This window comes from Blautia caecimuris, from assembly GCF_024622975.1.
GTDB classification, from domain to species: Bacteria; Bacillota; Clostridia; order Lachnospirales; family Lachnospiraceae; genus Blautia_A; species Blautia_A caecimuris.
The window spans coordinates 57,672-115,342 of sequence record NZ_JANJZT010000005.1; the positions used below are offsets into that span (position 1 = coordinate 57,672).

Annotated in this window: 52 protein-coding genes and 3 pseudogenes (2 of these 55 cut by a window edge); 4 read left to right on the top strand and 51 right to left on the bottom strand. The window is 44.5% G+C overall.

Going from position 1 to position 57,671, the window contains the following annotated elements; genetic code table 11:
• From NSA57_RS04890 to NSA57_RS05030, 31 genes and pseudogenes are all read right to left on the bottom strand, one after another.
• Positions 1–769: the 5' portion of a PucR family transcriptional regulator gene (locus NSA57_RS04890; RefSeq protein WP_257464181.1), read on the bottom strand. 446 nt of this gene lie to the left of the window's left edge; the window shows 769 of its 1,215 coding nt (coding positions 1–769); the start codon lies at positions 767–769; its stop codon lies beyond the left edge, outside the window.
• Between the two features lie 117 nt (positions 770–886).
• Positions 887–1,813, bottom strand: a complete 927-nt coding sequence (locus tag NSA57_RS04895; protein ID WP_257464182.1) for a glycosyltransferase family A protein — start codon at positions 1,811–1,813, stop codon at positions 887–889.
• A 165-nt stretch (positions 1,814–1,978) separates the two neighbouring features.
• On the bottom strand, positions 1,979–2,143 hold the full coding sequence (locus NSA57_RS04900) for a hypothetical protein (RefSeq protein ID WP_257464183.1): 165 nt from the start codon (positions 2,141–2,143) through the stop codon (positions 1,979–1,981).
• A gap of 74 nt (positions 2,144–2,217) precedes the next feature.
• Entirely contained in the window at positions 2,218–3,420 is a 1,203-nt protein-coding gene (locus tag NSA57_RS04905; RefSeq protein ID WP_257464184.1) for a hypothetical protein, read from the bottom strand.
• A 147-nt stretch (positions 3,421–3,567) separates the two neighbouring features.
• Positions 3,568–4,668 (bottom strand): hypothetical protein, encoded by a 1,101-nt coding sequence (locus NSA57_RS04910; protein ID WP_257464185.1) that lies wholly within the window; start codon positions 4,666–4,668, stop codon positions 3,568–3,570.
• Positions 4,669–4,941: 273 nt separating this feature from the next.
• A complete protein-coding gene (locus tag NSA57_RS04915) occupies positions 4,942–5,331 on the bottom strand; it encodes a hypothetical protein (RefSeq protein WP_257464186.1) in 390 nt (129 codons plus the stop codon).
• Between the two features lie 37 nt (positions 5,332–5,368).
• Positions 5,369–6,001 (bottom strand): DUF3786 domain-containing protein, encoded by a 633-nt coding sequence (locus NSA57_RS04920; RefSeq protein WP_257464187.1) that lies wholly within the window; start codon positions 5,999–6,001, stop codon positions 5,369–5,371.
• Positions 6,002–6,304: 303 nt separating this feature from the next.
• A complete protein-coding gene (locus tag NSA57_RS04925; protein ID WP_257464245.1) occupies positions 6,305–7,648 on the bottom strand; it encodes an MATE family efflux transporter in 1,344 nt (447 codons plus the stop codon).
• 96 nt (positions 7,649–7,744) lie between these two features.
• Positions 7,745–9,169, bottom strand: coding sequence for a tRNA (N6-isopentenyl adenosine(37)-C2)-methylthiotransferase MiaB (gene miaB, locus NSA57_RS04930; RefSeq protein ID WP_257464188.1), 1,425 nt, complete (start codon positions 9,167–9,169; stop codon positions 7,745–7,747).
• 353 nt (positions 9,170–9,522) lie between these two features.
• Positions 9,523–10,425 (bottom strand): M14 family zinc carboxypeptidase, encoded by a 903-nt coding sequence (locus NSA57_RS04935; protein ID WP_257464189.1) that lies wholly within the window; start codon positions 10,423–10,425, stop codon positions 9,523–9,525.
• A 105-nt stretch (positions 10,426–10,530) separates the two neighbouring features.
• Positions 10,531–12,711: a hypothetical protein gene (locus NSA57_RS04940; protein ID WP_257464190.1), complete on the bottom strand. Its 2,181-nt coding sequence runs from the start codon at positions 12,709–12,711 to the stop codon at positions 10,531–10,533.
• Positions 12,712–12,725: 14 nt separating this feature from the next.
• Complete coding sequence (locus NSA57_RS04945) at positions 12,726–13,976, bottom strand: glutamate-5-semialdehyde dehydrogenase (RefSeq protein ID WP_257464191.1); 1,251 nt, start codon at positions 13,974–13,976, stop codon at positions 12,726–12,728.
• A gap of 19 nt (positions 13,977–13,995) precedes the next feature.
• Complete coding sequence (locus NSA57_RS04950) at positions 13,996–14,547, bottom strand: 5-formyltetrahydrofolate cyclo-ligase (protein ID WP_173752148.1); 552 nt, start codon at positions 14,545–14,547, stop codon at positions 13,996–13,998.
• Entirely contained in the window at positions 14,525–14,746 is a 222-nt protein-coding gene (locus tag NSA57_RS04955) for a DUF896 domain-containing protein (protein WP_147598947.1), read from the bottom strand. The genes NSA57_RS04950 and NSA57_RS04955 overlap by 23 nt, the downstream gene beginning before the upstream one ends.
• 98 nt (positions 14,747–14,844) lie before the next feature.
• Positions 14,845–15,699 (bottom strand): glutamate 5-kinase, encoded by an 855-nt coding sequence (proB, locus tag NSA57_RS04960; protein WP_022067690.1) that lies wholly within the window; start codon positions 15,697–15,699, stop codon positions 14,845–14,847.
• Between the two features lie 25 nt (positions 15,700–15,724).
• The gene (ybeY, locus tag NSA57_RS04965; RefSeq protein WP_147598946.1) at positions 15,725–16,219 is read right to left on the bottom strand and encodes an rRNA maturation RNase YbeY; all 495 of its coding nucleotides are present in this window, start codon (positions 16,217–16,219) and stop codon (positions 15,725–15,727) included.
• Positions 16,216–17,229, bottom strand: coding sequence for a PhoH family protein (locus NSA57_RS04970; RefSeq protein ID WP_173752150.1), 1,014 nt, complete (start codon positions 17,227–17,229; stop codon positions 16,216–16,218). The genes ybeY and NSA57_RS04970 overlap by 4 nt, the downstream gene beginning before the upstream one ends.
• A complete protein-coding gene (locus tag NSA57_RS04975) occupies positions 17,222–18,448 on the bottom strand; it encodes a sporulation protein YqfD (protein WP_257464192.1) in 1,227 nt (408 codons plus the stop codon). Before NSA57_RS04975 ends, NSA57_RS04970 begins: the two co-directional genes overlap by 8 nt.
• 9 nt (positions 18,449–18,457) lie before the next feature.
• The gene (locus tag NSA57_RS04980) at positions 18,458–18,742 is read right to left on the bottom strand and encodes a YabP/YqfC family sporulation protein (protein ID WP_022067686.1); all 285 of its coding nucleotides are present in this window, start codon (positions 18,740–18,742) and stop codon (positions 18,458–18,460) included.
• 84 nt (positions 18,743–18,826) lie between these two features.
• Entirely contained in the window at positions 18,827–19,381 is a 555-nt protein-coding gene (locus NSA57_RS04985) for a DUF2284 domain-containing protein (protein WP_147598943.1), read from the bottom strand.
• Between the two features lie 118 nt (positions 19,382–19,499).
• Positions 19,500–19,826, bottom strand: a complete 327-nt coding sequence (locus NSA57_RS04990) for a cupin domain-containing protein (protein ID WP_022067684.1) — start codon at positions 19,824–19,826, stop codon at positions 19,500–19,502.
• Positions 19,827–19,854: 28 nt separating this feature from the next.
• On the bottom strand, positions 19,855–20,334 hold the full coding sequence (gene rlmH, locus NSA57_RS04995; RefSeq protein WP_022067683.1) for a 23S rRNA (pseudouridine(1915)-N(3))-methyltransferase RlmH: 480 nt from the start codon (positions 20,332–20,334) through the stop codon (positions 19,855–19,857).
• Complete coding sequence (locus tag NSA57_RS05000) at positions 20,334–20,633, bottom strand: Dabb family protein (protein WP_022067682.1); 300 nt, start codon at positions 20,631–20,633, stop codon at positions 20,334–20,336. The genes rlmH and NSA57_RS05000 overlap by 1 nt, the downstream gene beginning before the upstream one ends.
• A gap of 20 nt (positions 20,634–20,653) precedes the next feature.
• Positions 20,654–23,407 carry a DNA translocase FtsK gene (locus tag NSA57_RS05005; RefSeq protein WP_257464194.1) on the bottom strand — a complete coding sequence of 918 codons (2,754 nt, stop codon included), beginning with the start codon at positions 23,405–23,407 and terminating at the stop codon, positions 20,654–20,656.
• An 86-nt stretch (positions 23,408–23,493) separates the two neighbouring features.
• Positions 23,494–24,372 (bottom strand): undecaprenyl-diphosphate phosphatase, encoded by an 879-nt coding sequence (locus tag NSA57_RS05010; RefSeq protein WP_147598940.1) that lies wholly within the window; start codon positions 24,370–24,372, stop codon positions 23,494–23,496.
• Positions 24,373–24,735: 363 nt separating this feature from the next.
• Positions 24,736–27,471 carry a molybdopterin-dependent oxidoreductase gene (locus NSA57_RS05015; protein WP_390428637.1) on the bottom strand — a complete coding sequence of 912 codons (2,736 nt, stop codon included), beginning with the start codon at positions 27,469–27,471 and terminating at the stop codon, positions 24,736–24,738.
• Positions 27,445–27,657: pseudogene (locus tag NSA57_RS19915) on the bottom strand (FAD-dependent oxidoreductase); the annotation flags it as partial. The pseudogene NSA57_RS19915 and the gene NSA57_RS05015, both read right to left, overlap by 27 nt.
• Positions 27,658–27,717: 60 nt before the next feature.
• Positions 27,718–28,245, bottom strand: a pseudogene (locus NSA57_RS19920) (2Fe-2S iron-sulfur cluster-binding protein); the annotation flags it as partial.
• Between the two features lie 6 nt (positions 28,246–28,251).
• Complete coding sequence (locus NSA57_RS05020; protein WP_138270284.1) at positions 28,252–30,006, bottom strand: NADH-ubiquinone oxidoreductase-F iron-sulfur binding region domain-containing protein; 1,755 nt, start codon at positions 30,004–30,006, stop codon at positions 28,252–28,254.
• A gap of 11 nt (positions 30,007–30,017) precedes the next feature.
• The gene (gene nuoE / locus NSA57_RS05025; protein WP_022067677.1) at positions 30,018–30,530 is read right to left on the bottom strand and encodes an NADH-quinone oxidoreductase subunit NuoE; all 513 of its coding nucleotides are present in this window, start codon (positions 30,528–30,530) and stop codon (positions 30,018–30,020) included.
• A 141-nt stretch (positions 30,531–30,671) separates the two neighbouring features.
• A complete protein-coding gene (locus tag NSA57_RS05030) occupies positions 30,672–31,316 on the bottom strand; it encodes a ClpP family protease (RefSeq protein ID WP_306814044.1) in 645 nt (214 codons plus the stop codon).
• 1,026 nt (positions 31,317–32,342) lie between these two features.
• Here NSA57_RS05030 and NSA57_RS05035 point away from each other — a divergent pair.
• Positions 32,343–32,828, top strand: a complete 486-nt coding sequence (locus NSA57_RS05035) for a hypothetical protein (protein WP_173752156.1) — start codon at positions 32,343–32,345, stop codon at positions 32,826–32,828.
• A gap of 235 nt (positions 32,829–33,063) precedes the next feature.
• Here the strand turns inward: NSA57_RS05035 and NSA57_RS05040 are convergent, their stop codons facing one another.
• From NSA57_RS05040 to NSA57_RS05065, 6 genes are all read right to left on the bottom strand, one after another.
• Positions 33,064–33,792, bottom strand: coding sequence for a YebC/PmpR family DNA-binding transcriptional regulator (locus NSA57_RS05040; protein WP_022067674.1), 729 nt, complete (start codon positions 33,790–33,792; stop codon positions 33,064–33,066).
• Positions 33,762–35,123 (bottom strand): hemolysin family protein, encoded by a 1,362-nt coding sequence (locus tag NSA57_RS05045; RefSeq protein WP_257464195.1) that lies wholly within the window; start codon positions 35,121–35,123, stop codon positions 33,762–33,764. The genes NSA57_RS05040 and NSA57_RS05045 overlap by 31 nt, the downstream gene beginning before the upstream one ends.
• Positions 35,124–35,297: 174 nt before the next feature.
• A complete protein-coding gene (locus NSA57_RS05050; RefSeq protein WP_257464196.1) occupies positions 35,298–35,645 on the bottom strand; it encodes a type II toxin-antitoxin system PemK/MazF family toxin in 348 nt (115 codons plus the stop codon).
• A gap of 97 nt (positions 35,646–35,742) precedes the next feature.
• Positions 35,743–36,909: an alanine racemase gene (alr, locus tag NSA57_RS05055; protein ID WP_257464197.1), complete on the bottom strand. Its 1,167-nt coding sequence runs from the start codon at positions 36,907–36,909 to the stop codon at positions 35,743–35,745.
• Positions 36,896–38,422, bottom strand: a complete 1,527-nt coding sequence (locus NSA57_RS05060; protein ID WP_257464198.1) for an NAD(P)H-hydrate dehydratase — start codon at positions 38,420–38,422, stop codon at positions 36,896–36,898. The genes alr and NSA57_RS05060 overlap by 14 nt, the downstream gene beginning before the upstream one ends.
• A gap of 92 nt (positions 38,423–38,514) precedes the next feature.
• Positions 38,515–39,159, bottom strand: a complete 645-nt coding sequence (locus NSA57_RS05065) for a redox-sensing transcriptional repressor Rex (RefSeq protein ID WP_022067669.1) — start codon at positions 39,157–39,159, stop codon at positions 38,515–38,517.
• Between the two features lie 225 nt (positions 39,160–39,384).
• Here NSA57_RS05065 and abc-f point away from each other — a divergent pair.
• Positions 39,385–40,830: pseudogene (abc-f, locus tag NSA57_RS05070) on the top strand (ribosomal protection-like ABC-F family protein); the annotation flags it as partial.
• A 57-nt stretch (positions 40,831–40,887) separates the two neighbouring features.
• A complete protein-coding gene (locus tag NSA57_RS19925) occupies positions 40,888–41,250 on the top strand; it encodes an ABC transporter C-terminal domain-containing protein (protein ID WP_408611619.1) in 363 nt (120 codons plus the stop codon).
• Positions 41,251–41,327: 77 nt separating this feature from the next.
• On the opposite strand, the gene NSA57_RS05075 is transcribed toward NSA57_RS19925, so the two are convergent.
• Positions 41,328–42,539: an NADP-dependent isocitrate dehydrogenase gene (locus NSA57_RS05075; protein WP_147598933.1), complete on the bottom strand. Its 1,212-nt coding sequence runs from the start codon at positions 42,537–42,539 to the stop codon at positions 41,328–41,330.
• Between the two features lie 120 nt (positions 42,540–42,659).
• Positions 42,660–43,490: a S8 family peptidase gene (locus tag NSA57_RS05080; RefSeq protein WP_022067666.1), complete on the bottom strand. Its 831-nt coding sequence runs from the start codon at positions 43,488–43,490 to the stop codon at positions 42,660–42,662.
• Positions 43,491–43,688: 198 nt separating this feature from the next.
• On the opposite strand from NSA57_RS05080, the gene NSA57_RS05085 reads away from it, so the two are divergent.
• On the top strand, positions 43,689–43,844 hold the full coding sequence (locus tag NSA57_RS05085; protein ID WP_173752159.1) for a hypothetical protein: 156 nt from the start codon (positions 43,689–43,691) through the stop codon (positions 43,842–43,844).
• Between the two features lie 75 nt (positions 43,845–43,919).
• Here NSA57_RS05085 and ilvA read toward each other — a convergent pair whose 3' ends face one another.
• The 12 genes from ilvA to NSA57_RS05145 form a co-directional block, all read right to left on the bottom strand.
• On the bottom strand, positions 43,920–45,131 hold the full coding sequence (gene ilvA, locus NSA57_RS05090) for a threonine ammonia-lyase (protein ID WP_022067664.1): 1,212 nt from the start codon (positions 45,129–45,131) through the stop codon (positions 43,920–43,922).
• Between the two features lie 24 nt (positions 45,132–45,155).
• Positions 45,156–46,097 carry a signal recognition particle-docking protein FtsY gene (gene ftsY / locus NSA57_RS05095; RefSeq protein ID WP_207719320.1) on the bottom strand — a complete coding sequence of 314 codons (942 nt, stop codon included), beginning with the start codon at positions 46,095–46,097 and terminating at the stop codon, positions 45,156–45,158.
• Between the two features lie 14 nt (positions 46,098–46,111).
• On the bottom strand, positions 46,112–49,672 hold the full coding sequence (gene smc, locus NSA57_RS05100) for a chromosome segregation protein SMC (protein ID WP_257464200.1): 3,561 nt from the start codon (positions 49,670–49,672) through the stop codon (positions 46,112–46,114).
• A 9-nt stretch (positions 49,673–49,681) separates the two neighbouring features.
• Complete coding sequence (gene rnc / locus NSA57_RS05105; protein ID WP_138270292.1) at positions 49,682–50,353, bottom strand: ribonuclease III; 672 nt, start codon at positions 50,351–50,353, stop codon at positions 49,682–49,684.
• 18 nt (positions 50,354–50,371) lie between these two features.
• Positions 50,372–51,409, bottom strand: a complete 1,038-nt coding sequence (gene plsX, locus NSA57_RS05110; protein WP_257464201.1) for a phosphate acyltransferase PlsX — start codon at positions 51,407–51,409, stop codon at positions 50,372–50,374.
• A gap of 74 nt (positions 51,410–51,483) precedes the next feature.
• The gene (locus tag NSA57_RS05115; protein ID WP_257464202.1) at positions 51,484–51,969 is read right to left on the bottom strand and encodes an NUDIX hydrolase; all 486 of its coding nucleotides are present in this window, start codon (positions 51,967–51,969) and stop codon (positions 51,484–51,486) included.
• 23 nt (positions 51,970–51,992) lie between these two features.
• A complete protein-coding gene (locus NSA57_RS05120; protein ID WP_173752161.1) occupies positions 51,993–53,828 on the bottom strand; it encodes an ABC-F family ATP-binding cassette domain-containing protein in 1,836 nt (611 codons plus the stop codon).
• Positions 53,829–54,065: 237 nt separating this feature from the next.
• Positions 54,066–55,412, bottom strand: a complete 1,347-nt coding sequence (locus NSA57_RS05125; protein ID WP_257464203.1) for an MATE family efflux transporter — start codon at positions 55,410–55,412, stop codon at positions 54,066–54,068.
• 75 nt (positions 55,413–55,487) lie between these two features.
• Positions 55,488–55,820, bottom strand: coding sequence for a hypothetical protein (locus tag NSA57_RS05130; RefSeq protein WP_257464205.1), 333 nt, complete (start codon positions 55,818–55,820; stop codon positions 55,488–55,490).
• 178 nt (positions 55,821–55,998) lie between these two features.
• Positions 55,999–56,685, bottom strand: a complete 687-nt coding sequence (locus NSA57_RS05135; protein WP_022067655.1) for a vWA domain-containing protein — start codon at positions 56,683–56,685, stop codon at positions 55,999–56,001.
• A 66-nt stretch (positions 56,686–56,751) separates the two neighbouring features.
• Positions 56,752–56,958 (bottom strand): zinc ribbon domain-containing protein, encoded by a 207-nt coding sequence (locus NSA57_RS05140; protein ID WP_257464206.1) that lies wholly within the window; start codon positions 56,956–56,958, stop codon positions 56,752–56,754.
• A gap of 51 nt (positions 56,959–57,009) precedes the next feature.
• Positions 57,010–57,671, bottom strand: partial view of a serine/threonine protein kinase gene (locus NSA57_RS05145; RefSeq protein ID WP_147598924.1) — the 3' portion only. The gene runs 316 nt beyond the window's last position; the window shows 662 of its 978 coding nt (coding positions 317–978); the start codon falls outside the window, past its right edge; the stop codon is at positions 57,010–57,012.

Below are 57,671 nucleotides of genomic sequence, written 5' to 3' on the forward strand. Positions count from 1 at the left end.
TGACTGTTTCTGTTTTTTCAGTCAGTTCCAGAGAAATCTTTTTCAGCATTTCTTCAGAACAGCTGCCTCCTATAATACAAAAACAGGATTTTTTACGGCATACACAGGTCCCCTGTATGTAATATTTTTCCAGAACGCGAAGAGATTCTTTGATCTGTATCTCCCGTTTCATTTCCAGAAGGGGCGAATAATCCCCGTTCTCTTCAAGCTGAAGAGTAATCACTCTTGCCGGAACCGGGGGCCAATGAAGGGCAAAGGTACGATGTTCCACTTCCTCTTCCTGAGTGATCTTGCCTGTCAGAAGCTCCAGAAAAAGCTTCTGATCCTGTTCCAGCTTATTCTGCTGTCCCATCCGGTATCGGGCATCCATATGAATCTGATTTTTTGCCTCCACAACAGCCACCATTACCGGAAAGACAATATCCTGAAACCCCGCATTGTTATTCAGGAAAAAAAGAGGCAGCGCCAGCTGATCAGCCAGTTGAAGCGCTTCCGTCGGAAAATCATCAAAAAATCTTGTTTTGATCGCCAGTGCAGAACAGTTTGCCTCATGCATGTTTTGGATCAGCTCCAGAAGCGCCTCCTTATCGTTGCGGATGGCATAGCCTGTTGTAATTAAAAGAACATGCTCCCGCAGCCATTCCTTCATCTTTGGCTGTTCCATCATGTCATAGGATTCCACTTTGCGCATGAGCCCGTTTTTCCCTGCTACAAGCGAGGCGCCTCCGCTGCTCCATATTTTTTCAATATCTTTTACATATAACTCCATCTAAAAGCCTTCCTCTTTCATAACTCTGTTTTTTTTATGAATAACTAAAAGTATCAAAGGTTCCTTGTGAAATCTGTTCGAGACATGTCATTATAACTAAACGATGTCCTTCAGCATCTATCTGGCAACGGATGCAATTCTGACTGCGGAAGCCATGCCTCCGTCACCATATGATGGATTCTTAATAAAACTGGCTGACAACTGGCTCAGCTCCTGATGATGGTTTATTGAATGAATAATTTCATTTTCCCACCCAAGTAACCTGGAGTTAGAAATAGTTTCAATATCCAGTAATACGTCTGTTATGTTATTTCTATAACTGCAATTATGTTTTTCTATGATATACCGCATAAGTTCCCGTCGCTTGTCCATACTTTTTATATTTGCAGAAGCAGGGGCAGTCCGATAGTTGATCAGTGGTTTTTCAACAATTCCAATACAAGCCTCCGGCGTCGTTTCCAGCATGCTTAAAAAGAAATCCCAGTCCTCAAACCCTGAGCGCATAGATTCATCATAACCGCCGCACTGCTCATAAAATTTTTTACGAAGAATATGGGTTGCCGGACAGCAATTATGAGATAAAAAAGGAACTATCGTTCCGCCGGAAGGACAGACAACTGCATCTAAAACTCCAAAAGTACGCATCCAGGATGACGCAATAACCATGTCAGGACTCTTGCTAAGCAGTTCGCTGACATTTTCAATATATCCGGCTTCAAGCTTATCATCACCGTCAAGGATCAAAACCATTGAGGACTGTGTTTTATTTATTCCGGTATTTCTGGCTGCGGATACCCCCTGATTTTCCTGAAAATATACAGTTATTGGAACCGGTAAATTAACATCATTTTTAATACTGTTTAATATATCAAGAGAATATTGATCTGTGGATCCGTCATCTACAACGATAATCCTTTCAGGCAGTAATGTCTGATTACAGATTGATTGAACTGCTTCCAAAATCATATTACCCTGATTATAGCTGGTTATCACAGCTTCCAGATCTGTTTTTATGTAAGTTTTGCCGTTATTTCTATACAACATTTCACTCCTGTTTCTTTATTTCATATACTTCTCCGTTATTAGAAAGCGCACTCCATATATACTCTTTTTCTATGTTCTCACTCGTAAGCTTAATATATTTCATTATGTAAAGCCTCCGCCACCTTCTGATTTTTATATTTTTCAGCTCAGAAAACTGGAATTTTGTTATTTAGATTTATCCTTGAAAAAACCAATTAAAATTAAAACAATCCCGAAAATTGCTACTGGAATATAAATTACATTAGGTATATGATAAACAAATCTATCAATTCCAGTCATAACAATATAAATTATAATCCCCACACAGATTAAAATGCTTTTATCTTTCACTCTTGTTCTCCTTTACAATTGAAATTTATTGTATCTTCGTAATACTTTCTTCATGGAAAAATGCAGAAAATCTTTTACTCCCGTTTCCGTCCGCTCCGTTTCTTCTTCCGGTGATCTGGCGGAGGGGAGAAGGTCTGAATGTAGTCCTGCCGGATCAGTGCTGCATCCTGTGAAAGGAAAGCAGCTACACGCTCCTGATCGGAAGTTTGCTCCGGGAAGAAGGATGCAAATTTCTGTGCCAGCTGTTCCTCTTTTCCATATAGTTTAAGAGCTCCTTCATATCCTGTCAATTCTCTTAGCACAGCAGTGAATTCTTCATATCTTTTTTCTCTTATCTCCAAATCAACTGTCGCCTTTGCAGTTGTACCATTCAGATAAAGAATTTTCAGCAGAGTATCGTTCTTGGACCGATCCACTGTTACCCACAGAGCCAGCTTTTTTGAGATTAATTTCCCGCCTATCAGCATCCAGTTCTGGCTTCGGTAGATTTCCAGATACTTTTTCATAGCATCATCTTCAAATTCTATTGACTCAAAATGTTCTCCATCCAGCAACTGCTCCAACTGCTTTTTGCTGAGAATCTGATTCAGCACCGGAATGCTTCGGTAAGGTGTACATACATAGCGTCTCATTTTCTGAAACAGAGCCACAACCAGAACTGCTATGCCAAGTAAAAACAGGAAAAGCTCTCCATCCATTTCAATTTTCCCGGTTGCAGTTACCCAAAAGCCCCGCAGAACCAGCACAACACCAACTCCCCACAGTCCAAGAATTAGTAACTTTTTCAGCGGATAAAAATGAATCCATTCGATGATCTGCGCCTGTTGTCTGCCGCTCATAGGTTTATCACACAAAAGTCGGCGGGTGATCCACTGATTTAAAAATTGTGGAATCCATGCAATTCCAAACAGAAAAGCTGCAATACCGGCATAAATGGCAATCCCGATCCATCCAATATCCAGATAAGACTCCAGAAGCAGAGGGAAACTTAGCAGCAGCATAAGGAGAAAAAATGGAGCAGATGACTTCCGGTGTTCCTTTTGGATCTTTAGATCGTTTATGGCAGAATAGATGCACAGGAAAGCGATCATGACTGCTGACATCGCTCCTGACACCCAGTTTTTAAGATCTCCGAACCGCAGGACGTGTTCCTTCCTGTGCATACCATAAAATTTTCCAGTAATACCCGCATAGAGGCAAAATCCCAGGTAGGCTAGAGCAAAAAGCGCCCCTGTCAGTTTCAAAATTGTTTTTCCTGAAAGTTTTCTTTTCTCCATCTTTGTCCTTTTCCTATAAAATCACTATTGCCTGTGCCAATTTATTCTTCTGTTTCCCAGGTAAAGCTGGCTGCCTGTTCGTGGTTTCTGATGCCCTGATTCCTCTTGCTTTATAATACTGGTTTATGCATCCGGTACTCAAAAGCATTAGTCCGTTTTCAGATTTTGGTCCAGAATCACCAGTTCGCCATTACGTTCAATGATGCCAGGCTGAACCACAACGATTTTCAGGCCTTCCTGTAATTCCATGTACTGTGAAGCATAACCCCAGACCTTGACCTGATTGCCTTCCTCAAGCCAAATGGCAGGGCTTACAGTACCATCCTCATTCAAAATCTGGTTGGCAATACAGTAAAGCTGGCCGGTTGTATCCTCTGCGATGTAGAGAGATACATCCGAAGCGAGCGGCGTACCGGCAATAGATTTATATTCACCGACTTCTTCGCCCCAAATAGTGCCTTCACTGTAAAATCCAACGGCCATATTTTCTTCGTATCCCTCGATGATTGCATTGAAATCCTGAGCATACGGCTCCATCTCGGCTGTTGTCGTATCCTTGTAAGTTGCAATCTTTTCATTTGATACCTGTTCTTTTATTTCCTGCGGCTGATAATCCTTGTATTCAAAAATATTATCCGAAGCAAGTGTGATCGCTGTGTAGTCGTCACCCAGCATGACTTTATAAACAGCAATCTCATCATCACCAACAGTACGATTGATGTCGATATTTCCTGCGGAATTCAGTTCATATCCCTCTACACCTTCCAATGCCTTTTGTAAGGCTGTGTCAGACATAGCACAGTTGATCCCATTAAGTGTTACAAAGAAATCAGGATCTGGTCGATTCTTATCGGCAGAATATTCCAGTTCTACCACCGTCCCGCCCCCAGCAGGCTTACATGGCTCTGTCCCGTCATTTACGATTGCTACATCCATTTCCTGACCGTCTTTGGAAAGTTCCCCATAAATGCGATCGCCGGGCTGCAGAGAAACCTCATCTACATCATATTCTTCTGTTTCCAGACTCCATCCGGCCTGTATCAGCCGGGAAGTTTCCAGGGGAAGCGTATAGTGAGTACCATCCAGTATGAACTCAGGTGTTCCGTCATTTTTCAGCTGAGACAAAATGGCCTCATCTGTACACCCCTTATCACTGCCCGCAGCTGCCTGAGGTTTTGAAACGTATCCGGTCAGCATGCTGCCTGCCAGTACACATCCTGTCAGTAAAGTAATCCATTGTTTTTTCATAAGCATAAGTCCTTTCTGCGATAATATCCATTTGTTTTATGTATAACCCAAGTCGTATTCTGTATAACTGGCGATTATGCTCCTATCAGCAATCCGGCCACAAAAAGTATGATCAGAAAGACAATAAGACACATCCCACAGAAAACTGCAATCGTAGTTTTTACTTTGTGCCGCTCCTTTAATGTCAGGACCATCATGGCAAATACATCAAAGAAAAAAAAGAACTGACAGATTCCACCCAAAACCGCAAGCCATTTCGGATGTACGCCGTCTTTACACGACTTTATCAGATAAGCGATCGCATAGGGAGATGCCCCCAACAGAATCCCGTATCCTAAAATCAAAAACACAATGGTTAACCAGTCCAAACAATGCCATCAGCGGCAATGGGAAGAATGCTATCAGCGTTACATATACTGTGATGCTCCCTCCGATCAGGTAGAACGGGATCAGTCCATACTTGATGATCAAAGTGCAGTTCAGCAATGTCTTTCTTGACCACTTTCTTCCTACGATCAGCACAACGATCAAATTGACGATCCCCATGATAAAGGGCAGAAGGATCGATACTATCTGCAATGTGATCGCATTGCCAAAACAGACTGCCAAAAGAAAGAATGTATAAGACACAATTACATAGAGTACCGGGAGGATATAAGTCATTTAACAGCCTCCTTTCTTCGCCGGATCAGGCTGATAATTATTCATTCTTCCCCATCACCATAGTCTCCTGTATTCTGTCCGTCACATGCTCCAGCAGATAAAAGATCGTCTCGTAATGGATGTACTGCAGGATATTTTCGTCAAACATAAATTTCAGGTTTGCGGGAAATTCCTCGTCTCCCTCCCAGAACTGAAGGATCACAGGCAAAAAAGAAAACGGGTACAGCTTTACCGCCACATCGCCTTTCAAATCTGTTTTTTCACCAAAAGATTCACAGGCCTTTTCAAGAGCCGCTACCTTTCCGTTAAAGCTGTCAGCGGTTTTCTGGAACAGATTTACTCCCGGAGGATTCGCCTTCACAATACCCTTCAGCATATTGATGGAACAAAATTTTCCGGACAGACTGCAGCTATCTTTTGAATAGCAAAGCACATCATAGATTGTCATGGACTCATTGAAATTTCCTTCAGTGACTGAGTGAAACCCGTCCTCAGACCATTCCACCACACCGTTTTTGCGGTTGATTCTGTAGGGTCTTCCCATAAAATCCAGGTACAGATACTGTCTGTCATTTTTCAGTGAAAATTTCTGAATCATTTTTTCCTGGTCATATTTTATAAATTCATCCCGCATCCTGTTCCGTGTGATCTCATAATTGGATACTTTCATTTTTCCCTCTTTCTTAATCTGCAGCTTCCAAATCAGCTGATTCGGTTATAGCTGTCATATTTTTATATTTCCGGTAAGTTTTATAAAAAGTCTGTCAAAAATCTCACAGCCTGATATTTCATAGACTTCATTGATTATTTTTGATTTTATCATACATTTACAGAAAAAGACAGAGTATTCTTACGGCCTGAAGCCAAATAAATACTCTGTCTTAAAAAACTTAAAAAATGATAGAATCTATATTTTTATTCCTGAAATCTTCTCTGTTCTCTTTCGCAGCTGATTATCAGCAGGTCTTTGCGTTCAGGCTGTATACTGTCCTGCAAGCACAGTCCTGCGCACTTTTTTCCTGACAAAGAAAAAGCATACTGCCTGAAGCACAATGGTAACCGTCCAGGATGCAGGATAGGAAATAAAAAGAAAATCAAGGGATCTGTGAGCCGGAAATACCAGGTAGATCCAGATAATCCTCATTCCAACCGTTCCGATCACGGAAAGAATCATGGGTACAGCAGAATAGCCCATTCCGCGCAGCGCTCCCGGAAAAAGATCCATAATCCCACAGAGAAAATAAGGAACTGTGGTAAAGGCAAGGATCTCCAGTCCGCAGGCTATCACATCTGCCTCGCTGGTGTAAATCCTGAGAAGGCCGGAACCAAAGAACCAGGCTCCAAAACCCAGGCTAAAGGAAACTCCTACGGTAAGAATCATGCAGTTTACAAGAACTTTGTCCATTCGTTTCAGTTTACCCACTCCATAATTCTGACTGGTAAAGCTCATACATGCCTGAGTAACAGAATTGGCTGCAGCATAAAGGAAGCCAAAAATATTGTTGGCAGCCGTATATCCTGCCATGGCAACGGAGCCAAAGGAATTTACAGAGGACTGCAGCATTGCATTGGAAAAATTAATAACTGTGCTTTGAAGTCCTGCCGGAATACCTACCTGAAAGATCTGCTTCAGGTACTTCCACTTAATAGTAAGTCTGGAAAAACGGAGCTGATAGCTGCTCTCTGATTTATACAGGCATCGCAAAACCAGAATACAGGAAATCATCTGAGCGATAATGGTTGCAATGGCAACTCCCGCTACATCCAGACGGAACCGGATCACCAGAATCAGGTTCAGAACCGCATTGGTGATTCCTGAAATGATCAGAAACAAAAGCGGTCTTTTAGTATCTCCCACAGATCTTAAAATAGCTGCCCCGTAATTGTACAGCATAAAAAAAGGCATTCCGATAAAATAAATCCGCATATAAAGGGCTGACTGGTCAATTACATCTGCCGGAGTACCCATAAGCTCCAGGGCGAATCTGGAAAAGACCAGTCCCACAAATGCCATCACAACGCCGCTGATCAGAGCAAACATAATAGAAGTATGTACGGTCTCGGACATTTCCTTTGCTTTTCCGGAAGCATAAAAACGGGCGCTTAGCACATTTGCTCCCAGAGAAACACCTATAAACAGATTGGTAAAAATATTAATCAGCGCTGTAGTTGATCCTACGGCTGCCAGAGAACGGCTGCCGCTGAATCTTCCCACCACCACAATATCCACTGCATTAAACATCAGCTGCAAAATGCCGGACAACATCAGCGGAATCGAAAATGAAATAAGCTTGGGCATAATCGAGCCATTGCACATATCAATTTCGTATTTGCTGTTTTTCAATTTTCTCTCCTCTTTTCCCTGTTTAAAATAAAATATTTTTTATATTCCCGTAGTTTCGGGAAGTATTTTTCAGTCAGCCAGACTTCCCAGATAATAAAAGCCTTTACACTCCTCAAGCTTTACATTTACATAAGTGCCCAGAAGACTTTCATCTGCCGGAAAATGTACCAGAAGATTGTACTGGGTCCTTCCGGTAAAAATTCCCTTCTCCTTGCTTTCCTCTTCTACCAGAACCTCCTGAACGGTTCCTGCAAACCGGGAGGAACGGATTCTTCCCTGCTCCTGTACAAGGGCAAGAAGACGGTTAAAACGCTCCTTTGTCACATCTGCCGGAACCTGATCCTCTTTGGCGGCTGCCGGAGTTCCGGTGCGTTTGGAATAAATAAAGGTAAAGGCAGTATCGTATCCGGCTTTTTTTACCACATCCAGAGTCTCCTGGAAATCTTCCTCTGTCTCTCCCGGGAAGCCTACAATAATATCCGTTGTAAGAGAAATATCCGGGATGGCAGTACGGATTTTTTCTACCAGGTTCAGATATTTCTCTTTGTCATAGCGACGGTTCATCTCCTTCAGAACACGGCTGCTGCCGGACTGAAGAGGAAGGTGGAGATGATGGCAGATTTTTTTGCTTTTTGCCATTACCTCAATCAGCTCATCAGAAAGGTCCTTCGGATGAGAAGTCATAAAACGGATGCGCTTCAGTCCTTCCACTTCTTCCAGCATGGTAAGAAGCTGGGCAAAGGTCACTGGATTTTCCAGAGTTTTTCCATAGGAATTTACATTCTGTCCCAGAAGCATTACTTCGGAAACTCCGTCTGCCACAAGACGTTCCACTTCCTTTACAATGGCTTCCGGTTTCCGGCTTCTCTCTCTTCCTCTAACATAAGGCACAATACAGTAGCTGCAGAAGTTATTGCAGCCAAACATGATATTTACACCGGATTTGAACGTATAGTTGCGCTCTGTGGGAAGATCCTCCACGATCTGATCCGTTCCCTCCCAGATATCCACGATCTGCATGTCAGATAACAGCATATCGTAAAAAAGCTCTGCAAACTTAAAAATATTGTGGGTTCCAAACACCAGATTTACAAAAGAATAGGTTTTTTTGATTTTTTCTACTACCTGAGGCTCCTGCATCATGCATCCAAAAAGAACTATCTTCATATCCGGATTCTGATCCTTCAGACTGTGAAGATGGCCCAGACGTCCGTACACCTTCAGATTGGCATTTTCGCGGACGGTACAGGTATTGTAAATTACAACATCTGCCTCCTCACTGTCCTGACGGACATATCCGATTTCGTCCATGATTCCGGCTACAGCCTCAGACTGTTTTTCATTCATCTGACAGCCAAAGGTAGTAAGACAATAGGTCAGAGGACGCCCGATGGTCTGCATTTTCTGCTGTGTCAAAGCTCTGGCCAGCTCAATAAAGGAACGCTGGCGTTCTGTTTCATTCTGTATCTCTTTTGTTTCTGTATCTTTTATCATAAATATATCTGCTCCTTGTTTCTTTTTTTATTTTTCTATGATACAAGAATTTTATAATTCTGTCAAAATTTTTCCGGATGCAGTGAATAAACAACAGCAACGAGCCAAAATTCATTTCAGATTTCCTGCGGCAATGGAATTTTGGCTTGTATGTCTCGGGGTTTTAGCATATTTTGTCAAACTTCCATGATATACAGGAAAAATAGCAATCATCGAAGATAATCTGGCATGTATTCTGACCGGGCTGCCGGGAACAGAGTAAACAACAAGGCCATCGTTGCCTCAAAAAACACCCGGCAGTTCTCAGGAATCAGCTCCTGAAGTCTGCCGGGATCAACATTTTAAGCGGTTATTTAAAGTTCGCCTACAGAAAAAATATACTCCAGAGGAATCGTGTAAATCTGCTGATACCGGTTTTCCAGAAGAGAGCTTTCCTCTTCACCCATACCGGACGGCAGCTCTATCCGAAAAGACGGCTGCCGGGTAAGCTCCGCATAATATCTTTCCGGTGTCCCTTCTCCCTGAACTGCATGCTCTTTTTTCTGCTGTTCCAGAGAAAACTTTTCCATGCAAAATCCTGCCTGCTTCTGAAAATGTCTTGCCAGCCGATAGCTTTTCTGGTTTACCCCAAAAGCCTGAGGCTGCCTGAAATATACGATTCTTTTATCTGCCTGTCCAAAAGAAAAAAATCCTTTTCCCTGATATTCCTGCAAAATACGCACCAGAGCCTTTGTTTCATTTTCACTGGCAGGCTCATGATAAATCCGCATTTTCCTGTAATAGCTGGTTGGAAAATTTTTCTGCAGATTCATGCCTCTTGCGTTACAGAAATATTCTGTGCAGGCTGTCTCCTGCATACGGAGCATCTGTCGGTAAACGGGATTTCGTATTACCGTGTAACCTTTTTCATAGATCTCATATCCGTCAGGATTCAGAAGGGGAATGAAACATATCTTCCACCCGGAAAGAAGCTGCTTCACGTCATAAAGCTCTTCCAGCACCCATCCGCATTCCCATGCCCGACAGTATTCCTTTGCCATGCGAAGAAGACAGGACGGCATATGCCGCTCCGTTCCGTTCAGCCCGCTGACACAAAAAATCACCTGGTCTCCCTGTCCCACCTCGATCATGGGAATCATCCGTTCATCATGACTGTTTCCAATTACCCGGAACTGCGCAATCGCCCTGTATCTCCGGGCAGTTTCCCATAGTTCATAATATAAATTCTCATAAGCAAAAATTGTTGTTTCCATCATCTGCCTGTCCCCCTGCCCTTCATACTGAATATATATGAAAAGAGACAGGCTTTTAGACCTGTCTCCTTTATGGGCAAATTCTGTCAGATATGCTCAGAAGTTCTATCAGATATCTTCTTTTTTACGTTTTCTTACAAGCACATAGCCTCCCGCCAGCAGAGAGAAAGCTGCCAGAACGGACATGGTTCCAATCGGAGATTCATCTGCTGTGGATACGGCTGACTTGGACGTAGAATCGGAATCCTTTTCTGAAGCCGCCTCTGTCGCCTTAATATCTGCAACAGAGCCTCCGCTTGTTCCGTCATAGTTCAGACCGTCGTCCGGATGTTCCTTATTATAATTGTCAATATAATCTTTCCATTCGGCATCAGAAATTTCTGCTGAACTAAAGGAAGTTTTCATGTATTCAATTACATCTGTATCTGTCCATTCCGTACCATTATAAGTCTGTTTCTGGAAAAAGATGTACAGAGGATAGGTAGCCGCCTCCCGGATTCCTTTTTCCTGAGAACCGATTCTCCATGACTTGTTTTTTGTTCCGTTTACAGACATGGACCAGTACAGCGGAATCCATCTCTCATCGCCGGAAACCGGATCAGTGTCGTTCTGTCCTGCGCCTACTACCTGGAAATCATAGAATTTCCTTGGATAGAACTGCAGCGGATTTTCCAGACCTGTCACCTTACTTTCTGTCACTTCATACTTACGCGGCGCGCGGGTGGTTACAGTTGGTGAAACAGTCGGAGAAGCCGGCCGGCTGCTGCTGTTAAGTTTCAGCACTCTTAACTGGGCGGAGCCGTTATCCGGTTTTGCCGCAACTACAAGCCAGGAATCCTTTTCCGGAACCTTTTCTGCCTTTACGGTAAAGGTTGTATTTGCTTTTGCCGGAGTTTTTGCCTTACTGGAATCATACAGTTTTTTGATAGTATTTGTATCACTTCCTGCATCTACAAAATAATAATACCATTTGCAGTCCTTTGTTGTAGACATTTTTGCAGTTACTGTATTATGATCCATCCATTTCAGAGATTTGCTCTGATAAGTTAAAAATGACGGAGAAGCTGTAGGTGTGGGACTTGGTGTCACGGTAGCAGATGCGTTTACCTTCAGCACTGCGCTTAATCCATCCTCGCCCAGCACAACGGAATAATCCTCTGTATCATAAGCCAGCTGCTCTGCCGCTGCCTTAAACTCTTCGGAAGTAACATCTGTGCCATCTGCCTTTTTCCCTGCTCTTGCCACAGTTTTTTTATCTGCCGGAGCTGCGGCTGTCAGAGAGATGGAGGAACCTGTCAGCACATCTGTCACAACCACTGATGCATCCTGATCCAGATAAAGGTTTGCCCCGGTATTCTCCTTTATGGCAACTGTGCCCTGTACGGCAATATCCGTATTGCTGTAGACAGCTCCCATGGCTCCGGTATTTCCGGTAATCGTGCCGCCTTTCAGTACAAGACTTCCCCCGCTATTGGAAACAGCGCCGCCTTTTGCAGTGGTGTTATTTCCTGTCAGAGTGACACCTGCTGAAATGCCGAAAGCGCCGGAATCGCTGACATCTGCCAGGCTTCCCTCGGAAGGTTCTTCCTCACCTTTTCCGTTGCTTCCGTCTACAGTAAGATCAGAACCGTCTTTTACAGAAAACTGAAGCTCGCTGCCCTGTCCGGCAACGGTGAACATTGTTCCGTTAAATACTGTTCCGTCTTCCTTCTGCTCTCTGCGAATGGTGATTCCCTGAGAAGCAGCCACAATGCTGACCTTTTTGCCGGAAACAGAAATGGTTCCTGACAATGCAAGGCTGTCTGTGATCTCGATCACAGTGGATTCCTGAGCGCCGCTTTCTATGGTGGGAGCAGCATCGACCGCCTCCTGAAGTGTCTTATAATAGGTTACCGTTTCCTGATTATTTTCATCTATGGTAGTAATGGAAATTCCTGTTGGCTCATTTTCCAGAGTTTCCGGGGCTTCTGAAGGAACTGCCTCCGGTGTTGTCTCTGTTTCCGGAACCTGTGTAGGCTCTGCCGGTGTCTCCGGAACTGTGGGTGTTTCTGTGGGTTCTGCAGGAGTCTCGGTAGGCGCTTCCGGTGTTGTTTCAGGCGTCTGTGTAGGCTCTGCTTCCGGTGTTGGCTCTCCTCCTTCTTCCTGAGGAATCTCGCCGGAATTCTCTCCCTCAGTTACTTCAGATGAAGCTGCAGGGATATCATTTTCTGCTGCCAGAGCAGCGGAAGGAACGGTTCCGGCAGTCATGGCTCCAGCCAAAAGAATTGCAAATAACTGTTTTTTTCTCATTATGTCCTCCTATCTTACGGACGTATCTGCCCATTTCCGTAAATAATGTACTTGGTCGTTGTCAGAGCAAGAAGTCCCATAGGCCCTCTGGCGTGAAGCTTCTGGGTACTGATGCCGATTTCTGCTCCATATCCGAATTCACATCCGTCTGTAAATCTGGTGGAAGCATTGACGTAAACTGCAGCAGCGTCTACCTCATCCAGGAATTTCTGTGCATGCATATAATTGTTTGTAATAATAGCTTCTGAATGACCTGTGTTGTAACGATTAATATGCGCAATGGCTTCCTCTACAGAATACACTATTTTAATGGACAGTATGTAATCCAGATATTCCGTTCCCCAGTCCTCTTCATCAGCCGGAACTGCTCCGGGCATCAGAGAAAGAGCTTCCTGGTCTGCGCGCATTTCCACATGCTTTTCGCGGAGTCTTTCTGCCAGTACAGGAAGAAGGACTTCTTTCATACTGTCATGAACAAGAAGGGATTCGCAGGCATTGCATACGCCTACCCTCTGAGTCTTGGCATTCATGATAATGTCTGCCGCCATTTCCGGATCAGCCGTTTCATCTACATAAATATGGCAGTTTCCGGTACCTGTCTCAATAACCGGAATGGTACTCTGATTTACCACTGCCCTGATCAGCCCTTTTCCGCCCCGTGGGATCAGCACATCCACATATTCATTCATTTTCATAAATTCCCCGGCGGTTTCTCTGGAGGTATCCTCGATCAGCTGAATGGCATCTTCTGTAATTCCCTGCTCTTTCAAGGTTTCACGGATACATGCCACAATTGCCTGATTGGAATGAATGGCATCGCTTCCTCCTTTCAGGATCACCACATTTCCTGTTTTAAAGCAGAGCCCGAAGGCATCTGCAGTTACGTTGGGACGCGCCTCATAAATAATTCCGATAACTCCAAGGGGTACTCTTTTCTGTCCTATCAGAAGTCCGTTGGGACGTTTTTTCATTCCCGTAACTTCCCCGACAGGATCTTCCAGATCTACAAGCTGGCGAAGTCCGTCCGCCATTCCTTCAATTCTTTCTCTGGTAAGAAGGAGTCTGTCCACCAGTCCTTCCGGCATATGATTTGCCTTTCCGTTTTTTACATCTTCCTCATTGGCCTTTAAAAGAGCCTCTGAATTTTTTACCAGGTGATCTGCCACAGCGGCAAGCACCTGATTTTTTTTATCTGTGGAAATGGTGCGGAGAGCAGCTTCTGCATCTTTTGCACGCTTTCCAAGCTGAACAAGCATTTCTTTCATAATCTGACCTCCCTGAATTTTAGCCTCTTATGCACTGTTTTTCCGTTACAACGATCTCCGGTGAAATATCTGTAGGCTCTGTAGGGACCTGTGGGAGAAGCTGAAATTCAAAGGCTGCTGCCACACGTTTTACCCGAGGATGTTTTTCCAGATAGCGGTCATAAAATCCTCCGCCATAGCCTACTCTGTGATTCTGTCTGTCAAAGGCAACGCCTGGCATGATCATCAGGGCGTCCTCCCACTGTACGATTTCTCCGGACACCGGCTCCGGGATCCCATAGTATCCCGGCTCCAGCTGCGCAAAATCTGTCAGTTTATAAAAAATCATATCAAGCCCCTGTACCTTTGGCACAGCGATTTCTTTTCCGTCTGCCCAGGCTTTTTCAATGAGAAAGCCTGTCATTACTTCATGATTGTAATCTGCATAAACAAGGATTCTGTCCGCTGTCTGATATTCCGGAAGAGCAGTGATATTTTTTGTGATCTCTTTGCTCCATTCCTGTATTTCTTTATCAGAACACGCTTTTCTCTCTGCAAAAATCTGTTTTCTAATGGCTTTCTTTTCTTCCATATTTTTCACCTAAATTCGTAATACTTCCATCTTCTTCTTTAATGCTGATATTGTCAAGCTGACTCCTTAAATTCATGCGGATGGTCGCAATATATTCTTTGCGGAGAGCGTCTCTTTCCTTCTTTTCTTCTTCTGTAAGACCCACACTTTTGGCTTTATGGGCAAGTGTATTGATGCGGTCGATTTTTATGTTATCCATATTTTTCCCTCGTATGATATTGTAGTAGTGTTTATAGACCATCTCCAGGGTCTCTATGTTATATATCAAAGCTTCGGCAGAATAGCTGCCTGCATCTGTTACAGCAGTTTTTCTATATAATCAATGAGATAAAATTCCTCTTTCTGGTTTCCAACAAATAAGGTTCCGTAATTACGGCCTTCCATAACCTTGTGTATCACATGGAAATCTCCGCCGTTGGCGATCACCATATCCGCTCCTGCAGCCGTGGCGATCTCTGCAGCCGTAAGCTTTGTTGCCATTCCGCCTGTTCCCACCTTACTTCCCGGGCCTTTTCCCATGCTTTTCAGCTTTTCATCCAGCTTTTCTACGGTGTCGATAAACTTTGCATCCGGATTGGTATTCGGATCGTCTGTAAACAGCCCGTCAATATCTGAAAGCAGGATCAGAAGGTCTGCGCCGATCAGAGCTGCGATAACTGCGGAAAGCGTATCGTTATCGCCAAAGGAATCCAGCGCTTCCAGCTCAAAGCTTGAAATAGAGTCGTTTTCATTGACCACAGGAATGGTATTCAGTGTCAGAAGCTCCTCAAAGGTATTTCGGGCATGCATGCGGTTCAGATTGTTGACCATGGTATTTTTTGTCATAAGGATCTGAGCTGCCATCTGATTATATTCGGCAAAAAGCTTCTGATAGATCATCATAAGCCTTGCCTGTCCCACTGCGGAGCATGCCTGTTTTACCTTCAGCTCTCTGGGGCGCTCATTGAGGCCAAGGGCAGCAGAGCCCACGGCAACGGCGCCTGAAGTTACAAGTACCACGTCTTTTCCCTGATTGTGAAGATCACTAATCTCACGGACAAGCACCTCCAGCTTGCGAAGATCAAGTCTGCCTGTTTCTTTGTGGATCAGGGAAGAAGAGCCTACCTTGATCACAACACGTTTTTTATCTTTTAATAATTCCCGGTAATTCATTGTTGTCTGTCTCTCCAAATCTGTTTTATCTGTTGATTCCAAGGGCTGCCAGAGCCTCTGACTGTTTCTTTTCCATAACAGCCGCCTCTTCCGGTTCCATGTGATCATATCCCAGAAGATGAAGCATACTGTGCGCAAAAAGGAAGCTGAACTCTCTTTCTGTACTGTGTCCGTATTCCTCAGCCTGAGCATATACCCTGTCCACAGAGATCATAACATCTCCCAGCAGAAGCTCGTCTGTATCCAGGTCAAAGTATTCATCCTGATCCTCAATAATGGAATAGTCTGCAGGAGACGGAAACGGGATCATAGGAAATGAAAGTACGTCTGTGGGCGCATTGATATTTCTGAACTGGGCATTTACCTCCTTGATCTCCTCGTTATCCGTGATCACAAGATTCACGCTGGCCTCATAGGGGCACTGCTCGGTTTCCAGAATCTTATGTGCCACGCGGTTGGCAAGCTGCGTATAATCAATGTCCAGTTTTTTTTCTGTTTCATAATCTATCTGAATCGTCATGATTTTTTCTCCTGACTGCGGCGGGCTGTACGGGGCTTCGCCGGCTTCTGTTTTTTCTCATATTCGTCGTATGCCTGTACAATCTGCTGAACAAGAGGGTGGCGCACAACATCCTTGCTGGTAAGCTGGCAGAAGCCGATATCCTCTATTTTTTTCAGCACCTTCATGGCAACATCCAGACCGGAAACCGCATCTCTGGGAAGATCCTTCTGAGAAGCATCTCCGGTGATAATAACCTTTGAGCCAAAACCGATACGGGTCAGAAACATTTTCATCTGTGCAGGCGTGGTATTCTGCGCCTCGTCAAGAATAATAAAGGCATTGTCAAGGGTACGTCCTCTCATATAGGCCAGAGGTGCAACCTCTATCAGTCCTCTCTCCATATTTTTTGCAAAGCTGTCTGCTCCCATGATCTGGTAAAGAGCATCATAAAGAGGACGAAGATATGGATCTACCTTGCTCTGAAGATCTCCGGGCAGAAATCCCAGTTTTTCCCCTGCCTCAATAGCAGGACGGGTCAGAATGATGCGGCTTACCTCTTCGTTTCTGAAAGCAGTGACTGCCATTGCCATTGCAAGATAGGTTTTTCCTGTACCCGCAGGTCCTACTCCGAAAACAATCATTTTTTTACGGATCTGCTCCACATATTCCTTCTGTCCCAAAGTTTTGGGTTTAATGGGACGTCCCTGTATGGTATTGCAGATAAAATCTTTATCGATTTCTGTAAGAACCTCATTTCGCTGCTCCATGGCAAGAGCCAGGGCATAGCTGACGTTCTGTTTTGTGATGGTATTTCCTCTCTGCGCCAGAACTGCCAGTTCGCCGATCAGTTTTTTCGCCTGGGAAGCGCTTCCCTCAGTTCCAAGTATTTTCAGAATGCCGTCTCTTGATATCAGAGTGACATTCAATGTTCTTTCGATCAGTTTCAGATGTTCGTCGAACTGCCCGAATACATTCCCTTCCAGATCAGCCGGAATTTCCAGATGCAGCTCGATAATACTGTTAGCCATTCTCTGTTGTCCTTTCTTTTGGTTGCTCCAGTATTTCCACCGGAGTTTTCTTTCCGATTTTTTCAATGATCTCCAGATTTCCTCTGCTGATACAGGTTCTGTGATCCACATCTATTTTAACATTATTTGCAGATATTTGAACCCCCTTTTCCATTAATTTTTCTTCATAATCCTGAAGAATACAAAAAGCCTCTGTCTTTGCCTCCTTTTCTGTACGTATTATCTTTTTCTTCTGGTATCGGTTCATAGTAATACGGCCTGTGGAAACAGGAAGCCTAAAATTCTCAGTGAGCTTCATCGGAAGCTCTTCTGTCAGAGTATGCCAGCCCTTTTTATGCTCTGCTCCCCATTCCAAGTATAGCTTCCCAATCTTTAAAAAGCCTCCAGTTTCCTGAATATTTTCCCGTATTTCTGCTTCATACTCCAATGGAAGCTCAGCATAATAGGACAGCTTCCTTTTTATGTAAATATCTGCATCTGCATGGACATATTCATAGCGCGTCACTTCCTGACTGTCATTTTTTAATTCAAGACAGCCGGAAACCAGAACGTCTCCTGTTTTACAGTTTTCCCCTGGTCTGATCCGGGGAACTCCGGCCCTAGTAATGATCTTTACCACGGTTCCGGATTCTGTGGCTGTCAGATTGCAGGGTTCTACTTTTTCTTTTTTCTTTTTATTCTGAAAATCCCCTTCTTTTACTGTAATAACCAGTCGTGTTCCTTCTGTTCTTGCGGAAACCCAGGCTGTCTGAGGATATTCTTCCCGGATGGAAGCTGCAATGGCGCTGCAGTTTAAAGATTTTTTTTTCATACCATGGGAAACACCCTGATCCTCCAGAAACTTCAGGATTTCCGGTGTGCTGTTCGCCCTGTTTCCTTCAATATGGATATTCCAGATACGTCCGGAAAGCATAAGAAGAAGCATTCCGCACAAAAAAAATCCCAGAAAAAAAGCTTTTCTTTTTACGCCTTTTTCCACCCAGAAAGGAAGCCCCTGTTTTTCCAGAATATGAATTCTCGCCTTTGTTTTTCTCCGTATTGGTCCCAGCAGAAAAAAATGGTTGACGGAAAAAATACAGGTAAAGCTCTTATCCTTATTTTGTCTCAGATTCCGGACGACAATTCCTCTTGCCATGCAGAGATTAAAAAAACGTTCTGTCTGTCCGCCACAGATAAGAACTTCCACATATCCGTTCAGAAAACAAAGGATTTTTTCCATAGCTTCCTCCTACCGTTCCGGAATGATCCGGGAGATTTTTCCTGTAACTGTCATCTCTTCCATGGTATACCAGGGAATTTCCAGATTTTTTCCCATGATTGTCAGTTTTCCCGAAAAAGTGCTTACAATGATTTCCTCCTCTGTCAGCTTCAGAATACTGCGGTAATTTTCAATAACAGCCTGGCTGCATCCTGTCAGTGTAACAACAGTCTCTCTGCAGGCAAGATCTCTGGGAACCTCAAGAGCAGTCAGACAGCCTTCCCTGAGCTGTTTTCTTTTTTGCTGAAAAAACAAAGCATCGACCTCCTCTGATTCCCGCCCACATAAAAACAGAAAAACCTTCGGCTTTTATCGTAATTTATGCCGAAGGCTTTATCTTTATTCCTGACGGAACAATACCATGGAAAACCATAATATTGTATTGCCGCCCAGATTGTATTCCATTTGCTGTTCTTCTACAATTTCCGCAGCCACTACTCCATGGCTTTCCAGACAGGGATGCATTTTTTCCGGATGCCTGCAGGGTTTTCCCTGGGGGAATGTACACTCCTGACAGATATCACAGGATTCTGTGGACAGGGTAAAAACGGAAAACCCCTGTTCCCGGAGAAATGAGGCGATTTCTTCTGTGATTTTTTCGTGCTGGTGTCTGGTGGAAAGCATTTCCTCCATATTCATAAGATCCGACACTTCCGCCACACTGGAAAAAAACACTGCCTGGGGATATCTGCTGATCCTGTCCCGGCACTGCTCCAGTGAACCTACAGCCGGAGGGCAGGCCCAGGTAGTGCCAAAACGTTCACATTCCTGACTGCAGATCGTGCGGACCCTTTCCCTTACCTGAATTCCCTTTGTGTCAAGAATACGGTACTCATACACCGGAAACTGAGAAATATATTCCTCAAATTTTCCCATATCCAACTGTTTTATCATAAGCTTATCCTTCCTTCTGTACTGCCTGTATCATAATCCGATCAAACAAACCGCCCATTGTCAAAAACCGGTAGAATTGCGGTAACCCTGGTATAGCAGAAAGTTAGTATTCGTTATACTAATTCAAAATGATCAGCGCCATAAATACAAGGTTTTCTTCACCGGCATTTGTCAGCGCATGGCCTTTGCCGTCCGGAGTAAAGGTCATGTCTCCTGCTTCTACCATACGAAGTTCTCCGTTATCGCTGTAAATTCCTTTTCCGGAAAGAATGTAATAGGTTTCGCTTTCTCCGTGATGTTCATGATATCCCAGGGAACAGCCCGGTTCCAGAGTCACCTCTGCATAAAGACCACATTTTCCATTTAATTGTTTTTCATTAAGGATCGGCTTAAGAAAAACATGCCCGTTTCCTCCGCACATGTTTTCAATACGCTGAATTTCCATAAAAGAATCCTCCCTGGCAAAAACTTTTTTATTTATGATAAGGTTCATTGTTCAGAATACGGAATCCTCTGTATATCTGTTCCAGAAGTATCATCTGCATCAGCTGATGAGGAAATGTCATTCTGGAAAAGCTCAGCCGGAAATCTGCTCTTTTTAGTACCTGTTCACTTAGTCCAAGAGAGCCTCCGATCACAAAAGCAACCGAGCTTTTTCCTTCAATTCCCAATTGACCGATTTTTTCAGAAAGTTCTACAGAGTCCAGCATTTTTCCGTCAAGGGCAAGAGCGATCACGTAATCCTGGTCCCGGATATTTTTCATGATGCGCTCGCCTTCTGTTTTTTTGATCTGTTCGTTTAAAGCCTCAGAAGCCTTGTCCGGAGTCTTTTCATCAGCCACCTGACAGAAGGTAAGCTTACAGTATCTGCTCAGACGTTTTGCATATTCCTGTATCCCTGCGGTAAGATATTTTTCTTTGATCTTGCCCACAGATAAAATCCGGATCTCCATTATACTTCATAGTCAAGACAGATACGGTTGCAGGTAACTGTCCTGATAAAAGAAACCATTTTCTGATGTTCCGGGTGAACCTGATAACCGTCAAGAGCCTCCTGGGATTCCAGTTCACAGAAAAGTCCGATTTCATGTGTGCTGGCAGGAAGAGCATCTGTGACTACCTTAACAGATATCAGCCCCGGGACGATTCCCGTCAGACGTTCCAGCCCTTCTTTGATCCGTACTGCCGCTTCTTTTTTCTGTTTGTCATCTAAAGTTTCCTGAAATGACCACATTACAATGTGCTTTACCATGTTTTTCTCCTTTCTTTCCTTTACAGGCTTTCTTCAATAAAATTCTGGAATTCCTCCATGGACATCAGAACCTTCCGGGGCTTTGTGCCTTCCTCCGGTCCTACAACTCCGGCATCACAAAGCTGATCCATGATTCTGGCAGCTCTGTTAAATCCGATTTTAAACATACGCTGAAGCATTCCAATGGAAGCTTTTTCCTTATCAATAATAAACTTGCCGGCTTCCTCAAAATATACATCCCTTTCCTCTGCTCCGGATCCTCCTCCGGACAGACTGGCAGTATTTACCTGCTGTTCAATCTGCGGATTGTACTGCGCCGCGGGATTTTTATCTGCAAGAAAGTCCACGATGCTGCTGACTTCTTCGTCTGAAACAAAAGCGCCCTGCAGTCTGGCAGGCTTCTGATATCCCTGAGGATAAAAAAGCATATCTCCTTTTCCAAGAAGCTTTTCTGCGCCGTTCATATCCAGAATTGTTCTGGAATCCACGCCTGAGGAAACAGAAAAAGCAATTCTGGAGGGCATATTTGCCTTAATAAGACCTGTGATAACATTTACAGACGGCCGCTGTGTGGCTATGATCAGATGGATTCCCGCAGCCCGGGCAAGCTGGGCCAGACGGCAGATCGCATCCTCCACTTCTCCCGGAGCCACCATCATCAGATCCGCAAGCTCATCCACGATAATAATGATCTGAGGCATACGCTCCGGCGGGGTTTCTCCCTCGGGGATCCTCATTCCATCTACTTTTTTATTGTACTCCTGAAGATTTCGCACATTAAATTCCGCAAAAGTGTTGTAGCGGTTCATCATCTCTGTTACTGCCCAGTTCAGTGCGCCTGCCGCCTTTTTGGGATCAGTGACTACCGGGATCAGAAGATGAGGGATTCCGTTGTACACGCTTAATTCAACCACCTTGGGATCGATCATGATCAGCTTGACCTCTTCCGGTTTTGCTTTGTAAAGTATACTCACGATCAGAGTATTGATACATACAGACTTACCGGAGCCTGTCGCTCCTGCGATCAGAAGGTGCGGCATTTTGGCAATATCTGTAACAACAGGCTTTCCGGCAATATCCTTGCCTACGGCAAAGGAAAGCTTTGATTTTGCACCCTGAAACTCCTGGGACTGCAAAATCTCCCGGAGCATAACTGCCTGATTTTCTTTATTGGGAACCTCGATTCCCACAGCTGCCTTTCCGGGAATCGGCGCCTCAATACGGATATCCGGAGTTGCCAGGTTCAGCTTGATATCATCAGCAAGACCTACGATTCTGCTGACCTTCACTCCCATTTCCGGCTGAAGCTCATATCTGGTTACTGTGGGACCGCAGCTTGCGTTTGTCACAGTAACATTTACACCAAAATTATGCAGAGTATCCTGAAGCTTCTGGGCAGTCTGGCGAAGATGGGCATCGGAATCGCCTTTGCCCTTTCCGTTTCCTCTTTTCAGAAGCTTCAGAGGAGGATAATGATATTCTTTTTTTACTTCTGCATCCTTACTGGTAATCTCCTTCTGGATATTTCGGATTCCATTTTCTATTTCTGTTTTGGACGATTTTGGATTCTTATGAGGCTGAGAGACTTCCGATGCTGCGGACTGAACAGATGCTTCTGTATTTTGCTGTTCCTCTTTCCTGAAATCCTCAAAAGAATCTGAAATTTCTTTACTCTCGTCCTCATAAGCCTGGATTTCATCAAAATCCAAAGAATCTGAAGGCGAGTGTTCCATCTCTATATTAATATCAGTGTGGTCATCAGCAGCCTCACTGGAAGAATCTGCCCGATGTATACTGAATTCCAGCTGTCCCTGACCGGCTGCTGAAGTCCGGACTTCAAAATCCTCCTCAGCGGCCTGAGCAGCAGTCTCTGATGTTTCTTTTGTTTTTTTCTTTTTTGGAGGAGTCAGTTTTGTTCCTTCCAGAAAGCCGTGAGAAGAAGCCTCTTTCTGTTCCTGTCTGGCATTAAGGGCCGCAGCCGCCTCACTGTTTTCCTGTTCCAGAGCCTGGGCAGCCTGTTTTTCTGCCTCTAACGTTTCCTCCAGCCTGCGTATTCTTTCTGCCTGACGGTTTTCCCTCTTCTGTCTGCGTTCCTGATCCCGGATCTCTTTTTTCAGATCCCGCTCCGGCTGCCCTTCCATATAGCGTTCATGTCCGCCCTTTACAAGGCTTACAATGCTGTCCCAGATTTTAAAAATAAAATCAAAAAAGGATCTCTGAGTAATCAGGATCATTGTAATAAGAAGCACAAGTACAATGATAATATATCCGCCTACAATTCCAAAAGCAGACGTAGAGGACATGCAGATCGCGCCTCCGATCACACCGCCTCCCGTATGAAGCTCTGAACTGCGTTTATAATAATCCATAAATCCCGTACCCGGAAGATATCCCTCTGTTAAAAGCTGTACAAAGCCACACAGAAAAAGAAAAAACACAAGGGCTGCCAGTGTTTTTTTGTACGCGAGAGGATTTTTTCTGTTGGACATCAAAAAGGCAGCACCCACAAAAAGCAGTACGGGAAATACATAAGCCAGAAGTCCCATAATCCCAAAGCAGACCGCGCTGATCTGGTCGCCTACAGCGCCGCCCAGTCCAAAATTACTGATAACCAGGATCATAGAAGCAGCCAGAATGATCAGCAGAATGATTTCTGTCTGGAATCCACTTGTAACATTGTGCTTTTTAGCAGTGGTTTTTCTTCTTGATGCGGTACTCTTTGCTGTTTTTCCTGTGGTTCCTCTTTTGCCTTTCTGGTTCTTTGATGCTGCCATATCCAGGCTTCCCTCCTACTACTTCTATTGCTTTTATTACTACCGGTATCAGAACCCGTTATAAGTTCTGATACCCTTTTGTTTTTTTATAACACATAATTACCGATAAGAGCAGCAAAGCCCACAATAAAACAGTAATATGCAAAATAACGGAATCTGCCCCTGTTCACAAGTCTGAGCAGTACACGGATGGTAAAATACCCCACAACTGCAGAGATGAGCATTCCCAGTACAAAGGTAAATCCCAGGCCAACGGTCATTGCAGGCGCGCTAAACTGTCCCAGCTCCACAGCCAGGGCTCCGATAATAGCCGGCACTGACAGAATATAAGAATATTTCACTGCAAAACTCTGTGTAAATCCACTCATCAGACCTGCGCTGATCGTCAGTCCGCTTCTGGAAAGTCCGGGAAATACAGACAGTCCCTGACAAATACCAATCCACATGGCATTTCCGAATCCGGCGTCTCTTGCAGCTTTTTTTCCGCCCATTCTGCCAAGATCCACCACAAGAAGAACGATTCCTGTGATCAGGATTCCCGCTCCCGGCAGCAGCTGTGAAGAAGCCGCAAGCACAACAAGCCTTCTGGCTGTGTAACCCAGAAGTGCAGTCGGTATCATAGAAACAAGAAGCAGGAGCGCAAATTTCTTATAAGTACTGCTTACGATTTTTGCATATCGAAGTCTGTCTCCTGTTCTTTTATTATGGATATAAAGAGACAGATTTCCGATTGTATCCATCAGCATGTCCAGAGACTCCAGCAGAAGTCTTGAAATATCCTTCCAGAAAGTAAGTATCACTGCTGCCAGCGTACCAAAATGAAGCATTGCTTCCAGAAGAACACCCGTTTCGTGCTCCATCCCCAGAATGTTCTGAAGAATGCACAGATGTCCAAAACTGCTTACAGGAAGAAACTCCAGTATTCCCTGCACAACTGCAAGCAGGATCACATATAAAACTGTCATATTTTTAACCTTTTCTTTCGTCTGTTTTCTTCAAATGGCATGAAAGCTGCCGTTTTATTCCATGTAAAAGCCAAAAATTCAAAGTGTTTTCCCGGCTTTTGCTGTATCAGTATATCACAGTTCTGAAAAAGTTACAAGATATCCCCGGCAAAAAATCGAACATGTGAGCGAATACAGTTGCTGCTGCCGGACGCATCCCCGCGGAACTTTTTTATTTCCCTGAAAAATCCGTACAGACTGTACTATATTCCCGGTAAACAAAAAAAGGAAAACTGCCACAGCATACAGCCGTGACAGTTCCCCGAATCATCTCAGCCTGAACATTGCGTTTCCGCTTTTATACAGGCTATTATTATTTTAAAATCAGTTTGTGTGAGGCAGTCTCTCATCGATCATGTTCATCAGATGATCTGTGGAGCGAAGCGGTGCTACAAATGCAGCATCTTCCACAGCTGCAAGTTTTGCATTTTCACATGCAAGAACTCCGCCATAAATCTCGCCCATTTCTGCATAACGGTAAACCGGAAGCTTATCGTTCATCTCATCAGAAATATCCTCTACATCATCAAACGGCATTTCAACCTCATATACATGAGCCAGCTCTGCAGCAACCTCCCAGTTGGAGAATACCACATCTTCCTCAATGGCCTGTTCAACAACCTGAAGTCTGCGCTCAGTATTGGTGAAAGTACCATAGGTAGACGCAAATCCTGTTCCCGGGATCACAACGTCTGCAAGTTTGGCAGCCTCTGTCATGTGAGTATCGCATACCATCAGGAATACAAGCTCTTTCAGAAGCTCCGGAGCCGGATCCTCACCGAATACCAGAAGGGCTTTTACACCTTCCATAGCCTCTGCCCCTGCAGTGATTCCAAGATCAACAAGACCCTGGCTGTTGTTCTTTGCTTTCAGCATAAGGATACCGTCGCGGGCTTTTCCGATATGACCGGAAACAACTGCGATGTCACCAAGAAGCGCAGCAGCCTCAGTAGTTACTACGTTCTGCTGGAATACGATCATTGCTTTCTTTGCATTTGCATAAAGCTCAGCGATCTCTTTTGCTTCTTCAGATACAGCAACACCTTCTACAGATGCCTTGAATGTATCAAAGCCTTCTGCACCTGTGCCCTTGCCCATATCAAGAAGAGCCTTTGCAACACCCTTGAAGAAACCAAGGCTGTTGTCTGTCTCAACAGTTTTATAAGCAAAGCTCATATGATCCTGTGCATATCCTTCCGGATTTACAAGGATAACCTTTGCTCCGTTCTTTGCTGCCTGTTTCAGTTTCAGACGGATCACCTGATTTTCTTTTGCAATAAAGCCTGCGCACAGGATCACATCTGCAGAAAGAACCTCGTTGATGGTGTTCGGAGAAGCGTTTACGCCCAGAACCTTTTCAAGACCGTTCTCTCTGTTGTTGAAGCAAAGAGTCTTAGCTCCGATAGAATCTGCGAACTTCTTGATCACATATGCTTCTTCGTTTGTATATCTGTCAGAAACTGCTACAGCAACTGCGTTTCTTCCGTATTTTGCGGCAAGAGATTCTGCTTTCTTTGCAGTCAGCATAAATGCTTCATGATAATCAACCTCTGTAAGCTCTCCGTCCTTTCTTGCCATTGGCTCAAGAAGTTTGCCGTCCATAACAGAACAGTCAAAGCCGAACTTTCCTCTTCCGCAGAGAAGTCCTTTATTGACAGCGCCTTCTCTGTCCGGAACAGCTTTTACCAGCATGTCTCCATAGGTTTCAAGATGCATGGAGCAACCTACTGAACAGTAAGCGCAGGTAGTATCGGTAGCCTCAGTGTCAAGCGGAACAGATTTTTCAAGAGTAAGATTTTCCTGAAGAGCGCCTGTAGGGCAGACACTTACACACTGGCCGCAGGAAATACATCCTGTCTCAGAAAGCGGCTGTTCAAGAGCCGGCATAACAACTGTGTCAAATCCACGTTTCACAAGGCCAAGAGCGCCTACTCCCATAACCTCATCGCAGGCACGAACACAGAGACCGCAGAGGATACATTTATTCGGATCCCTTAAAATGAACGGATGCTCATCGTGGAATTCCACTTCATTGATGTCTCCTGCCAGACGGTCCGGATCCACATCGTACATATTTGCATAGGAGATCAGCTTACACTCAAAGTAATCTTTACATCCGCACTCCAGACAACGATGAGCTTCCTCAACAGCCTGCTCCTCGTCGTATCCGAAGACTACCTCTGTAAAGTTGTCTTTTCTTTCTTCTGCATTCAGCTGCTCCATAGTCGGACGGCACATTCTCTCACGGTCTTCAAAAGTAGCCGGTGTTACGTCCTTTTTGGTTACATAATAGTTTGGCTCGTATTTGATCTCTTCTCCGCGAAGATAAGCATCTACGATCAGATAGCTCTTCTTGGCATCGCCAATGGATTCAACTGCGATGGAAATCTTGTCATTACCGCAGTCACCGCCTGCGAATACGCCCGGAAGTGCTGTCATGTATGTATCTTTATCATAAACAAGGCCGCCCTTTCTGGTAAGCTCAACCCCGTTCATTCCTTCTGCATTTACTCTCTGGCCGATTGCAAGGATTACAGTGTCCACATCAATCGTCTCTGTTTTTCCTTCTACCGGAACCGGAGCGCGACGTCCGGATGCATCCGGCTCACCAAGTTCCATAACCTGAAGAACCATCTGACGGCAGTGTCCGTTTTCATCAGAAATGATCTCAAGAGGATTGGTCAGGTTCAGGAAGATTACTCCCTCTTCCTCTGCTTCCTCGATCTCGATCATATCTGCAGGCATCTCATCTTTTGTTCTTCTGTAAATATTATAAACCTTGTCAGCGCCAAGACGTACTGCTGTACGGCAGGCATCCATAGCGGTATTACCGCCGCCTACAATGGCAACGTTTTTGCCAAGGTCAATATCTTCATTGCGGACAACTTTTCTGAGGAAATCAATACCGCCGATTACACCCTCGGCATCCTCGCCCTTGCAGCGGACACCGGTAGATACCCATGCACCGATACCAACGCATACAGCATCAAAATCTCTGCGGATCGCTTCAAAAGAGATGTCCTCGCCGATCTTTGTATTTGTAACCATGGTTACGCCCATTTTTTCAAGAACAGCGATTTCCTCATCCAGAACTTCTTTCGGAAGACGGTATTCCGGAATACCATAGCGGAGCATACCGCCAAGCTTTGGCATTGCCTCGTAGATCGTCACATCATGACCAAGCTGACGGAGGAAATATGCCATGGAAAGTCCGTAAGGACCGCCGCCGATCACAGCAACGTTCTTTCCTGTGTCCGGCTCGCACTCCGGAACAAACGGATCTTCACCGAACTCGTCAGTATCTGCTGCAAATCTCTTAAGGTTTGCAATAGCGATAGGCTCGTCTACCATACCGCGGCGGCATGCTGTCTCACACGGATGAGGACAGACACGACCGATAGATCCCGGAAGCGGAATGTTTTCTCTGATCAGTTTGATGGCCTCTTCATACTGTCCGTTTGCGATCAGACCTACATAGCCCTGACAGTCTGTACCTGCAGGACATGCAAGCATACATGGCGGACGGCAGTCACCCTTATGGTTGGAAAGAAGAAGCTCCAGGTTTGTTTTTCTTGATTCAATAACACGCGGTGTATTGGTATGGATGATCATATCCGGTGCGATCTCGGTTGCACAGGCCTTCCAGAGTTTCGGATTGCCTTCCATCTCTACCATACAAAGTCCGCATGCGCCGTAAATTTCTGTTCTCTCATCATAGCAAAGAGTAGGAATGAAAATATCGTTCTCTTTGCAGACATCGAGAATGGTCTGGCCGGGAAGTCCATAGACTTCTTTTCCGTCGATATTTAATCTATATTTATTCACAGTCTGCACCTCCTATTAAACTCTCTTTACTGCGCCAAATTTACAGGATTCCTCACACTTGCCGCACTTGATACATACAGCAGGATCAATCTTATGCTGCTGTTTTTTCTCGCCGCTGATGGCGCCAACCGGGCAGTGTCTTGCACAGGCTGTACAGCCCTTGCAGTCCTCTGTAATCTCGTAGTGAATAAGAGCCTTACAGGATTTTGCAGTACATTTATGATTGTAAATATGATCCTCATATTCATTGCGGAAATATTTCAGAGTGGTGAGTACCGGGTTCGGAGCAGTCTGTCCAAGTCCGCACATAGCGCCGTCCTTGATCTTTCCTGCAAGCTCTTCCAGAAGCTCGATATCTCCGTCTTTTCCTTCGCCCTTTGTGATTCTCTCAAGAATCTCAAGCATTCTCTTGGTACCGATACGGCAGTAGTTACATTTACCACAGGATTCTTTCTTGGTAAAGTCAAGGAAGAAACGTGCCATATCTACCATACAGGTATCCTCGTCCATTACGATCATACCGCCGGAACCAACGATAGCGCCTGTCTTATTGATATCTTCATAAGTAACAGGAGTATCAATAAGATCTGCAGGAATACATCCGCCGGAAGGACCGCCCATCTGAACAGCCTTGAATTCTTTGTCGTTTTTGATTCCGCCGCCGATGTTGTAAATAACTTCTTTCAGGGTCATTCCCATAGGAACCTCAACAAGACCGCCCTTCTTGATTTTTCCTGCAAGAGCAAATACCTTGGAGCCCTTGGATTTTTCAGCACCTCTGTCAGCAAAGGCCTGTCCGCCATTGGCAATGATCCATGCAACGTTTGCATAGGTTTCTACGTTATTGATGTTGGTCGGAAGCTTCCAGTATCCCTTTGCAGCCGGGAACGGAGGTTTCAGTCTTGGCATACCTCTCTCACCTTCAAGAGAAGCAATAAGAGCAGTCTCCTCACCGCATACAAATGCGCCTGCGCCTGCTTTGATACGGATATCAAAATCAAAGCCTGTTCCAAACAGATTTTTGCCCAGATAACCCTTTTCTCTTGCCTGTGCCATGGCGATCTCAAGACGTGCGATTGCCAGTGGATACTCAGCACGACAGTAAATGATACCCTCTGTAGCGCCTGCAGCAAAACCGCCGATGATCATACCTTCCAGCAGGGAGTGAGGATCGCCTTCCAGAACGGAACGGTCCATGAATGCACCCGGGTCACCCTCGTCTGCATTACATACCATATATTTCTGCGCGCCTTTATTGGATTTGATCGCATTCCATTTAAACCATGTAGGGAAACCGGCGCCGCCGCGTCCGCGAAGTCCGGAAACCTTGATTTCCTCAATAACTTCATCCGGAGTCATGGAAGTGATAACTTTGCGTGCAGCTTCATAGCCGCCTACCGCTATGTACTCATCAATTTTTTCCGGATTGATCTGACCGCAGTTGCGGAGAACGATTCTCTGCTGCTGGGAAAGGAACGCCTCATCCTCTGCCGGAATCACGTATTCCTCTACCGGCTTTCCGCCAATCAGATGCTCCTCTACGATTTTTTCTACTTTATCTGTAGTACATTTGACATATCTTGCTTCCAGAGCGCCTTCGTCATTATACACATCAACGATAGGCTCCAGATAGCAGGTACCGATACATCCTGTTTTATCAATAACAACATTTGTAAGATTTTTTTCTGCTACGATACGCTGGAACTCATCAGAGGTCTTCTTAGCTCCGGTAGCAATACCACAGCTGCCTTGTCCTACAACAACTTTCATATTTCTACCTCCTATGCGTTCTTTGCTTTATAATCGTCAAGAATCTTCTTAACAGAAGATTTTGTCAGGTTTCCGAATGTTTCCTCACCGTCTGCTGATTTTACCATCATAACCGGCGCAAGAGAACAGCAGCCAAGACAGGCTACGTTATTTAATGTAAACAGACCATCTTCGGTTGTCTCTCCGTCCTTGATTCCAAGATGTTCACAGACAGCTTCCTCGATCATGTCAGAACCATTTACATGACAGGCTGTACCTTTACAGAGCATGATCAGATACTTTCCGATCGGCTGTAAACGGAACTGTGCATAGAATGTAGCCACACCGTAAATTTTAGCAGGCATGATCCCTGTTCTTTCTGCGATATAATTGATCGCATCCATAGAAAGATACCCGTAGATATCCTGGGTCTGCTGAAGAATGGTGATCAGGCTTCCCGGCACCTTTGCATATTTTTCAAGCACCGGAGCCAACTCAGCGAAATCCGCGTTTCCGCTGTTCTGACATCCACACGTATTGCTCATATGATTTGTCCCTCCTGTAGAAATTATTTTAAACATCACTACTTATTCTCTAGCATTATATCACAAAAGGAGGGACAGTCAAAGGAAAAAGTGCATGATTTTTCATAAATTGTTAATAATGTGACTAACTTTTTCATGAAATTACATTTTTTTCTCAGCTTTCTGAAGGTCAATTAGTTCATACAGTTTGGCAAGAGCCTCTTTCATTCCTCCCACTTCATCGATCAGTCCTTCTTTTACAGCCTCCCTGCCTTCCAGCATGGTTCCCACATCTTTTACCAGCTGTGTGGTATCCAGCATTAGCTCTTCCAAGCGCTTCTGAGAAATGTGGGAATGAGAAGCAATAAATCCCGTGATCCGGTCCTGAATTTTTTCCATATTCCGATAGGTCTGTGCAACACCGATAAACATCCCACTGGAACGCACCGGATGAATCACCATGGTAGCGCTTGGCACAACAAAGGAATAGTCGGCCGATACGGCCATGGGAACACCAATGGAATGACCGCCTCCAAGAACAAGAGAAACGGTAGGAATACTTAAAGATGCGATCATCTCCGCAATGGCAAGCCCTGCTTCCACATCGCCGCCTACCGTATTTAAAAGAATCAAAAGGCCGTCCACATCTTCATCATCCTCCACCAGAGCCAGCTTTGGAAGTACATGCTCATATTTGGTGGTTTTACTCTGAGAAGGCGCTGACTCATGGCCTTCCACCTCACCGATAATCGTAAGAAGCTCCACATGATGTTTTCGTGGATTTCTATCCAGAGTCACCTGTCCCATTTCCTTTATCTGCTCATTTTTTCTGTCCTGATTTTCCAGTTTTTCCTGCTCATATCCAGTATCCTCTGGTTTTGTCTCTGCGTTTTTCTGTGATTTCCCATTCTCATCTGCTCCGGAAATCATTTTTTCCATTGGATGCTGTTCTTCTTTTATATTCTCCTGGTTCAGAAATTTTTCCTCTGCGTATCCATTCTCTTTTCCCTCATACTCTGACAGAACCTTCTGATCATAATTCATTTGCTGCCGTTTTCCTTTTTCGGACATGCAATCCTCCATTCCGCCGCCTTTTATCCGGCGGCACAAATAATATAAAAAACAATTCACACTTCCACAGTTTCATGGTACAATAAATTTAGTTTTTGATGCTGCAGTATTAACTGTGATCATCTCCGCCCGTCTATTCATTTACAGAAATGCCCCTCTGCTCAGGCGAACTATATTTCACCAGTTCGTTTATTACCTGATTCTGTTTTAGCTTTGCAATCCCATCTTAAATCTGCTTCTTTCCCGGCAACACCCCTGAAAAACCATCATTCATGAAACTATTATGTGTAAAACATGAATTTTTATTCTTTGTTATAAATGATCATATTCGAAAAAGCACACGAACTAATTTGTCTTTGTGGAATGCGCATATAGAGTTTAGTATTTCTTTTTATGTCCATATATTCCGAATTTTATTGTACAAAATTCAATATTTTCTTATTATATATTTCTTTATTGATGCCGGATCATACATAGTTCAGCGCTGCCTTCTGCAGGGAAATGGATGTTACCTGATATTTTTATCTGTAATGCAGTCAGACCAATATGTATGTTTCTGTTTTCAGCTTCAGCAGAACCTGACCAGTTGTATGGTAACGCATAGTCAGAACGTCCTTATGGCTATCGAAAGTAATTTATCATCTTTTATTTTTTCACTTGATTTATGTATCTGTACCATGATAATTCAATAGACTTTACACTCTTAAGGTGGTATAATGACCCTACTGAATGGATGTATGTAAACAGGAAGGATGATGCAATATGTTAGACCAGAAAGACTTGGAGCTTCTTCAAAATTTAATGCAGGAAGTTGTAAAAGAATCAGAACAGAATATTCTTAACAGCGTGGATAAAAAGATTGCTGCTTCTGAGCAGAATGTCATTTCTACCGTGGATAAAAAGATCGCTGCTTCTGAACGGAATGTTATTTCTAGCGTAGACAAGAAGATCGCTGCTTCCGAACGGAATGTTATTTCTAGCGTAGACAAGAAGATCGCTGCTTCCGAACGGAAGATTCTTTCTGTCATGGATGAGAAACTATCCCGATCAGAAAATATGATTCTTAATGAGCTGGACAGAGTACAGGCACATCTTGAAGGAGATTTGGAAAAAGTACAGAAAAATCTGGAAGAACTGAAACAGTTTTACAAAATTGATAAGTTGGAAACAGATAATACTTCGCTGCTTCTGAAAATGTACAATGACATGCAAAAAGAAATTGCAGAGATTAAGACTAAAATAGCATAAAACACAATCGCCGAAAGGGTGTAAAGCCTACTGAGTTATCAGGCGGTCCATTTGCATCTGTATAAATCCATATGTCCACTCACAAAATACAGAACACTCTTTACCATAAAAACAGACCATCTAAACAATCAGTATAGCATCACCGAAAGCCATTTTGTTATAAAAAGCATCATCATTTTTAAGATAAAACAGCCCTCATCTCCCTTATTTTAAAGGGTCTGAGGGCTGTTCTCAATTATTCATCCCAGTTGTGCCATACGTCAGTGACGTCATCGTCCTCATCAAGAAGATCAAGTGTTTTCTGAAGGTTTTTGATATCTTTTTCGTCTGTAAGCTCCACATAGGTCTGAGGAACCATAGCCACCTGTGCCTCCAGCATAGGAACTCCGGCAGCTTCCAGAGCCTCTCTAACTGCACTGAAATCATCCGGTGCTGTGATCACTTCAAAGCTTTCCTCTTCCTCACTGAAATCCTCAGCACCTGCATCAAGGGCAACCATCATCAGCTCATCTGCATCCATCTCGCACTCTTCCTTGTCAATGATGATCTGTCCTTTCTGATCAAACATAAAGGAAACGCAGCCCTGTGTTCCGATGCTTCCGTAGCCTTTTGTAAAAGCATTTCTTACATTGCTGGCAGTACGGTTTTTATTGTCTGTAAGAGTTTCTACGATAATGGCAACACCGTTGGGACCATAGCCTTCGTATGTAGCACGCTCATAGTTGTCTGCCGCCTCTGCACCTGCTGCTTTTTTGATACCGCGCTCAATGGTATCATTTGGCATATTATTTGCTTTTGCTTTTGCAATAACATCGCGAAGCTTGCTGTTATTGTTGGGATCCGGTCCTCCGGCTTTGACAGCCATAACGATCTCTCGTCCGATCACAGTAAAGATTTTACCTTTTTTGGCGTCGTTTTTCTCCTTTTTATGCTTTATGTTTGCGAATTTTGAATGTCCTGACATAACTCACTTTCTCCTTTTGTGTTCTTGTCATTTATTTTTTCGGCCCGCACCTTTCCTATTGTCCTGTTTCCAAGAGACAGGATCTTAAAGCGGTAACCGTTTGCAACAATCTCATGGTCCAGATCTTCCTCTGTGGGAATATGCCCCAGAAGCTCTGTGAGAAGCCCGTTCAGCGTCGTTACCTCAACCTCTCCAAAACTGATCCCCAGCTCCTCCTCAACATCCTCCAGCTCTGCAAAACCATCAATCAGAACGCTGTTATCTGTCTGAGTCCGGATAGCAATATCCTCGTCCTCATCATATTCATCAAGGATCTCTCCCACGATTTCCTCCAGAATATCTTCCATTGTGATCACTCCTGCAGTCTGACCGTACTCATCTACCACAACTGCCATATGTGCCTGTTTTACCTGCATAGTACGGAAAATATTGCTGATGCTTCCCGTTTCCGGCACAAAATCTGCTTTTCGGATCAGTCCCGGAAGCTCTCTTAGAGGCTTGAATCTTGCCCAGGAATTCTGGGTCATAAATTTAAGAGCGTCTTTATAATGGATCAGTCCTCTGATATTGTCCATATCATCCTCATAGACCGGATATCTGGAATTTCCTTCTTCCAGCATCTCATCTATGACGTCTTTCAGGAATCTTTCCTGGTCAAAAGCCACCACTCCGGTTCTGTGTGTCATAATATCACCGGCCTTGATATCATTAAAAGAAATGATATTCTGAATCATCTCTGCTTCATTTTTCTCTATGACGCCCTGTTCATGAGCCTCATCCACAATGGAAATGATCTCCTCCTCTGTAACCGCTTCCTGCTGTTCCCCAAGCGCTACTCCAAAAACACCGGCAGTAATACGCGCAAGCCAGGTAACTGTCAGAGTAAAAGGCCACATTATCGTTACCACTATGCTGACAAGCCGCACATAACGGAACGCATACTGTCTGGAGCGGTAATCTCCGATCCTTCGGAGCATCAAAATGCCAAAAGAGGCAAGAAGAACAACACAGAGAATCGAAATCAGTACCAAAGCCGGAAACTGATCTATGTAACGATGTGAGATCCGCGCCAGAAGAGGCACCAGAAAAACACCGATAAAGATTCCTGAAGCTGTTACGATCAGAGGAATGGCATTGACATATCTTACCGGTTCATCAATAAGCCTTTTCAGTAATCCGGCTTTTTTGTTTCCTTCCTCTGCCATTTTCTGTATTTCGCTCTGATTCAGATTTCTGACTGCTGCTGCAAAGCCATAAAGGATTCCGTTCAGCAAAATCAGTATCACTAGAACAATAAGCCCCGCCAGGGGCGATCGACTGCCGTCGTCCATTTTGTATTTCCTTTCTTAACTCGCTGTACATACAGTGTATTTCCCCGGAAATTACCTGTGAATCAGCATAATTACTGCTAAAATATAGCACTTTCCCTGCCGTTCGTCAAGAATTCCCGTCCAAAAAGTATCTTTCTTAAAAGCATCTTTTGCCCTGCCCAGGCAGAAAAAGGATCAGAAGCTCAGTTCCAGGCTAATCTCCAGCGCACGATTCACACGGTCAAGCATACACTGATCCAGGTGACACACCTTATCCTTCAGCCGCCGTTTATCAATGGTCCTTAACTGCTCCAGAAGGATCACGGAATCTTTTTCGATCCCGTAGGCAGAAGCATCAATTTCAATATGTGTAGGAAGCTTCGCCTTATTCATTTTTGATGTGATGGCTGCGCAGATCACAGTTGGGCTGTGCCGGTTTCCCACATCGTTCTGTATGATCAGAACAGGACGGATCCCGCCCTGCTCGCTTCCTACCACAGGTCTTAAATCTGCATAAAAAATATCCCCTCTTTTTATTACCACACAATTCACACTCCGATTCTGTTTTCTCTACTAATCAGTATTTCCAGTTTTTTCTTGTGTATACATGCGTGGTATTTCCAGTTTCTGCCGCCTTTACCTATTCAAAAAAGGTCAGCTCACCCCATTTCTTTCCGTTCTTTATATAAATTCTTGGTACCCGTTTTCCAATATCACAGGCAAATTCATAAGAAAACCTTCCTGATAAGTCTCCAAGAGTTTCCAGACTGAGAACCTCATCTCCGTCCTTTCCTACAAGTGTCACCTCGTCACCTGTGTGAACCTCAGGAATCTCTGTTACATCTACCATAAACTGATCCATACAGATCCGCCCGATCACAGGAGCCTTTTTTCCATGGATCAGGACCCATCCTTTGTTGGAAAGACTTCTGGGATATCCGTCTGCATAGCCTACAGGTATGGTGGCAACCTTCATGTTTTTTTGTGCAGTAAAGGTTCCTCCATAACTGACCGAAGCCCCTGCTTTCAGTTCCTTGACATAACTGACATGGCTTTTCAGCTCCATAGCAGGCAGAAGCCTTACAATATCCCGTTCCACCTCATCAGAAGGATAAATTCCATAAATGGTGATTCCGGCACGGACGGCATCCATGTTTGCTTTTGGCATACGGATAATTCCTGCGCTGTTGGAACAGTGCTGTACAGGAATTCTGATTCCACTTTCATGAAGCAGTCTCTCAAAGGTCACGTAACGTTCCAGCTGTTTTTCAGCAGGAGAGATATCTGTTTCGTCTGCTCTGGCAAAGTGGGTGAACAGTCCCTCCACCTCTACATTGGAAAGTTCTGTGATCTTCTTAATTTCCTGAACGCTTTCTGTGGTATCAGAAAATCCAATCCTGCTCATTCCTGTGTCAAGTCCAATATGGATATGTACTGTTTTTCCCTGACGGACAGCCTCCTCTGACAGCTTTTCTGCCATGGAGTATTCGCTGACAGTCAGCCGGATCTCCTGCTCCACCATATCAGGAAAATATTCCTCAAATACGATTCCCAGAATCAATATTGGCTTTGTTACCCCAAAGGCACGAAGCTGAAGAGCCTCCTCTGCGGTAGCCACTGCAAATCCCCAGATATAACTGTATCCGTGGATCAGACGGGCAATGGCTTCTGCTCCGTGGCCATATCCGTCCGCCTTGATCACAGCAATGATTTTTGTGCCCTTTGCGATATTTTTTTTCATTTCTCCAAAATTATGCGCAATAGCATCCAGGGATACTACTGCTTTGATTCTGTCATATCTCCTCATGTCTTCCTCCGTACTTCAATACCTCCGGAATTGTCAGGAGCAGATCTCCCGCCTTCATTCCATACATTCCCTTGTTCTCAGCTGCCAGATCGCCTGCTCTTCCGTGGATAAAAACTCCCAGCGCTGCGATCTCTGTCATTTCACCAACTGAAAGCGCCTCTCCTCTGTACATACAGAGCATTCCGGCAAGAACCCCTGCAAGTACATCTCCGCTTCCGGCTGTTGCCATTCCGGCATTTCCGGAAAGATTATACCATACTGTGCCATCGGAACCGGTCGTTACAGTACAGGCATCCTTCAGTACACAGACAGAGCCCGAAGCTCTGGCATATTCCAGTGCCGAGGCTTCCCGGCTGTCCTGCAGCTCTCCAATGCTTTTTCCGGTAAGCCGGCTCATCTCTCCCATATGGGGAGTCAGAATCACATGACTGCCCAGAAGGTTTTTCCAGGACGGATTTTCTGCCAGAAGGTTCAGACCGTCTGCATCAAGCACCACTTTTTTTCCGGATAAAGCTTTTTCCAGAAACCAGTGCACCTTAAACCGTGTTTTTTCCGAAATTCCAAGTCCCGGTCCCATCAGGATCACATCACACCAGTCAAAGGCATTCTGATAGGCCGCCTCTCCTTTTCCACAATCAATAATGGCTTCCGGAAGCAGGCTCTGCAAAGGAATACGGTTACTTTCATCGGTAAGAATACGTACCATTCCCGCACCGCCGGCAAATGCTGCCGCTGCGCAGAAATAGGCGGCGCCGCACATTCCCGGGCTTCCTGCCACTGCAAGAACCTTTCCGAAGGTGGACTTGTTTCCTTCTGGTGTTCTTCTGGGAATCTTTTTGGTATCTTCCACTTCCAGAATTCTCTTTTTCTCAAAAACACCAGACTCTCCGTAAACGCCAATATCGGCCAGAACCGTCCTTCCGGCATTTTTTCTGCCCGGATAAAGGCACAGTCCCGCCTTCAGAAATCCAAAGGTCACGGTAAGATCCGCCTCAAAAGCAGCACCCATCACTGCGCCGGTATCTCCGTTCACCCCGGATGGAATATCAACAGCTACTTTCCAGGCAGTCATCCGGTTCATGGTTTCTATCAGTTCTTTATATTTTCCCATAACAGGACGGGCCAGTCCCACACCGAAAACAGCGTCTACTATAGTAGTATATTCACGCCACTGCGGGTTATTCACAACCGGAACATGATAATTTGATGCAATGGAAAGCTGGCGCGCGGTTTCATGGGTAAAAGAGGAATGATTTCCTGCCACATAAATCTCAGCCTGATATCCATGAAGAAAAAGGATCCGGGCAATGGCAATTCCGTCTCCTCCGTTATTTCCGCTTCCACAGACACAGAGAATCTTCTCTTCTGTGTTATTTTTATGAAACACCTTTTCCATTTCTTCCACAGTTTTCAGAGCAGCCCGTTCCATAAGAACACAGGAAGGAATGCCTCTCTTTTCAATCGTATACGCATCCAGCTGCTTCATTCTCTCACAGCTTACCACTTCTTTCATCTGATCCCCTCCTTTTTGTATCTGTCTGCTTTATATCTTTTTACATCAAAAGGCTGTCAGCCCGGAATAGGGTGACAGCCTGCTGAGATGGGCTAATTTTCATGTTCCTGACGGTACTGGCTAAGATTGTAAGAAAGCCGCATAAGGCTCTCGGAAAGATGTACATTCTCTACGATCACATCATCAGGAGTATCCAGATCAATATGCGCAAAATTCCAGATTGCCTTGATTCCGTTCTCAATCAGAATATTTGCCATATCTCCGGCCTTATTTTTCGGAAGCGTAAGGATTGCGATCTCAATCTGATTTTCCTTCAGGAAAAACGGAAGATCACTGATCATCTGAATCTCAATTCCCCGCACTGCGATCCCTTCCAGTACAGGATTGATGTCAAAAATGCCCATCAGCTTAAATCCGCGTTTTTCAAAATCCACATAGTTTGCCAGCGCCTGTCCAAGATTACCGGCACCCACGATGATCATGGGATGAACCGTATCTAACCCCAGAATTTTGCCGATCTCTGTGTACAGATACTTCACATTATATCCGTATCCCTGCTGTCCGAATCCGCCGAAATTATTCAGGTCCTGACGGATCTGAGACGCTGTCACATGCATTTTTTTGCTGAGGTCATTGGAAGAAATACGCTCCACATTTTCTTCCAGCAGTTCTCCAAGATATCTGTAATAACGCGGCAGCCTTTTTATCACTGCTTTTGAAATTTGTTTTGCCTCCACGGGATGATCCTCCTTCTGATTTCCTATTAATTATAACGAAATGTTATTTTAATGTCAAATAAAGTTTTTTCACTTCGCAAAAACTTTTTGGTCTTTACAAAATCATTGTAAAAGCCTTATAATCTTACAGTACGTATTAAGATAATTAAGGCAATTTGCGGAGGAACAACAATGATTTTAGCATGTCAGGGCATCTGTAAATCCTTTGGCGAAAAAGAGATTTTAAAAGATGCCTCTTTTCACATAGAAGAGCGGGAAAAAGTCGCTCTGATCGGTAATAACGGCGCAGGAAAAACCACTTTGCTGCGCATTATTATGGAAGAGTTTTCTGCTGATTCCGGAAACGTGATACTGGCAAAAGATAAACGTATGGGATATCTGGCTCAGTATCAGGATATTTACGGACAGCGCACCATTTACGAAGAGCTTCTTACAACCAAACAGCACATCCTTGATATGGAAGAACGTATGCGCTCCATTGAACTGGAAATGAAGCATGTACAGGGCGAAGAGCTGGAGCAGCTTATGAACACCTATACCAGACTTACCCATGAATTTGAGCTGGAAAACGGCTACGCATACAAAAGCGAGCTTACCGGCATACTGAAGGGTCTGGGATTTGGGGAAGAAGACTTTGAAAAGCCGATTGAAACTCTTTCCGGAGGCCAGAAAACAAGGGTAACTCTTGGCAAGCTTCTGATCTCCAGGCCGGATATCCTTCTTCTTGACGAGCCTACCAACCATCTGGACATGGAAAGTATTGCCTGGCTGGAAACCTATCTTCTGAATTATCCGGGAGCTGTTTTTATTGTTTCCCATGACCGTTATTTTCTTGACAAGGTAGTGACTAAGGTAGTAGAAATCGAAGCCGGTCAGGTGATTTCTTTCCAGGGCAACTACTCTTCTTATGCAGAAAAAAAGGCGCAGCTGAGAGACGCTCAGTATAAGGCATACCTGAATCAGCAGCGGGAAATCAAACATCAGGAAGCTGTGATCGTTAAATTAAAGTCCTTTAACCGTGAAAAATCAATCCGCAGAGCTGAAAGCCGTGAGAAAATGCTGGATAAGATCCAGAGACTTGACAAGCCGGTGGAAATCCAGACTCATATGCGTCTTTCTCTGGAGCCAAGAACCGTAAGCGGAAATGACGTTCTTACTGTAGAGGAACTGTCCAAAAGCTTCCCCGGCCAGACACTGTTTACAAATATCTCCTTTCAGATAAAAAGAGGTGAGCGGATTGCGCTGATCGGAAATAACGGGACAGGAAAGACTACCATGCTGAAGATTCTTAACAGCATCCTTCCTGCAGACTCCGGAAGCTTTTCCCTGGGCTCCAAGGTTCAGATCGGCTACTATGATCAGGAGCATCATGTGCTTCATTCAGAAAAAACTATTTTTCAGGAAATTTCGGATTCCTATCCCACACTGACGGAAACAGAGATCCGAAACATGCTTGCCGCCTTTCTTTTTACCGGAGATGATGTTTTTAAAGAAATTTCTTCTCTTTCAGGTGGAGAAAGAGGAAGAGTCTCTCTTGCCAAGCTGATGCTTTCAGAAGCCAATTTCCTGATCCTGGACGAGCCCACTAACCATCTGGATATTGCTTCCAAGGAAATTCTGGAGGAAGCTTTAAACAGCTACAGCGGAACCGTCCTCTATGTTTCTCATGACCGTTATTTTATTAATCAGACTGCTACAAGGATTCTTGACCTGACCCATCAGGCGATTGTGAATTATATTGGTGACTACGATTATTATCTGGAGAAAAAAGAGGAGCTGACGGAAAAATATGCGCCTGCCCCGTCTGATCCTGCTGAAACCAGAGCACCGGAAACAGATAACTCTGACAGCAAGCTTTCCTGGCAGCAGCAAAAGGAAGAACAGGCCCGCAGGCGAAAACTGGAAAACGAACTGAAAAAAACAGAAGCCAGAATCGAAGAGCTGGAAAAAAGAGATAAAGAAATCGATGAAACTCTGGTGCTTCCGGATGTGTGCACCAATGTGGCGCGCTGTACTGAATTAAGCCGCGAAAAAGAGGCGGTTCTGAAGGAACTGGAAGAATTATATGAAAAATGGGAATCCCTCGCCTGAGGTTTTCCCATTTTTGCTGTCCGAAACCGCTGTTCATATGGTCCAAAACAATTCCTGTTATTTTGATTTTTGTACGGTTACTTCATAATACGATCCAGTGACTCCCGCACGGCCAGAATAAAATCTCTGCTGGAAAGCACCTTTGGATGCTTAATGGTTGTGATCATGGCAAGATCCTTTGTCATCTTTCCTGCCTCAATCGTAGAAAGAGTTGCTTTTTCCAGTTTATCCGCAAACTCAGTCAGAGCTTTATTTCCATCCAGCTCTCCCCTTTTCCTGAGCGCACCTGTCCATGCAAAAATTGTTGCCACTGAGTTGGTAGAGGTCTCTTTTCCTTCCAGATGTCTGTAATAATGTCTCTGTACGGTTCCGTGAGCAGCCTCATATTCATAGTATCCGTCCGGAGAAACAAGAACAGAAGTCATCATGGCAAGAGAACCAAAGGCAGAAGAAACCATATCGCTCATAACGTCTCCGTCATAGTTTTTGCAGGCCCAGATAAAGCCGCCCTCCGCTTTCATCACGCGGGCAACCACATCGTCAATCAGGCTGTAGAAATATGTCAGTCCTGCCGCATCAAATTTCGCCTTAAATTCCTCTGTAAATATCTTCTGGAAAATTTCCTTGAATTTGCCGTCATAGGTTTTGGAAATAGTATCCTTTGCCCCGAACCACACATCCTGATTTGTATCAAGAGCATAGTTAAAGCAGCTTCTTGCAAAGCTTTCGATGGACGCTTCCATATTGTGCATTCCCATGGCAACTCCCGGGGACTTGAATTCCTGTACAAGAGAACGTTTCTCTTCCCCGTTCTCAGAAGTATATACCAGTTCCACCTTTCCAGGTTTTTCTACATAAAATTCTGTGTTTTTATATATGTCACCGTATGCATGACGGGCAATGGTAATTGGTTTTTTCCAGTTACGTACACAGGGTTCGATTCCTTTTACAACAATGGGAGCCCGGAATACCGTTCCGTCAAGAATAGCGCGGATGGTTCCATTAGGGCTTTTGTACATTTTTTTCAGATCATATTCCTTCATTCGGGCATGATTTGGAGTAATCGTAGCGCATTTTACTGCAACACCGTATTTTTTTGTGGCATTGGCAGCATCTACGGTTACCTGATCGTCTGTTTCGTTCCGGCAGGCAAGCCCGAGATCATAATATTCCGTATTCAGATCCACATAGGGAAGCAGAAGTTCCTCTTTGATCATTTTCCAGAGAATACGGGTCATCTCATCTCCGTCCATTTCTACCAGGGGTGTTGTCATTTTAATCTTATCCATGTATTTTATCTCCTCTCCGGTTGAAGCATGTTCTGTTTAGTATTGTACAAAAAAACTCCTCTTCCGTCAACGCTGATGCTTTCACTTCATAAAATATTTATGATTCTGCCCCTCTTTCGTCTACAGTTCCAGAAACCGTTCCAGGTTAAATCTGCCCCATCCCTGCTGGTTTCTGGGAAATCCCATATCATCTGCACTGTCCTTCAGCATCATTTTAATCTCCACATTGGTAAGAAGGGGATCTTTTTCAAGCGCCAGAGCAACGGCCCCTGAAACAAAGGGCGTAGACATGGAGGTTCCGCTTTTCATCCGGTACCCGCCCTTTGATGAACAGGAAATGATCCGGTTTCCGGGAGCTACAAGATCCGGCTTACATATACATTCAAACGTAGGGCCTCTTCCGGAAACTCCTTCCGTTCCCACAAGCATGTCACTGGAACCTACGGTAATGATCTTTCTGCTGCTTCCCGGCGCTGTAATGCTCCCTGGCAGCGGTCCCTGATTTCCTGCCGCTGCCACGACCACCAGCCCCCGATCCCATAATTTCTCCACTCCCTGTATCAGGCTGTTATGTTCTTTTCCGTTTTTACAGGTGGTTCCCACAGAAATATTCACAACACGGATATGGTATTTTTGCATATGACGGATGATCCAGTCAAAGGCGCACAATACATCTTCTTTGTTTCCGTTCCCAAACCGGTCCAGAACCTTCAGCCCGATGATCCCGCATCCAGGAGCCACTCCCCTGTATTTTCCCCCGGAGGCTGTTCCGTCTCCACAGAGAATTCCGGTTACATGAGTTCCATGCCCATTATCATCATAAGGAGTCTGTTTATGTGAAATAAAATCAGAAAAAGCACAGATTCTGTTTCCAAAATCCGGATGCGGAGAAATGCCTGTATCCAGAATTGCCACACCGATGCCCTTTCCGGTATAATTCATCATTTTCATGAATATACTCCAAAAAAGAAGATTTATTTTAATGTATTCAGTCTGAGAATTATTTGCGAATTTTATAGAATATGAATATTTTTCATAGATTTGCCAATACTGTAAACCATCGGAATAACTTAAGTATGGATCACAGATTGCAGCCGCCAGGATACTGACCGCCCTGATGAAACCCGCTGCATAAAAAGGAGGATTTTCATGGCGTTTATTTTATTTCTGATCATATTTTTCTGTCTGCAGTCCTTTGTCCTGTTCTGCTGTGTAGCTGCGGGAAATGACCCGGCTTCCCAGCTGATCTCAGATCAGGAACAGATGGACTATATCAGAACCTGGATGGAAAATCACCAAATGTAAAAAGCCTAAAAAACAAACCGCAGGGAGACATTCCGTAAATCTCCTTCTGCGGTTTCTTACATAATCTATGACGAATCAGAGACTTGCTCTGATCACCTTAGGCTTGCAGCCCGCGTCTTCCAGAGCCTTTACAATCTGATTTTTATGATCGGTTCCAAAGGCCTCCATAGTTACTTTCAGCTCTACGGCCGCATTACGGTTGGTGGTAACAAACTGGTTATGGTCAAGCTTAATAACATTGCCCTGATTCTGAGCTATGATGCTTGCCACACGTACCAGCTCTCCTGCTTTATCCGGAATCAGTACAGAAACTGTAAAAATACGGTCTCTCTGGATCAGTCCGTGCTGGACTACAGAGGACATGGTAATTACATCCATATTTCCTCCGCTTAAAATAGACACTACTTTTTTTCCGGTAAAGTCCAGATGGCGAAGAGCCGCCACAGTCAGAAGTCCGGAGTTTTCTACGATCATTTTATGATTTTCAACCATATCCAGAAAAGCCATGATCAGCTCATCATCTTCAATGGTAATGATGCTGTCCAGATTTTCCTGAAGATACGGGAAGATATGCTCGCCCGGAGTCTGCACTGCAGTACCGTCCGCTATGGTATTTACATGAGGAAGGGTTACAACTTCTCCTTTTTCCAGAGACGCTTTCATACAGGCTGCTCCTGCCGGCTCTACTCCGATCACCCTGATATGAGGATTCAGAAGCTTCGCAAGAGTGGAAACACCGGTAGCCAGACCGCCGCCGCCAATAGGCACAAGAATATAGTCTACAAGAGGAAGCTCCTGGACGATCTCCATGGCAATGGTACCCTGTCCGGTGGCAACTGCCGGATCATCAAAGGGATGGATAAACGTATAGCCTTCCTTTTCTGCCAGCTCCAGAGCATAAGCGCAGGCTTCATCATAGACATCGCCCTTCAGGATCACCTCTGCGCCATAGCTTTTTGTCCGTTCCACCTTAATAAGAGGCGTTGTGGTAGGCATTACGATGACCGCCTTTACCCCGAATTTGTGAGCAGCATAGGCAACACCCTGAGCGTGATTTCCGGCTGAAGCAGTGATCAGTCCTTTTTCTCTTTCCTCATCTGACAGCGTGCTGATCTTATAATAGGCTCCCCGCACTTTGTAAGCGCCTGTCCTCTGCATGTTCTCCGGCTTCAGAAAAACTCTGTTTCCGGTTAGCTCGGAAAAATAACTGCTTTTGATCAGCTTTGTCTCCTGGGTTACTTTTTTTACAATCTCTGAGGCTTCCTCAAAATTCTCCAGTGTAAGCATATTCATTTTCTCCTTCCCGTATTCTTAATCTTCTTTTTCGTTTACATCAAACAATGCATTTACAAAAGTATCTGCATCAAACTTCTGAAGATCGTCAATAGTTTCTCCCACTCCAATATATTTTACCGGGATATCAAGCTCTGACTGGATCGCAACTGCAATTCCGCCTTTGGCTGTACCGTCAAGCTTAGTCAGAATGATTCCTGTTACATTGGCAACCTCTGCAAACTGCTTTGCCTGAGTAAGAGCATTCTGTCCGGTGGTTCCGTCAAGTACAACCAGAGTTTCAAGATAAGCTTCCGGATACTCCCGCTCCAGAATACGGTAGATCTTTCTCAGCTCTTCCATCAGATTTTTCTTGTTATGAAGGCGGCCTGCTGTATCGCAGAGAAGCACGTCTGCGTTTCGGGCCTTTGCTGCAGCTACTGCGTCATAGACAACAGAGGCCGGATCCGCTCCTGACTGTCCGCCGATAATCTCCACGCCGGCGCGGTCTGCCCACTGGGAAAGCTGCTCTCCGGCAGCTGCACGGAAGGTATCTGCTGCCGCCAGAATCACCTTTTTCCCTTCATCCTTTAATTTTCCTGCCAGCTTGCCTACAGAAGTGGTTTTTCCTACTCCGTTGACGCCAATCATTAAAATTACAGATTTACGGTTTTCAAACTCATATTCTGTGCTGTCTACCCTCATCTGATCTTTGATGCTGTCGATCAGAAGCTGCTTGCATTCCATCGGGTTTTTGATATGCTTTTCCGCAACCTGTTTCTTCAGATTTTCCAGAATTGCAGAGGTGGCGTTGATGCCGATATCCCCCATTACAAGAATCTCTTCCAGCTCTTCATAAAAGTCCTCGTCTATACTGGAATATCCGCTGAAAATGGAGTCAAACCCCGCTACAATATTATCTCTTGTTTTTGCCAGTCCGCTGACAAGCCGTTTAAAAAAGCCCTTTTTTTCTTCAGCCATACTCATGCCTCCTTTTATTTGCTCAGCTGATTTTCTACAAGATCCACAGAAACCAGTGTTGACACACCCTTTTCCTGCATGGTGATACCATAAAGCCTGTCTGCTGCGTTCATGGTTCCACGCCTGTGTGTAATTATAATAAACTGTGTATTTTTCGTCAACTTCTGAAGATACGAAGCAAAACGTCCTACATTGGAATCATCCAGAGCCGCCTCAATCTCATCCAGCAGACAGAACGGAGACGGTTTCAGATTCTGGATAGCAAAAAGAAGGGCTATGGCAGTCAGAGCCTTCTCTCCGCCGGAAAGCTGCATCATATTCTGCAGTTTTTTGCCCGGTGGCTGGGAAATGATCTTAATCCCTGCTTCCAGAATATCCTCATCTTCAGCAAGCTCCAGAGTTCCTTTTCCTCCGCCGAACAGTTCCTTAAAGGCCTTATCAAACTCTCTCTGGATATCATGAAATTTTTCTGCAAACTGTCTGCGCATTCCTTCATCCAGCTCCTGGATAATACTTTCCAGAGTTTTTTCTGCCTGTACCAGATCCTCATACTGTCCGGAAAGGAAGGTATGTCTTTCCAGAAGGTTTTTATATTCTTCAATGGCATTGACATTTACAGAACCAAGTCTGCGGATCTCATCCTTGATCCTGGAAATATTTTTTTTCATTTCCTGTCTGTCATTAAGCTCCTCTTTTCTGTGGGAAAGAGCGCTGTTTGGAGTGATCTCATATTCCTCCCACATATAGGAGATCTGACTTTCCCTCTGCTCTTCCACCTTTTCCTCCTGGCTTTTCAGGCGGAAACACTCCTTATCAAGAAGAGAGGTTCTTTCTGATAGCTGATCCCGCTTTTCAAAAAATGCCTTGTGGCTTGTATTTCTCTCTTCCTTCTGCTGCTGTTTCTCTTCCTTCTGTTCCTGAAGTTCCTGATCCAGCTTTTCACAGGCCTCCACCGCGTTTTTCAGATTCTGGATTCCCTCATGCTTATGCTTTGTCTCTTCTTCACTTTTCTTGAGATTTTCTTCAAGCTCACGGCTTTCTCTCTGAAAGCTTTCCATCTCTCCTAAAAGACGGATCATGTTTTCCTGAAGGAAGTGTTCTTTCTGAGACAGAGAGGATTCTTCCAGACGAAGCTCCTCCAGCTCCTTTGTTTTGGATGCTTCCTCAGCCTTCCATTCCTCCAGTTCTTTCTGTTTGGTTTCAATAAAGGTTTCCAGTTCCTTCTCATCCCTCTGAGAAGCCTCCAGTTCCTTTGCAATGCTGGAATGATCTGCCCTGATCTCCACTGCCTGACGGCGCAGCTCTTCCTTTTCTCTGTCGATCTGGCCGTAGCTTTTCTGAATATCAGCTTCCTTTTCTTCCAGCTGCTTCAGATTCATTCCGGCTGTATTCTGTTCCACATACTGCTGTCTTAGTTTTTCCTGGAAATCCGCAATCGCATCTCTCAGAACATTTCTCCTGCTGCGATTATCTCCGATTTCCTTCTGAAGCTCCTGAAGCTCTTTTTTCAAAAGCTCCACGCTGCGCTCCAGCTCCTCGATCTCTCGTCTTCGTCCAAGGAGATTACTGTTATTTTTAAAGGCTCCACCTGTCATGGAACCGCCGGGATTTAAGGATTCTCCTTCAATGGTAACCATACGGAGGCTGTGCCTGTATTTTTTTCCAATAGCAATGGCATGATCAATATGATCCACTACCAGAACCCGTCCCAGAAGGTACTGTACCAGCCCGCTGTACTGAGCTTCTGCCTGAACCAGCGTATCTGCTGTTCCGATCACGCCTTCTTCTCTCAGCACTTCTCTTTGAGAAATACCGCCTCTTCCGCTCATATTAGACAAAGGAAGAAAGGTAGCCCGGCCAAAGCGGTTTTTCTTCAGAAATCCAATCATCCTTTTAGCTGTCTGTTCATTATCTGTGACAATGTTCTGAATGCTTCCTCCAAGAGCAGTCTCAATGGCAATCTCGTAATCTTTTTGTACATGGATGATGTCTGCCACTACTCCGTGGATTCCCGGTTCTCTGCTTTTCTGTTCCATTACGCGGCGAATACTGTTTCCGTATCCGTCATACCGCTCTGTAAGATTTTTTAAAGATTCCAGGCGGGAGGACTCTCTGTGATAGGCTGCCTGGCCGTTCTCCATCTGTCTGCTCTGATCCTTCAGTTTTTCCTGAAGCTTCTGAACCTCACCATCCAGACGCACACACTCTTCATTCATAGAAGCGATGGTATGGGTCACGCTGTCATATCTGGACTGCGCTTTGCTCTTTTCAGATACAAGAGACTCCTCTTCTGTTTTTAAACGAAGGATGCGCTGGCTGACAGCAGCCTTACGGATATCCAGCTGCTCCATCATTGCGTCGAAACGCTGGGCCTTTCCTTTGGTGGTGGCACGGCTGTTCAGGATTTCAATAATCTCATTTTTTCCTTCTTCTACAGCTGAGGTACATGCTGCCACTTCAGCCTGAATGGTTTCCAGCCGATTGTTTTCTTCTTTCAGGCGGTTCCGCTGCTCTCTCAGTTTTTCATGAAGAGCTTCCTTTTCCTGTGTAAGAGTTTCTTTTTCCTTTTCACGTTTTTCCAGTTCTTCCTTCAAAACGCCCAGACGGTTCCGGTAATGATCACTGTTCTGCCGTCCTGCATGGATCTGCTCTTCCAGAATCTGGATCTGGCTTTCATACTGCTGTCTGGAAAGAGCATTCTGCTGCTGCTTTTCCTTCAGCTCTTCAAGTCTTGTATTCAGAGTCTCCAGTTCCTGTTCCAGACGCTCATATTCTACCTTTGTCTGCTCATACGCCTCTTTTGTCTCAGAAAGCTCTTCCTGTGCTCTTTCTGACTTTTCTGCCAGCTCTTTCAGAATATGCCCTGTTTCCTCATAATCCAGAAGAAAAAGATTTACATCCAGATCACGAAGCTCTTCTCTTTTTGTAAGATAGATCTTTGCTGTTTCCGACTGCTTTTCCAGAGGTTCCAGCTGCCTGGTCAGCTCGGTCAGAATATCTGTCACACGTACAAGATTCTGGCGTTCTTCCTCCAGCTTCTTGATCGTAGTATTTTTTCTCCGTTTAAACTTTACAATTCCCGCAGCCTCGTCAAAAAGCTCCCGTCGTTCCTCCGGCTTTCCACTCAGGATTTTATCAATCTGCCCCTGACCGATAATAGAGTAACCCTCCTTACCGATACCGGTATCATAGAACATTTCCTGAATATCTTTCAGACGGCAGTGGCTTCCATTGATCAGATATTCACTTTCTCCGGAACGGTACAGCCGTCTGGTAACCGTAACTTCATTAAAATCCACCGGAAGCTTATGGTCGCTGTTATCCAGGGTAATGGCAACTGAAGCAAAGCTTAAAGGTTTGCGGAGCTCTGTTCCGGAAAAAATAACATCCTGCATATTTCCGCCGCGGAGCTGTTTGGCACTCTGTTCGCCCAGCACCCAGCGGACCGCATCGCCTACATTACTTTTTCCACTGCCATTCGGTCCTACAATACCTGTGATTCCATTATGAAATTCAAAATTGATCTTCTGGGCAAAGGATTTGAATCCGTGTACCTCTATGTTTTTTAAATACATATTTCACCTTTACTGTTTGATTTTCCGGAGCGCCTGGTAGGCTGCAGCCTGTTCTGCGGCTTTTTTCGTATGTCCGGCACCGTTTCCTGCTGGAATACCGTTGATCCTTACCTCAACTTCAAACTGCTTGTTGTGATCCGGTCCGCTTTCTCCGGTAAGCACATATTCCACCGGCTGCTTTCCGTCCTCCTGCACAAGCTCCTGGAGGATTGTCTTGCTGTCGTAAAAAAGCTGTTTTCTCTCTATATCATTCAGAATGAATTTCAGCACAAATTCCCTGGCTCTCTCAAAACCGCCGTCCAGATAAATCGCGCCCAGAAGCGCCTCTGTGGCATCAGAGACAATGGAATCACGCATTCTTCCGCCTGTCATATCCTCTCCTCTTCCCAGAAGAAGATATTCCGGCAGTCCAAACTGTCTTGCACAATAGGCAAGACTGGGTTCACACACAAGGCTCGCCCTTTTTTTTGTCAGCTCGCCTTCCGGAATCTGTGGAAAACGGGCATAAAGCACATCACTGCTGATCAGCTCCAGAACAGCGTCTCCCAGAAACTCAAGTCTCTCGTTGCAGCCCAGCTTTCCGAGCTTTTTTTCATTGGCGTAGGAGCTGTGTGTCAGCGCCTGACGCAGTAATTTTTTATTGCGGAACCTGTAGCCGATCTTCTGTTCCAACTGATCCATAATCTTTCCCTCTTTCTGTTAATTCTCCTGATGGCTTTCCGCCTTTACAGGAGGCTGAATACGCTCTGCGATTTTTTCATTGATCTTCTGCTGTTTAAACTGAACGCACTGGAAAACCGCATTTTTAATTTCCACCGCTTTTGCGCTTCCATGAGTCTTTACTACAAGTCCTTTCAGACCCAGAAGAGGCGCGCCGCCGTATTTCGTTGTATCAAAATCCTTCAGAGTTTCTTTCAGAGCAGGCTTAATCAGAAGCGCTCCTATTTTACTTCTGAGATTCTTCATCATGCCGCCCTTGATCTTTTTGATCAGAGAGCCGCTGACGCCTTCATAAAGCTTGAGGATCACATTTCCCACAAAGGCTTCGCACACGATTACGTCCGCATAGCCGGAAGGTATGTCTCTCGCCTCAATACTTCCAATAAAATTAATGCCTTCCGTTTCTTTCAGAAGCGGGAAGGTTTCTTTTACAAGAACGTTTCCCTTTTCTTCCTCCGCCCCGTTATTGACAATGGCTACTCTGGGGTTTTTGATTCCCACAACCTGCTCCATATAGATTGAACCCATTTTTGCAAACTGAACCAGATGAGAAGGTCTTGCGTCCACATTTGCCCCGCAGTCGATCAGAAGGCTTACGCCTTCCATGGTAGGGATCAGAGGCGCCAGCGGAGGACGCTCCACTCCTTTGGATCTGCCAACAAGCACCTGTCCACCCACAAGAACAGCGCCTGTACTGCCTGAGGAAACAAAAGCGTCTGCCTCATGTTTTTTTACAAGATTCAGTCCCACTACAATGGAAGAATCCTTTTTTTTGCGGATTGCAAACACCGGAGGCTCTGCTGTTTCGATCACCTCTGAGGTGTGTACGATCTGTATTCTTTCTTCAGGGTATCCCTGATATTTATTTAATTCCTTTTTGATCACGTCTTCAAGTCCGGTAAGGATCACAAAAATATCCTCACGTTCCTTTACGGCTTCTACGGCTGCCTTTACCGGTTCCTCAGGTGCATTGTCGCCTCCCATGGCATCCACAACTACTTTTACTAATTCTGCCATAATACGCCTCCTGTTAAAATTTCAAACTTTATCATACTAAATCTGAAGGGGTAAAGTCAAGAGATGTCAGAAAATTAAAGGGTGTTTTGCGGATTCTCTCCATCCAGGACTGCCTCTGTAAGCCTGTCCCCCTCATAGGTCAGCTTCAGCGAAAAAAACGGGGCATCTTCCTTCAGAAGTTTCAGGAAGATCTTATCTCCCTCCCAGAGATTCAGATTCAGAAGCTCATCCTTTTTTACCCATTCCAGAACGCCTTCATCACAGTCCTTCACCTCTCCGGTGAAACCATCTGCTGTATAAAGACACATATATTCTGTTCCGTAATCCTTCTGTGTAAAGGTAACGATTCCCCGGAATTTCCAGGAGGTCAGCTTCAGTCCGGTTTCCTCATATGCCTCTCTTAAAAGACATTCCTCCGGACTTTCTCCCTCTTCAAAATGTCCCCCGATACCGATCCATTTATCTTTATTTACATCATTTTTCTTTGACACTCTGTGAAGCATCAGATATGCTTCCTCTTTTTCTACATAACAAAGCGTTGTCATGGGTCTTTTTTTCACAGTCCTTCACCTCCTGCAAAAATTTATTTTCTGTTCTGGGCTTCGATTTTTTCCGCAAGATCGTTCAGGTAAACCCAGCGGTCCATTTTTTCTTCCAGAAGAGCTTCCGCCTCTTCTTTTTCCTTTGTCAGCTCATTGAGCTTTCCGGAATTTGTGGCATTGGCCATAATATCCTGATCCAGCTTTTCAATCTTTGCTTCCAGCTTCGCAATATCCTCATCAATAGTATCGTATTCCCTCTGTTCCTTATAAGAAAATTTAAGCTTTGTGGGACGGTTTTGTTTCCAGGTCTTTGCAGAATCCTTTTCTCCGGAATCAGAGACTTCTCTGCTTCCTTCTGATCTTTTTCCGGAATCAGAATCAATGCTGTCTCCGAACCGTCTCTTTTTCGCTTCCAGATAATCCGTATAACCACCCTCATACTGTGTGAGGTTTCCTCTTCTGTCAAACTCAAAAATCCGGTCTGCAATATTGTCCAGGAAATACCGGTCATGAGACACAGCGATCACGATTCCAGCAAAGGAATCCAGATAGTCCTCCAGAATGGTCAGTGTGGGAATATCAATATCATTTGTGATCTCGTCAAGAAGCAGGACATTTGGCGCTGCTGCAAGCACTTTCAGAAGGTACAGGCGCTTCTTCTCTCCTCCGGAAAGCTTTTCTATTGGCGCATACTGCATGGAAGAATCAAACAGAAACTGCTCCAGAAGCTTTGTTGCACTGATCAGTCCGTCCTTTGTGGGAATATACTCTGCAACATCCTTAATATAATCAATTACCCGCTGACTGGTGTTCATTTCCTCAATTTCCTGAGAAAAATAACCGATCTTTACGGTTTCTCCAATCTCTACCGCCCCGCTGTCCGGCTGTATGATACCTGCAATAATTTTAAGAAGCGTAGATTTGCCACAGCCGTTGGGTCCGATGATTCCCAGCCGCTGATTTTTCAGCACAATGTAGTCAAAATCCCGGATGCATACCTTATCTCCAAAGCTTTTGGAAATATGATGAAGCTCAATTGTTTTTTTGCCCATTCTTGTCTCTACAGAATCAATCTCCACGTTTTTGTCGCGGACAGGCGCAGCGCCGTTTTTCAGTGTTTCCAGACGGTCAAGCCTTGCTCTCTGCTTGGTAGTCCTTGCACGACAGCCTCGTTTTGCCCATTCCAGCTCCATTCTGAGAATACTCTGGCGTTTCCGCTCTGACGCCAGCTCCATTTCTTCTCTCTCTGCTTTCATTTCCAGAAACTGAGAATATTTTGCCTCATAGGTATAAATCTTTCCGTGACTTAGCTCCAGAATCTTATTTGTAACACGGTCCAGAAAATACCGGTCATGAGTCACCATGATCACTACTCCCTTAAAACGGTTCAGATAATCTTCCAGCCATCCTGCCATTTCATTGTCCAGATGGTTGGTAGGCTCATCCAGAATAAGAACATCCGTGGGATTAATGAGAACTCTGGCCAGAGCAACTCTTTTTTTCTGACCTCCGGAAAGATGACTGATCTCCTCCTCATGATCCGCAATGCCAAGTTTGTTCAGGATCATATGAGCATCTGTTTCCGGATTCCAGTCCTGCTCCCGCTTTCCTGCAGTCACATAAGATAGGATTGTAGCTCCCTCAGGAAATTCCGGGTGCTGGGAAAGGCAGGAAATGCGCAGCCCGTTCTGCATGATCACCTGTCCCTCGTCCGGTTCCTCTGTTCCTGCCAGAATCCTTAAAAATGTTGTTTTTCCTGTTCCGTTAATTCCGATCAGACCAATCTTATCACCCTGATGGATTCCCACTGAAATATCATCAAAAATCACTTTATCGCCATAGGTTTTGCTGATGTGTTCCATATTTAAAATATTCATATCATTCTTCTCTCTGTACTTTCTTATTTATTTTACTGTAAATACTCAAATTGAAAAAATATATCATGCTCTCCTGTGTTTAATCCGCACGATCTGTCTGCACAAGTAAGTATTCTTTTGTGTCCTCATATAACAGATCCCATTGTGCAAACTTCCGTATTTGTTTATTTTGAAACAACAAAAACTCTTCCTAATAAAAAACATTTCATTTACATTGCTTCTGTCATTTTTATGATTTTATTTTTTCTCATTTTCCGTCTTTGGAAACCTCTTCACATAGTAGATCACAAACAGCACTGCCGTAATGCCCCAGGATACCGGATAACTGAGCATAATTGTCTCAATTCCCGGAAAAACAGGAAGAACGGCCAGCATCCAGGTAATCCTCATGATGCACACGCCGCCGCAGGTTAAAATCACAGGCACAAGCACTTTTCCTGCTCCGCGGAGCGCGCCGGAAAGAATCCCAATGGCTACATAAAGAAAATAGGACGGCATCAGATAGCGCGTCATATAAACACCGATCTCTACCACCTGGTTATCTGTTGTAAACAGCCTGTACAAAGGCTCTGCAAAAACGATCAGCAGGCCGCTGAGCAGAATCGCCGAGCTGTAGGACATTCCCAGACACACCCGCACACTTTTTCGCATTCGTCTTGTTCTGCCTGCGCCATAATTCTGTCCCACAAAGGTAGTAATCGCAATGGAAAAGGCATTGACTACCATCCAGAATACGGCATCGATTTTCCCAAAAGTGCCCCAGGCAGCTACATAGTCGGTTCCCAGACGATTTACAAATACCTGTATCACAATATTTGCCACACAGTACATGGCAGCCTCAATACCTGCCGGAACCCCGATTCGCAGAATTGCTTTAAGCGAAGCGCCGTAGAAACGGATATTTTTTATTTCCAGCCGGAAAAATCCATGATCTCTCATCAGCATTCCCGTAACAAGGACTGCGCTGACTCCCTGACAGGATACTGTGGCAATGGCAACTCCCCGGACTCCCATTCCGGCAGCCACCACCAGAACAATGTCCAGAACAATATTTAAAATACATGCAGTCATCAGAACATAAAGAGGTCTTCTGGAATCTCCCATTGCCCGAAGCACAGAGGCCCCCATATTATAAACAAGATTAAAAACAATCCCCATAAAATAAATATGAAGATAGGTTCTGGAATCTGCCATCAGCTCAACCGGTGTATTCATTGCTTCCAGAACTGCATCTGACAGAAGGAATCCCGCCACTCCGATAATCGCTCCTGCTGCCAGAGAAAAGGCAAAAGACGTGTGTACGGTTTTGTCCAGATTTTTCCTGTCCTGAGCTCCAAAAAACTGAGACACAACGACCGCAGCACCGGAGGTAAGACCAACAAACACCTCAACGATCAGGTTGACAATCTGATTGACCGAGCCTCCTACTGCCGCCAGTGCTTCCTTACCCACAAAACGACCGACAACAATTGTGTCGGCCGTATTATAAATCTGCTGAAAAAAAGTTCCGAATACAATCGGAAAGAAAAATAATAAAAGCTGCTTCCAGATCACACCCTCGGTAATCTGATTTCTTTTGTTCATATCCGCTCTCCCCCCGAGATAAAAATTCCTCTGCTATGCAGTATAGCAGAGGAGCTGAGGAAAATCAATTTTTTGTTAGTTTAATATTTTGAGATTATGTGAGTGTTTCGCATACCCGCTGCGGGAAATTTCCATCTGGAGTTCTCTCAGGCGGTTCTCTTTATGCCGGAATGTCTCAGGAGCATCCTGAAAATGATAACTACTGCAGATACTTCCAAGCTTCATCATTACGGCTCTCCTTGCATATCCTGCGGCAAGACTTATTTTCAGGTATCCATATAAAAGACAACAACTGGCTTTGTGGAAAATTCCGTTTTCATACCGGGAATGGCTTCTCAGATAAGCGGCCATACAAAATACAAGAATCACAGCAAAAGAAATAATTGAAATCTGTTCTGCAAACGTCATGATCACCGACCTCCTTTAAAGAAGCATCTTTATTGTTGTCTATATACTAACTCTTTACTCTGTAATTGTCAATCTTTTTATTGTTAAATAAATATTAATCTGATTTTATCTGTTGATGTGAACAGGGGATTTTTATTTTTCCATTCCTGATAAGTTCATTTCGCATCATTATCCTGAATCAGATACTGTTTCCAATGGCATCAATAATTTCTTTGTAGTCCAGGTCTTCCAAACCATTTCCCGCAGTGGAGGGATAATGGATGACATTATTCCAGTTTTCCGTAACAACACTCCATTCCTCTTCATAAGGCGCAAACAAAACCAGCCGCTTAGATGAGTCAGAAATCTGCCCCGGACATTGCTCATCTCCCCACCAGGAAGTCAGCTCTCCAAAAGATTCTGCCATCCCAGAAGGATAGCAGGGAGATTTTTTTCCATATCCCAGCTTATGTGTAGGAGCATCTGTCCATACTACAATTATATTTCTTCTTTTATCGCCTCCCGGAGTCCATTTTGACTTAATTGCATATCCCAAAGCCTCCAGACCGTCTTCCGGTGTATCCCCGCCTCCTTTTGCATGAATACTTTTTACACACCTTTCAAAATCTTTCGACTGTTCAGGCAGCCGGAAAAAATCAGTTGTCATCATTGCAGAATCACCATCTGCCAGATAATCCCGAAAAGCAATAACCCGAATCCGCATTTCGTTAATATGCTTTCCTTTTCTCTCCATGGCCGCTGTCACATCATGGTAAAAATTCAACGCATTGTTTTTTACTGTATTGATCACCGGACGCATACTGGCTGTTGCGTCAATACAAAATACCATGTCTACATTATACTTAAACAAATAATTTTCTCCCATTCTCTTTTCTCCCAACGTATCTTTTTATGCTTTTAGAATTCGTATCATTACTGGCTGACATCATTCTTATAGATCTTCCGGTTTATAAAAATAATTGCAGAAATCCTCCGACTCCTTTTCCTGGTGAATAATTACTTCTGGTTTTTTTTCAAAAGTCACTGTATCCTCTTCTTCCCATTTCAGTTCTTCCGGCATCTTTATTACCTTTGTCCCACATTTTCCGCAAAAATTTGAATCCTCTTTCAGCCTTGCTCCGCAATATCCGCAAAACATATCGTCCTCTCCTTTTTATCTTATGATTTTATTTATTTTATAAATCTATTTTTACTGCAAGTCTCCTGCCGTATAAAAAAACTCCTCTCCATTACCGGTGTTTTCCTCACTTTTTTCACTTACGTTTGATGTTAAATGCAGTATCAGCTTTGATGAACTTTCCCGATCAGGTTCCAAATCCTCCCATTTTTCAAGAAATTCTGCAAGGCTGATGCGTTTTTCCGGATCAGGCACCAGCATTTTTTCCAGGATCATCCTGTTCCCGGAATCTGTAATATGGTGCAGTCTGACTTCCCCTTTGTCAAGAAGGGCCTCAAACACATAATGATATTTATCGTGATCGAAATCCGGCAGTTCTCCTGTCAGAATCTGATGAAAAATCAAACCCAGAGCAAAAACATCAATTTTGACAGACAACCGTTTATCTTCATCACCTATAATAGCCCGGGCCGTTTCCGGCGCAAAATATACAGGATCCCCATGAATTTCTTTATTAGCGGGAAGAACCTCTCTTTCCCAGAAACAATTATCAAAATCAATCAGCTTTGCCGTCACTGCTCCTGATTCCAGGCGCTTCAGGAGAATATTCTCAGGTTTCAGATCGCCATGCACGATTCCATTTTCATGAAGTCTGTAAACACTGTGTGCCAGTATTCTGCATAATTTCAGTTTTTCCTGCTCGCACAAATCTCCGATAGTTTCCCATCCAATTC

Bases quoted from the DNA above. Each gene is read 5' to 3' on its own strand.
- NSA57_RS04895 (WP_257464182.1), bottom strand. From the start codon at position 1,813: ATGTTGTATAGAAATAACGGCAAAACTTACATAAAAACAGATCTGGAA.
- NSA57_RS04905 (WP_257464184.1), bottom strand. From the start codon at position 3,420: ATGGAGAAAAGAAAACTTTCAGGAAAAACAATTTTGAAACTGACAGGG.
- NSA57_RS04910 (WP_257464185.1), bottom strand. From the start codon at position 4,668: ATGAAAAAACAATGGATTACTTTACTGACAGGATGTGTACTGGCAGGC.
- NSA57_RS04915 (WP_257464186.1), bottom strand. From the start codon at position 5,331: ATGACTTATATCCTCCCGGTACTCTATGTAATTGTGTCTTATACATTC.
- NSA57_RS04920 (WP_257464187.1), bottom strand. From the start codon at position 6,001: ATGAAAGTATCCAATTATGAGATCACACGGAACAGGATGCGGGATGAA.
- NSA57_RS04925 (WP_257464245.1), bottom strand. From the start codon at position 7,648: ATGTGCAATGGCTCGATTATGCCCAAGCTTATTTCATTTTCGATTCCG.
- miaB (WP_257464188.1), bottom strand. From the start codon at position 9,169: ATGATAAAAGATACAGAAACAAAAGAGATACAGAATGAAACAGAACGC.
- NSA57_RS04935 (WP_257464189.1), bottom strand. From the start codon at position 10,425: ATGATGGAAACAACAATTTTTGCTTATGAGAATTTATATTATGAACTA.
- NSA57_RS04940 (WP_257464190.1), bottom strand. From the start codon at position 12,711: ATGAGAAAAAAACAGTTATTTGCAATTCTTTTGGCTGGAGCCATGACT.
- NSA57_RS04945 (WP_257464191.1), bottom strand. From the start codon at position 13,976: ATGAAAGAAATGCTTGTTCAGCTTGGAAAGCGTGCAAAAGATGCAGAA.
- NSA57_RS04950 (WP_173752148.1), bottom strand. From the start codon at position 14,547: ATGGAAGAAAAGAAAGCCATTAGAAAACAGATTTTTGCAGAGAGAAAA.
- NSA57_RS04955 (WP_147598947.1), bottom strand. From the start codon at position 14,746: ATGGATAACATAAAAATCGACCGCATCAATACACTTGCCCATAAAGCC.
- proB (WP_022067690.1), bottom strand. From the start codon at position 15,699: ATGAATTACCGGGAATTATTAAAAGATAAAAAACGTGTTGTGATCAAG.
- ybeY (WP_147598946.1), bottom strand. From the start codon at position 16,219: ATGACGATTCAGATAGATTATGAAACAGAAAAAAAACTGGACATTGAT.
- NSA57_RS04970 (WP_173752150.1), bottom strand. From the start codon at position 17,229: ATGGCTAACAGTATTATCGAGCTGCATCTGGAAATTCCGGCTGATCTG.
- NSA57_RS04975 (WP_257464192.1), bottom strand. From the start codon at position 18,448: ATGGAAAAAATCCTTTGTTTTCTGAACGGATATGTGGAAGTTCTTATC.
- NSA57_RS04985 (WP_147598943.1), bottom strand. From the start codon at position 19,381: ATGATAAAACAGTTGGATATGGGAAAATTTGAGGAATATATTTCTCAG.
- NSA57_RS04990 (WP_022067684.1), bottom strand. From the start codon at position 19,826: ATGGAAATTCAGCGTATTGAAAACATGTGCGGAGGAAACGGGCATGTT.
- rlmH (WP_022067683.1), bottom strand. From the start codon at position 20,334: ATGGAGATCCGGATTTTATCTGTGGGCAAGATCAAAGAAAAATATCTT.
- NSA57_RS05000 (WP_022067682.1), bottom strand. From the start codon at position 20,633: ATGGTAAAGCACATTGTAATGTGGTCATTTCAGGAAACTTTAGATGAC.
- NSA57_RS05005 (WP_257464194.1), bottom strand. From the start codon at position 23,407: ATGGCAGCATCAAAGAACCAGAAAGGCAAAAGAGGAACCACAGGAAAA.
- NSA57_RS05010 (WP_147598940.1), bottom strand. From the start codon at position 24,372: ATGACAGTTTTATATGTGATCCTGCTTGCAGTTGTGCAGGGAATACTG.
- NSA57_RS05015 (WP_390428637.1), bottom strand. From the start codon at position 27,471: ATGGGCGTAACCATGGTTACAAATACAAAGATCGGCGAGGACATCTCT.
- NSA57_RS05020 (WP_138270284.1), bottom strand. From the start codon at position 30,006: ATGAAAGTTGTTGTAGGACAAGGCAGCTGTGGTATTGCTACCGGAGCT.
- nuoE (WP_022067677.1), bottom strand. From the start codon at position 30,530: ATGAGCAATACGTGTGGATGTCAGAACAGCGGAAACGCGGATTTCGCT.
- NSA57_RS05030 (WP_306814044.1), bottom strand. From the start codon at position 31,316: ATGGGACAGGTGACTCTGGATAGAAATCCACGAAAACATCATGTGGAG.
- NSA57_RS05035 (WP_173752156.1), top strand. From the start codon at position 32,343: ATGTTAGACCAGAAAGACTTGGAGCTTCTTCAAAATTTAATGCAGGAA.
- NSA57_RS05040 (WP_022067674.1), bottom strand. From the start codon at position 33,792: ATGTCAGGACATTCAAAATTCGCAAACATAAAGCATAAAAAGGAGAAA.
- NSA57_RS05045 (WP_257464195.1), bottom strand. From the start codon at position 35,123: ATGGACGACGGCAGTCGATCGCCCCTGGCGGGGCTTATTGTTCTAGTG.
- alr (WP_257464197.1), bottom strand. From the start codon at position 36,909: ATGAGGAGATATGACAGAATCAAAGCAGTAGTATCCCTGGATGCTATT.
- NSA57_RS05060 (WP_257464198.1), bottom strand. From the start codon at position 38,422: ATGAAAGAAGTGGTAAGCTGTGAGAGAATGAAGCAGCTGGATGCGTAT.
- NSA57_RS05075 (WP_147598933.1), bottom strand. From the start codon at position 42,539: ATGGATAAGATTAAAATGACAACACCCCTGGTAGAAATGGACGGAGAT.
- NSA57_RS05080 (WP_022067666.1), bottom strand. From the start codon at position 43,490: ATGAAAATGATGAATTATACCGGAAAGGGCATCGGTGTGGCAATTCTG.
- NSA57_RS05085 (WP_173752159.1), top strand. From the start codon at position 43,689: ATGGCGTTTATTTTATTTCTGATCATATTTTTCTGTCTGCAGTCCTTT.
- ilvA (WP_022067664.1), bottom strand. From the start codon at position 45,131: ATGCTTACACTGGAGAATTTTGAGGAAGCCTCAGAGATTGTAAAAAAA.
- ftsY (WP_207719320.1), bottom strand. From the start codon at position 46,097: ATGGCTGAAGAAAAAAAGGGCTTTTTTAAACGGCTTGTCAGCGGACTG.
- smc (WP_257464200.1), bottom strand. From the start codon at position 49,672: ATGTATTTAAAAAACATAGAGGTACACGGATTCAAATCCTTTGCCCAG.
- rnc (WP_138270292.1), bottom strand. From the start codon at position 50,353: ATGGATCAGTTGGAACAGAAGATCGGCTACAGGTTCCGCAATAAAAAA.
- plsX (WP_257464201.1), bottom strand. From the start codon at position 51,409: ATGGCAGAATTAGTAAAAGTAGTTGTGGATGCCATGGGAGGCGACAAT.
- NSA57_RS05120 (WP_173752161.1), bottom strand. From the start codon at position 53,828: ATGAATATTTTAAATATGGAACACATCAGCAAAACCTATGGCGATAAA.
- NSA57_RS05125 (WP_257464203.1), bottom strand. From the start codon at position 55,412: ATGAACAAAAGAAATCAGATTACCGAGGGTGTGATCTGGAAGCAGCTT.
- NSA57_RS05130 (WP_257464205.1), bottom strand. From the start codon at position 55,820: ATGACGTTTGCAGAACAGATTTCAATTATTTCTTTTGCTGTGATTCTT.
- NSA57_RS05135 (WP_022067655.1), bottom strand. From the start codon at position 56,685: ATGGGAGAAAATTATTTGTTTAAGTATAATGTAGACATGGTATTTTGT.
- NSA57_RS05140 (WP_257464206.1), bottom strand. From the start codon at position 56,958: ATGTTTTGCGGATATTGCGGAGCAAGGCTGAAAGAGGATTCAAATTTT.